47 protein-coding genes and 3 tRNA genes are annotated in these 50,286 nt (G+C 44.9%); 31 read left to right on the forward strand and 19 right to left on the reverse strand.

Features of this window, described 5'->3' with window-relative positions; genetic code table 11:
- Nucleotides 1-2 precede the first annotated feature (2 nt).
- From R7Z50_RS22420 to lolB, 6 genes are all read right to left on the reverse strand, one after another.
- A tRNA-Met gene (locus R7Z50_RS22420) sits at nt 3-76 on the reverse strand.
- A 284-nt stretch (nt 77-360) separates the two neighbouring features.
- Nucleotides 361-1,452, reverse strand: coding sequence for a redox-regulated ATPase YchF (gene ychF / locus R7Z50_RS22425; RefSeq protein WP_005393178.1), 1,092 nt, complete (start codon nt 1,450-1,452; stop codon nt 361-363).
- Nucleotides 1,453-1,462: 10 nt separating this feature from the next.
- The gene (gene pth, locus R7Z50_RS22430; RefSeq protein ID WP_005384112.1) at nt 1,463-2,053 is read right to left on the reverse strand and encodes an aminoacyl-tRNA hydrolase; all 591 of its coding nucleotides are present in this window, start codon (nt 2,051-2,053) and stop codon (nt 1,463-1,465) included.
- A gap of 151 nt (nt 2,054-2,204) precedes the next feature.
- A complete protein-coding gene (locus R7Z50_RS22435) occupies nt 2,205-3,149 on the reverse strand; it encodes a ribose-phosphate pyrophosphokinase (RefSeq protein ID WP_005393176.1) in 945 nt (314 codons plus the stop codon).
- Between the two features lie 27 nt (nt 3,150-3,176).
- Entirely contained in the window at nt 3,177-4,064 is an 888-nt protein-coding gene (ispE, locus tag R7Z50_RS22440; RefSeq protein ID WP_139832080.1) for a 4-(cytidine 5'-diphospho)-2-C-methyl-D-erythritol kinase, read from the reverse strand.
- Nucleotides 4,046-4,684: a lipoprotein insertase outer membrane protein LolB gene (lolB, locus tag R7Z50_RS22445; RefSeq protein WP_085570134.1), complete on the reverse strand. Its 639-nt coding sequence runs from the start codon at nt 4,682-4,684 to the stop codon at nt 4,046-4,048. The genes ispE and lolB overlap by 19 nt, the downstream gene beginning before the upstream one ends.
- Nucleotides 4,685-4,818: 134 nt before the next feature.
- On the opposite strand from lolB, the gene hemA reads away from it, so the two are divergent.
- The 8 genes from hemA to ybaK all read left to right on the forward strand — a co-directional run bounded on the left by hemA (nt 4,819) and on the right by ybaK (nt 12,674).
- Nucleotides 4,819-6,075, forward strand: a complete 1,257-nt coding sequence (gene hemA / locus R7Z50_RS22450; protein WP_005384104.1) for a glutamyl-tRNA reductase — start codon at nt 4,819-4,821, stop codon at nt 6,073-6,075.
- A gap of 29 nt (nt 6,076-6,104) precedes the next feature.
- Entirely contained in the window at nt 6,105-7,193 is a 1,089-nt protein-coding gene (gene prfA / locus R7Z50_RS22455; RefSeq protein ID WP_005382222.1) for a peptide chain release factor 1, read from the forward strand.
- Between the two features lie 3 nt (nt 7,194-7,196).
- The gene (gene prmC, locus R7Z50_RS22460) at nt 7,197-8,051 is read left to right on the forward strand and encodes a peptide chain release factor N(5)-glutamine methyltransferase (RefSeq protein WP_115385795.1); all 855 of its coding nucleotides are present in this window, start codon (nt 7,197-7,199) and stop codon (nt 8,049-8,051) included.
- Nucleotides 8,052-8,091: 40 nt separating this feature from the next.
- Nucleotides 8,092-8,475: a SirB2 family protein gene (locus tag R7Z50_RS22465; protein WP_005382225.1), complete on the forward strand. Its 384-nt coding sequence runs from the start codon at nt 8,092-8,094 to the stop codon at nt 8,473-8,475.
- A gap of 5 nt (nt 8,476-8,480) precedes the next feature.
- The gene (locus R7Z50_RS22470; protein ID WP_005384098.1) at nt 8,481-9,290 is read left to right on the forward strand and encodes a SirB1 family protein; all 810 of its coding nucleotides are present in this window, start codon (nt 8,481-8,483) and stop codon (nt 9,288-9,290) included.
- Between the two features lie 53 nt (nt 9,291-9,343).
- Nucleotides 9,344-10,195, forward strand: coding sequence for a 3-deoxy-8-phosphooctulonate synthase (kdsA, locus tag R7Z50_RS22475; protein ID WP_005384095.1), 852 nt, complete (start codon nt 9,344-9,346; stop codon nt 10,193-10,195).
- Between the two features lie 220 nt (nt 10,196-10,415).
- On the forward strand, nt 10,416-12,098 hold the full coding sequence (gene ushA, locus R7Z50_RS22480; RefSeq protein ID WP_225492302.1) for a bifunctional UDP-sugar hydrolase/5'-nucleotidase UshA: 1,683 nt from the start codon (nt 10,416-10,418) through the stop codon (nt 12,096-12,098).
- Nucleotides 12,099-12,200: 102 nt separating this feature from the next.
- On the forward strand, nt 12,201-12,674 hold the full coding sequence (gene ybaK / locus R7Z50_RS22485) for a Cys-tRNA(Pro) deacylase (protein WP_005382231.1): 474 nt from the start codon (nt 12,201-12,203) through the stop codon (nt 12,672-12,674).
- A 64-nt stretch (nt 12,675-12,738) separates the two neighbouring features.
- Here the strand turns inward: ybaK and rluF are convergent, their stop codons facing one another.
- The 3 genes from rluF to R7Z50_RS22500 all read right to left on the reverse strand — a co-directional run bounded on the left by rluF (nt 12,739) and on the right by R7Z50_RS22500 (nt 14,845).
- Nucleotides 12,739-13,896, reverse strand: a complete 1,158-nt coding sequence (rluF, locus tag R7Z50_RS22490) for a 23S rRNA pseudouridine(2604) synthase RluF (RefSeq protein ID WP_064377052.1) — start codon at nt 13,894-13,896, stop codon at nt 12,739-12,741.
- A 94-nt stretch (nt 13,897-13,990) separates the two neighbouring features.
- Complete coding sequence (gene smrA / locus R7Z50_RS22495; RefSeq protein WP_005382233.1) at nt 13,991-14,572, reverse strand: DNA endonuclease SmrA; 582 nt, start codon at nt 14,570-14,572, stop codon at nt 13,991-13,993.
- A 132-nt stretch (nt 14,573-14,704) separates the two neighbouring features.
- Nucleotides 14,705-14,845 (reverse strand): DUF3149 domain-containing protein, encoded by a 141-nt coding sequence (locus R7Z50_RS22500; protein ID WP_005382236.1) that lies wholly within the window; start codon nt 14,843-14,845, stop codon nt 14,705-14,707.
- Between the two features lie 259 nt (nt 14,846-15,104).
- Between R7Z50_RS22500 and R7Z50_RS22505 the strand changes: the two genes are divergently transcribed.
- A tRNA-Pro gene (locus R7Z50_RS22505) sits at nt 15,105-15,181 on the forward strand.
- 186 nt (nt 15,182-15,367) lie between these two features.
- Here R7Z50_RS22505 and R7Z50_RS22510 read toward each other — a convergent pair.
- Together R7Z50_RS22510 and R7Z50_RS22515 are read right to left on the reverse strand one after the other, a co-directional pair.
- Nucleotides 15,368-15,751 (reverse strand): hypothetical protein, encoded by a 384-nt coding sequence (locus tag R7Z50_RS22510; RefSeq protein ID WP_005384085.1) that lies wholly within the window; start codon nt 15,749-15,751, stop codon nt 15,368-15,370.
- Nucleotides 15,752-15,902: 151 nt separating this feature from the next.
- Nucleotides 15,903-16,775 carry a TraB/GumN family protein gene (locus R7Z50_RS22515; protein ID WP_225491768.1) on the reverse strand — a complete coding sequence of 291 codons (873 nt, stop codon included), beginning with the start codon at nt 16,773-16,775 and terminating at the stop codon, nt 15,903-15,905.
- A gap of 494 nt (nt 16,776-17,269) precedes the next feature.
- Between R7Z50_RS22515 and R7Z50_RS22520 the strand changes: the two genes are divergently transcribed.
- Nucleotides 17,270-19,921, forward strand: a complete 2,652-nt coding sequence (locus tag R7Z50_RS22520; protein WP_054579500.1) for a beta-N-acetylhexosaminidase — start codon at nt 17,270-17,272, stop codon at nt 19,919-19,921.
- Nucleotides 19,922-20,360: 439 nt separating this feature from the next.
- On the forward strand, nt 20,361-21,053 hold the full coding sequence (locus R7Z50_RS22525; RefSeq protein WP_005382004.1) for an oligogalacturonate-specific porin KdgM family protein: 693 nt from the start codon (nt 20,361-20,363) through the stop codon (nt 21,051-21,053).
- A 65-nt stretch (nt 21,054-21,118) separates the two neighbouring features.
- On the opposite strand, the gene R7Z50_RS22530 is transcribed toward R7Z50_RS22525, so the two are convergent.
- Nucleotides 21,119-21,568, reverse strand: a complete 450-nt coding sequence (locus tag R7Z50_RS22530) for a DUF411 domain-containing protein (protein WP_005382005.1) — start codon at nt 21,566-21,568, stop codon at nt 21,119-21,121.
- Between the two features lie 21 nt (nt 21,569-21,589).
- Nucleotides 21,590-24,286, reverse strand: a complete 2,697-nt coding sequence (locus tag R7Z50_RS22535; RefSeq protein WP_225491769.1) for a heavy metal translocating P-type ATPase — start codon at nt 24,284-24,286, stop codon at nt 21,590-21,592.
- Nucleotides 24,287-24,764: 478 nt separating this feature from the next.
- Between R7Z50_RS22535 and chiP the strand changes: the two genes are divergently transcribed.
- The 4 genes from chiP to R7Z50_RS22555 all read left to right on the forward strand — a co-directional run bounded on the left by chiP (nt 24,765) and on the right by R7Z50_RS22555 (nt 29,814).
- Nucleotides 24,765-25,886 carry a chitoporin gene (gene chiP / locus R7Z50_RS22540; protein WP_005382007.1) on the forward strand — a complete coding sequence of 374 codons (1,122 nt, stop codon included), beginning with the start codon at nt 24,765-24,767 and terminating at the stop codon, nt 25,884-25,886.
- Nucleotides 25,887-26,009: 123 nt separating this feature from the next.
- On the forward strand, nt 26,010-26,606 hold the full coding sequence (locus tag R7Z50_RS22545; protein WP_064369044.1) for a DUF2057 domain-containing protein: 597 nt from the start codon (nt 26,010-26,012) through the stop codon (nt 26,604-26,606).
- A gap of 177 nt (nt 26,607-26,783) precedes the next feature.
- The gene (gene gltX / locus R7Z50_RS22550; protein ID WP_213971127.1) at nt 26,784-28,211 is read left to right on the forward strand and encodes a glutamate--tRNA ligase; all 1,428 of its coding nucleotides are present in this window, start codon (nt 26,784-26,786) and stop codon (nt 28,209-28,211) included.
- 640 nt (nt 28,212-28,851) lie between these two features.
- The gene (locus tag R7Z50_RS22555; protein WP_006743033.1) at nt 28,852-29,814 is read left to right on the forward strand and encodes an OmpA family protein; all 963 of its coding nucleotides are present in this window, start codon (nt 28,852-28,854) and stop codon (nt 29,812-29,814) included.
- A 114-nt stretch (nt 29,815-29,928) separates the two neighbouring features.
- Here the strand turns inward: R7Z50_RS22555 and R7Z50_RS22560 are convergent, their stop codons facing one another.
- The 3 genes from R7Z50_RS22560 to R7Z50_RS22570 all read right to left on the reverse strand — a co-directional run bounded on the left by R7Z50_RS22560 (nt 29,929) and on the right by R7Z50_RS22570 (nt 32,100).
- A complete protein-coding gene (locus R7Z50_RS22560) occupies nt 29,929-30,435 on the reverse strand; it encodes a hypothetical protein (RefSeq protein ID WP_005382011.1) in 507 nt (168 codons plus the stop codon).
- A 279-nt stretch (nt 30,436-30,714) separates the two neighbouring features.
- A tRNA-Arg gene (locus tag R7Z50_RS22565) sits at nt 30,715-30,791 on the reverse strand.
- Nucleotides 30,792-30,966: 175 nt separating this feature from the next.
- Nucleotides 30,967-32,100: a flagellar assembly protein FlgT gene (locus R7Z50_RS22570; RefSeq protein ID WP_005382012.1), complete on the reverse strand. Its 1,134-nt coding sequence runs from the start codon at nt 32,098-32,100 to the stop codon at nt 30,967-30,969.
- Nucleotides 32,101-32,269: 169 nt separating this feature from the next.
- On the opposite strand from R7Z50_RS22570, the gene R7Z50_RS22575 reads away from it, so the two are divergent.
- A complete protein-coding gene (locus R7Z50_RS22575; protein ID WP_005382013.1) occupies nt 32,270-32,908 on the forward strand; it encodes a FlgO family outer membrane protein in 639 nt (212 codons plus the stop codon).
- 9 nt (nt 32,909-32,917) lie between these two features.
- Nucleotides 32,918-33,349 carry a flagellar assembly lipoprotein FlgP gene (gene flgP / locus R7Z50_RS22580; RefSeq protein WP_005382014.1) on the forward strand — a complete coding sequence of 144 codons (432 nt, stop codon included), beginning with the start codon at nt 32,918-32,920 and terminating at the stop codon, nt 33,347-33,349.
- A gap of 102 nt (nt 33,350-33,451) precedes the next feature.
- Here the strand turns inward: flgP and R7Z50_RS22585 are convergent, their stop codons facing one another.
- The 3 genes from R7Z50_RS22585 to flgA form a co-directional block, all read right to left on the reverse strand.
- Complete coding sequence (locus R7Z50_RS22585; protein WP_005382015.1) at nt 33,452-33,877, reverse strand: flagella synthesis protein FlgN; 426 nt, start codon at nt 33,875-33,877, stop codon at nt 33,452-33,454.
- Nucleotides 33,878-33,904: 27 nt separating this feature from the next.
- Entirely contained in the window at nt 33,905-34,219 is a 315-nt protein-coding gene (flgM, locus tag R7Z50_RS22590) for a flagellar biosynthesis anti-sigma factor FlgM (RefSeq protein WP_005382018.1), read from the reverse strand.
- Between the two features lie 116 nt (nt 34,220-34,335).
- Nucleotides 34,336-35,082 carry a flagellar basal body P-ring formation chaperone FlgA gene (flgA, locus tag R7Z50_RS22595; RefSeq protein WP_005382020.1) on the reverse strand — a complete coding sequence of 249 codons (747 nt, stop codon included), beginning with the start codon at nt 35,080-35,082 and terminating at the stop codon, nt 34,336-34,338.
- Between the two features lie 76 nt (nt 35,083-35,158).
- Here flgA and R7Z50_RS22600 point away from each other — a divergent pair, with 76 nt between their 5' ends.
- From R7Z50_RS22600 to R7Z50_RS22665, 14 genes are all read left to right on the forward strand, one after another.
- Entirely contained in the window at nt 35,159-36,085 is a 927-nt protein-coding gene (locus R7Z50_RS22600; RefSeq protein WP_005382022.1) for a chemotaxis protein CheV, read from the forward strand.
- A gap of 11 nt (nt 36,086-36,096) precedes the next feature.
- Nucleotides 36,097-36,924 (forward strand): CheR family methyltransferase, encoded by an 828-nt coding sequence (locus R7Z50_RS22605; protein WP_005382024.1) that lies wholly within the window; start codon nt 36,097-36,099, stop codon nt 36,922-36,924.
- 303 nt (nt 36,925-37,227) lie between these two features.
- Nucleotides 37,228-37,623 carry a flagellar basal body rod protein FlgB gene (flgB, locus tag R7Z50_RS22610; RefSeq protein ID WP_005382026.1) on the forward strand — a complete coding sequence of 132 codons (396 nt, stop codon included), beginning with the start codon at nt 37,228-37,230 and terminating at the stop codon, nt 37,621-37,623.
- 5 nt (nt 37,624-37,628) lie between these two features.
- Nucleotides 37,629-38,042: a flagellar basal body rod protein FlgC gene (gene flgC / locus R7Z50_RS22615; protein ID WP_005393132.1), complete on the forward strand. Its 414-nt coding sequence runs from the start codon at nt 37,629-37,631 to the stop codon at nt 38,040-38,042.
- 17 nt (nt 38,043-38,059) lie between these two features.
- Nucleotides 38,060-38,770, forward strand: a complete 711-nt coding sequence (gene flgD / locus R7Z50_RS22620; RefSeq protein ID WP_005382029.1) for a flagellar hook assembly protein FlgD — start codon at nt 38,060-38,062, stop codon at nt 38,768-38,770.
- 30 nt (nt 38,771-38,800) lie between these two features.
- The gene (gene flgE, locus R7Z50_RS22625; protein WP_005382030.1) at nt 38,801-40,114 is read left to right on the forward strand and encodes a flagellar hook protein FlgE; all 1,314 of its coding nucleotides are present in this window, start codon (nt 38,801-38,803) and stop codon (nt 40,112-40,114) included.
- Between the two features lie 330 nt (nt 40,115-40,444).
- Nucleotides 40,445-41,194, forward strand: a complete 750-nt coding sequence (gene flgF, locus R7Z50_RS22630; protein WP_005382031.1) for a flagellar basal-body rod protein FlgF — start codon at nt 40,445-40,447, stop codon at nt 41,192-41,194.
- An 18-nt stretch (nt 41,195-41,212) separates the two neighbouring features.
- Entirely contained in the window at nt 41,213-42,001 is a 789-nt protein-coding gene (gene flgG / locus R7Z50_RS22635; protein ID WP_213903853.1) for a flagellar basal-body rod protein FlgG, read from the forward strand.
- 30 nt (nt 42,002-42,031) lie between these two features.
- Nucleotides 42,032-42,811 carry a flagellar basal body L-ring protein FlgH gene (gene flgH / locus R7Z50_RS22640; protein WP_005382033.1) on the forward strand — a complete coding sequence of 260 codons (780 nt, stop codon included), beginning with the start codon at nt 42,032-42,034 and terminating at the stop codon, nt 42,809-42,811.
- Nucleotides 42,812-42,854: 43 nt separating this feature from the next.
- The gene (locus R7Z50_RS22645; protein ID WP_005393118.1) at nt 42,855-43,946 is read left to right on the forward strand and encodes a flagellar basal body P-ring protein FlgI; all 1,092 of its coding nucleotides are present in this window, start codon (nt 42,855-42,857) and stop codon (nt 43,944-43,946) included.
- Nucleotides 43,947-43,962: 16 nt separating this feature from the next.
- Nucleotides 43,963-44,889 carry a flagellar assembly peptidoglycan hydrolase FlgJ gene (gene flgJ, locus R7Z50_RS22650; RefSeq protein WP_213903856.1) on the forward strand — a complete coding sequence of 309 codons (927 nt, stop codon included), beginning with the start codon at nt 43,963-43,965 and terminating at the stop codon, nt 44,887-44,889.
- 160 nt (nt 44,890-45,049) lie between these two features.
- On the forward strand, nt 45,050-46,990 hold the full coding sequence (gene flgK / locus R7Z50_RS22655) for a flagellar hook-associated protein FlgK (RefSeq protein WP_115385803.1): 1,941 nt from the start codon (nt 45,050-45,052) through the stop codon (nt 46,988-46,990).
- A gap of 13 nt (nt 46,991-47,003) precedes the next feature.
- Entirely contained in the window at nt 47,004-48,197 is a 1,194-nt protein-coding gene (gene flgL / locus R7Z50_RS22660; RefSeq protein ID WP_047102907.1) for a flagellar hook-associated protein FlgL, read from the forward strand.
- 427 nt (nt 48,198-48,624) lie between these two features.
- On the forward strand, nt 48,625-49,779 hold the full coding sequence (locus R7Z50_RS22665; protein ID WP_005382038.1) for a flagellin: 1,155 nt from the start codon (nt 48,625-48,627) through the stop codon (nt 49,777-49,779).
- The last annotated feature ends 507 nt before the right edge of the window (nt 49,780-50,286 follow it).

The raw sequence follows: 50,286 nt of genomic DNA on the forward strand, positions 1-50,286 counted from the left end.
GGTGGCTACGACGGGATTCGAACCTGTGACCCCATCATTATGAGTGATGTGCTCTAACCAGCTGAGCTACGTAGCCAAAACCATATTTTTTGTTCTCAACGCTTTGTTGCCTTGTCGTTGGGAACGGCGCGCATTATGCGAAGTTGAGTGAGATCCGTCAACAGTTTTTTTTAATAAATTTCGGAAAAAACCTCGTTCGCTTCCTTTTTAAACAAAGAGGCGTGTTTATGATCTAAAACTGGAAATAAATTAGCTTGCAGTTGCGTAATTTATTTTTGTTCATTTACTTAAGGTATTAAAAAAGCCAGCTTAACAGCTGGCTTTTAGTGTAAATGAAGTGTTTAGAATTCATTCATTTAATTAAACATTGAAGCGGAAGTGTACAACATCGCCATCTTTTACGATGTAGTCTTTACCTTCTAGACGCCATTTACCTGCGTCTTTTGCGCCATTTTCACCATTGAATTGGATGAAATCGTCGTAACCAACTACTTCTGCACGAATAAAGCCTTTCTCGAAGTCAGTGTGGATCTTACCTGCCGCCTGAGGCGCAGTTGCACCAACAGGGATTGTCCAAGCACGTACTTCTTTAACACCTGCTGTGAAGTAGGTGTGTAGAGTCAGTAGTTCGTAACCAGAGCGAATTACACGGTTCAGGCCCGGCTCTTCGATCCCCATATCTGCTAGGAATTCTTCGCGATCTTCATCTTCTAGTTCAGATAGTTCAGATTCGATAGCTGCACATACAGGTACAACGACATTGTTTTCTTTTTCTGCGAACTCACGAACCGCATCTAGATATGGGTTATTTTCGAAGCCATCTTCGTTTACGTTTGCAATGTACATAGTTGGCTTCAGTGTTAGGAAGTTTAGGTAGCCGATTGCTGCTAACTCTTCTTTAGATAGCTCAACTGTGCGTGCCATGCCGCCTTCAGTTAGTACTGGTAACAGTTTTTCTAGTACGGTTAGTTCAAATTTTGCATCTTTATCGCCGCCTTTTGCCTTCTTCGCGTTACGTTGAATCGCTCGCTCACAAGAATCAAGGTCAGCCATTGCAAGTTCAAGGTTGATCACTTCGATATCTTCGATAGGTGAAACTTTACCTGAAACGTGAACAATGTTTTCGTTTTCAAAACAGCGTACAACGTGGCCAATCGCGTCTGTTTCACGGATGTTAGCTAGGAATTTGTTACCTAAACCTTCACCACGTGATGCACCAGCAACAAGACCAGCGATGTCCACGAACTCCATCGTCGTTGGAAGAACTCTCTGTGGGTTAACGATCTTAGCTAGTGCGTCTAGACGTAGATCTGGCACAGGAACCACACCAGTGTTTGGTTCAATGGTACAGAACGGGAAGTTTGCTGCTTCGATACCCGCTTTAGTTAGTGCGTTGAACAGAGTTGATTTACCTACGTTAGGTAGACCAACGATGCCACATTTAAAACCCATGATAGTAACCTTATTCAGCTTTGAACGTGTGGAGGCGATTTTGTGCTTTAGATAGGCCATCCTTAATCAGGATATCTAGACAACGAACAGCCTCATCAGCTGCTGCATCTAAAAGCTCTTGCTCTTTAGCTGGCGCTTTACCTAATACAAAACCCGCCACTTTATCTTTGTGTCCCGGATGACCAATGCCAATACGAAGACGATAAAAATCTTTGTTATTGCCCAGTTTGCTAATGGTGTCACGCAGACCGTTGTGTCCACCGTGACCCCCACCTTTTTTAAACTTAGCGACACCTGGCGGTAAGTCTAGCTCGTCATGAGCAACCATGATCTCTTCAGGTTTAATTTGATAAAATTTCGCAAGCGCTGCGATCGATTTACCTGATAGATTCATGAAGGTGGTTGGGATAAGCAAACGGAGATCCTGGCCATTGACCATAATGCGTCCTGTTAGACCAAAAAACTTTGGTTCGTTCTTCAGTGTAACGTTGTGAACGCGTGCTAATTCTTCTACAACCCAAGCGCCCGCATTGTGACGAGTTCTGGCGTATTCTGGTCCTGGATTAGCAAGACCAACAAGAAGTTTGATTTGTTGACTCAAGGTTAGGATCTCTCTGGAATCTCAAAAAGCGCAGTATGATAGCACAGAAAACTCGCGGTGGGCGACTAAGGGATTTTCTAGTTATCAGTACAAATAAAAAAACACCCCAAAGAGGGGTGCTTTTGAAATCAGTGTAACTGAAATGTTCGTATTAGTTGAACATTGCAGAGATTGACTCTTCGTTGCTGATACGACGAATCGCTTCAGCCAGCATGCGAGATAGGCTTAGTGTTGTCACTTTACCTGTTGCAGCCATCTCTTTAGACAGAGAGATAGAGTCAGTTACGATAACTTGGTCAAGAACTGAGTTCTTGATGTTATCCGCAGCGTTGCCTGAGAATACTGCGTGAGTAGCGTAAGCGAATACACGCTTAGCACCGCGCTCTTTTAGTGCTTCAGCTGCTTTACATAGTGTGCCACCTGTGTCGATCATGTCATCAACGATCACACAGTCACGACCTTCAACATCACCGATTAGGTTCATTACTTCAGAAACGTTTGCACGTGGACGACGCTTATCTACGATTGCGATGTCGATGTCGCCTAGTGCTTTTGCTGTTGCACGAGCACGAACAACGCCACCTAGGTCAGGAGATACCACTACAGGGTTATCTAGACCGCGAGCCTGCATATCTTCAAGTAGCACTGGCGTGCCGAAGATGTTGTCTACAGGTACATCGAAGAAGCCTTGAATTTGCTCTGCGTGTAGGTCGATAGTTAGAACGCGGTCAACACCAACGTTAGATAGGAAATCAGCAACAACTTTTGCAGTAATTGGCACACGCGCAGAACGTACACGACGGTCTTGGCGAGCGTAGCCGAAGTAAGGGATAACTGCAGTGATACGGCCTGCTGAAGCACGGCGCATTGCATCAATCATAACAACCAATTCCATTAGGTTGTCGTTAGTCGGTGCACAAGTGGATTGAATGATGAAAACATCGCTACCACGAACATTCTCATTGATTTGAACTGCAACTTCGCCATCAGAAAAGCGAGAAACAGATGCATCACCAAGAGAGATGTAAAGACGATCAGCAATACGTTGGGCTAGTTCAGGTGTTGCGTTACCAGCAAATAGCTTCATATCAGGCACGGTGGAAACCTCGGGTTTGCGTCCAGTTTAAATAGGTCGGTGTGAGGCTGATTGGTATTCAGCCAAAGTCTCTTTTAATGGCGAAATATTGCGCCCTTGAGCGACAAATGCCGAGACTTTATCAGAGAGTTGTGCAAGGATAGTTTCTGCTTCAGATTTGCTCGAAAATTCAGCAAAAACGCAAGATCCTGTCCCCGTCAATCTTGACGGCGCGTATTGTAGCAGCCAAGAAAGTTGCTTATCAACCTCTGGGTAGAGCATTCGTACAATTTTTTCGCAATCGTTTACGCTTGGCGTATTTAAAAGTGTTTCTAGATCTCGTTTTGGGGTGTTTCGCGTTAGATCTGGATGACAAAAAACGTCGACGGTTGCGATAGATACATTCGGTCTGACGACTAAATACCACTTTTCTTCGGGATAAGCAGGAGAGAGTTTTTCACCAATACCTTCAGCAAAAGCTGCAAATCCGCGCACAAATACGGGCACGTCTGCGCCTAGTTTTAAACCTATTTCAGCCAGTTCGTCGTCAGTTAGATTCAGTTGCCATAAGTAATTCAGTGCCACTAATGCTGTAGCTGCATTCGATGAGCCCCCACCAATGCCTCCACCCATAGGCAGCACTTTCTGTAGCTCAATATGCGCGCCAAAAGGGCAGTTTGAGTAAGCTTGAAGCGCGGTTGCTGCTTTCCAAATTAAATTGTCTTGAAGAGGCAGACCTTCTATCTCTGGAGAAATTGTAATATCACCAGAATAGTTCGCTTGAATAGTGAGCTCATCGCCGTGATCGACGAATTGGAATAAGGTTTGTAACTCGTGGTAGCCATTCTCTGTACGGCCGTTGATATATAGAAAGAGATTCAATTTCGCTGGTGATGGCCAGCGTGTTGAAAGTTCAATCATTGGGTGATGTTCCATTTTGTGATCACTAGATTTATTTTGACATCAGCTGTGGTGAGTTTCAGCTTATTTGGCAGAGGGAGAGACTGTTCATGCCATTGAACGTCGCCATATCGTTGATATGCAATACTCCAATCATTTAAACCAATTTGTTTGTTTAACGCTTGCAGTGTATTGGTTGGAGACAGTTGGAATTTGTCGGCATCGGTCGGTAGACCTAATAGCCAGTCAGGCATGTGTTCGACGGGCATCATCAACCCTGTAAGACGGTAAATCAGCTGGTTAGCACTGCGAGAAGAAAGGACCTGATCGTCGTAAGTTTCTACTGTGGCGCCTTGTGGGGTGATGGTGAGCTTTAATGCCGTTTGTCCGAGAATCGTTGTTAAACGCAACTGGCTTAGTGCTGAAGAATGTTTCCAGTAGAAGTTTAAATTTTGTCTTTGGTCTGGGCCAATATAACCAAGTTTCCCCGTTGCTTGAAAATCTTGGATGGTTTCGAGTCGCTGCTCATGAGCTTGCCATTCAACGCTGGTAACACTTTCAGGAACGGACGAACAACCAGCGAGCAGTAAGCTCGACAAGAAAAAAAGAATAAAGGAGCGTAACGTCATGTTTGATGGCTTATTAATCAGTTTCATCGGGAATCGCTCACAACTATAGCATTGAAAAGTCGCACTTAGGAAAACAAATCCGGCTTACCCTTTCAATAAATGCGTGCTTACAGTAAAATTCTGGACCTATTTTATAACCTATCCCAGAGATACCACGTTAGATGTCCTTGCTTGCTATTGGAATTAATCACAATACAGCGTCTGTCGACTTGCGAGAGAAGGTGGCGTTTGGTCCGGATAAACTCGGCCCTGCACTCGAGCAACTTAGAGAGCACGAAGCAGTTAACGGCAGTGTGATTGTTTCAACCTGTAACCGAACTGAGTTGTACTGCGATGTTAAGCAAGGAGCGCGAAACAAGTTGATCGATTGGCTTGCTCAATTTCATCAAGTGAGCCGCGAAGATTTAATGCCGAGTTTGTATGTTCATGAAGAGCAAGCAGCAATAAAGCATTTGATGCGCGTATCGTGCGGTCTTGACTCTCTGGTGTTGGGTGAGCCTCAAATTTTGGGGCAGGTAAAGCAAGCATTTTCTGACTCGCGAGATCATCAAGCCGTCGATGCCTCGATTGATAAACTGTTTCAAAAGACGTTCTCAGTCGCCAAACGGGTAAGAACAGAGACAGATATTGGTGGTAATGCCGTGTCCGTGGCTTATGCGGCATGTACACTGGCAAAACATATTTTTGAGTCGTTATCAGATTCAACCGTGCTTTTGGTTGGTGCGGGTGAGACGATTGAATTGGTCGCGAAGCATTTAGCGTCCAACGGTTGCACAAAAATGATTGTCGCGAACCGCACTAAAGAGCGCGCGCAAGGCTTAGCGGACCAATTTGGCGCAGAAGTGATCAGTTTGAACGAAATTCCTGAACATTTGGCGAAAGCGGATATTGTGATTAGCTCAACGGCGAGCCCATTGCCTATTATTGGCAAAGGTATGGTCGAAACGGCTCTAAAGCAGCGCCGGCATCAACCTATCTTGTTGGTCGATATTGCGGTGCCGCGAGATGTAGAGTCGGAAGTCGGTGAACTGAACGACGCATATCTGTATTCTGTTGATGACTTGCAATCTATCATCGACAGCAACATTGAGCAGCGTAAAGTCGAAGCGATTCAAGCTGAAGCGATTGTTAGTGAAGAAAGCGCTGCATTTATGACATGGTTGCGTTCACTGCAAGCCGTCGATAGTATTCGCGACTATCGCAAATCAGCCAACGAAATTCGTGAAGAGTTACTGAGCAAAAGTTTGCAATCTTTAGCGGCAGGCGCAGATCCGGAGAAAGTGCTGCGCGAGCTGAGTAATAAACTCACCAACAAACTGATTCACGCTCCAACTCGCGCATTGCAAAGTGCAGCAGAGCAAGGCGAACCAGCAAAATTAACGATTATCCGCCAAACACTTGGCTTGGATGATCTATAACTCACGCTTTTTATTAAGAAAACGACACTATGAAAGCCTCTATTCTGACTAAGCTAGAAACGCTAGTAGAACGTTACGAAGAAGTTCAACATCTTCTTGGTGATCCTGATGTAATTGGAAATCAGGACAAATTCCGTGCTCTATCAAGAGAGTACTCTCAGCTAGAAGAAGTAACCAAGTGCTTCCAAGCTTATCAACAAGCACAAGAAGATCTTGTCGCCGCTGAAGAGATGGCAAACGAAGACGACGAAGAAATGCGTGAAATGGCGCAAGAAGAAATCAAAGAAGCGAAAGCGACGATTGAGCGTCTTACTGATGAGTTACAGATTCTTCTTCTGCCAAAAGATCCGAACGATGATCGTAACTGTTTCCTAGAAATTCGTGCAGGTGCGGGTGGCGACGAAGCGGGTATCTTCGCGGGTGATCTATTCCGTATGTACAGCAAGTACGCAGAAAAGCGTGGTTGGCGTATCGAAGTGATGTCTTCTAACGAAGCAGAACACGGCGGTTACAAAGAGATGATCGCGAAAGTAAGCGGCGACGGTGCATACGGCGTGTTGAAGTTTGAGTCAGGCGGTCACCGTGTACAGCGTGTTCCAGCAACAGAGTCTCAAGGTCGTGTGCATACTTCTGCTTGTACAGTAGCAGTAATGGCGGAAATCCCTGAAGCGGATCTGCCAGAAATCAAAGCAGCAGACCTGAAAATCGATACGTTCCGTGCATCTGGCGCGGGTGGTCAGCACGTTAACACCACGGATTCTGCAATCCGTATTACCCACTTACCAACGGGTACGGTAGTAGAGTGTCAGGATGAGCGTTCACAGCACAAGAACAAAGCGAAAGCAATGGCGGTTCTTGCTGCTCGTATCGTTCAAGCGGAAGAAGAGCGTCGTGCCGCAGAAGTGTCTGATACACGTCGTAACCTTCTAGGTTCTGGTGACCGTAGTGACCGTATTCGTACCTACAACTACCCACAAGGTCGTGTGTCTGATCACCGTATCAACCTGACCATCTATCGTTTGAACGAAGTGATGGAAGGTGACCTGCAGAGCTTGATTGATCCTGTGATTCAAGAGCACCAAGCAGACCAACTTGCGGCGCTCGCAGAGAACGGCTAATCGATGAGCCAAGTTCAATCGATTGAGCAAGCACTGAAAAGTGCGACGGCGAAACTGGCAGAAGGCGGCAAAGAGTCGCCTTCTCTCGATGCAGCTGTACTCCTTTGCCATGTCCTTGGCAAACCACGAACTTACCTGCTGACCTGGCCAGAAAAAGCATTAGAAGCAGAGCAAAAATCTCAGTTTGACGCTCTACTTGAACGACGTTTAACTGGTGAACCCGTCGCTTATATTATTGGTGAGCGAGAGTTTTGGTCTCTACCGTTCAAAGTTTCTCCCTCTACCTTGATCCCAAGACCGGATACAGAACGTTTGGTCGAGGTTGCACTCGATAAAACCTACGAGCAAACTGGGCCTATTTTAGATCTTGGAACGGGTACGGGAGCTATCGCCATCGCGCTTGCATCTGAAATGCCAAAGCGTCAAGTGACGGGCGTAGACCTTAAGCAAGAAGCGAAAGCACTTGCAGAGTACAATGCTGAGCAGCTAAACATCAAAAATGTGACCTTTGCTCAAGGCAGTTGGTTTGAGCCTATTACAGAAGGTACGAAGTTTGCTTTAATTGTCTCCAACCCGCCATATATTGATGAAAAAGATCCACATTTATCCCAAGGTGATGTGCGCTTTGAGCCAAAATCTGCATTAGTTGCTAAAGAGAATGGCTTAGCTGATATTCGTTATATCTCGGATCTTGCTCGTCAGTATCTTGAAGTGGGCGGTTGGCTGGCATTTGAACATGGTTATGATCAAGGTGAGGCGGTGCGTGAGATAATGCGTGGCTTTGGTTACCAACAGGTCGTTACGGAAAAAGATTACGGTGGTAACGATCGAGTAACGCTCGGTTGTTTTGCCTGTTAATCACGGAAGTCAGCAAACACTAACTAAAAAGAGAAGAAAAATGTACGTAGCTCTAAAACACATACACTTAGTGACGATTGCGCTCAGCGCGACACTATTATCGATCCGATTCGTGTTAATGATGATGAACTCACCGAAGCGAAATAATCGCTTTTTGAAAGTGTTTCCCCACATCGTTGATACTGCATTGCTAGTGTCAGGTATCGCGCTTATTTTCATTACTGGTTTCATCCCGTTTACCGATGCCGCACCGTGGTTAACAAACAAAATCACCTGCGTACTGGCGTACATTGCGCTTGGATTCTTCTCATTGAAACTTGCGAAAAACAACCTACTGAAGATATTTGGCTTTTTCGGCGCATTGGGTTGGTTGGTCATGGCTGCAAACATTGCTGTGTCTAAGAGCCCTACGTTATTTGGATAGACGTCATGTTAGAGTTTTTTGACGAAGATTTTGACAATATACCGTTGGTGGAAGGTGCGCTTGAGCTCAACAAAGCGATTAACCCAGAAACCAAAGTACATTGGGCGAAACAAGAGTTAGAGCGTCTTTACAAAGATGCAGAAGCCACGCTTGTTCATGAAACCGATGAAGAGCAACGATTTGATGCATTCCTACGACTGTTTTTCCACGAGTGGGGGTTCAAAGGCGACGAGCAGGAATACTTTATTTCGGACAACAGCTTCATCGATAAAGTGTTGGAGCGCAGAAAAGGTATTCCTGTGAGCTTAGGTTCGATTTTGTTATACCTAGGCAAAAAGCTGGGGTTCCCGTTGAAGGGAGTTACTTTCCCTACTCAGTTCCTGTTAAAAGTCGACTGGATGCATAAGAAGCCAGACTACATCAACCCATTTAATGGTGAGTATGTAGGTGAAAGGATTCTTCAAGCTTGGCTTATTGGCCAGGAAGGACCGCTAGCTCAGCTAAAGCCTGAACATTTTGAGGAAGCTGACAACCCAACAATTATTGGTCGCTGGTTGGCGTTGATTAAAAGTGCGATGTTGCGCGAAGAGCATTATACGCTGGCATTACGTTGTACGAATCTTGCTCTAACGTTTGTGCCAGATGATCCATACGAAATTCGTGACCGTGGTTTTATTTTCCAACAGCTAGAGTGCCCTCAAGTAGCGGTATCAGATTTTCAGTACTTTATTGACCAATGCCCTGACGATCCGGCTTCCGAGCTACTAAAATCACAAGTTAATGTGATGAGTGAAACGCACGTCACACTTCACTAATTTTATCGATGTGCCGAACTGTGGCGTATCGTGGACAGAAAAAGAGAATCAAAATGGAACAGAAAATCGTTAATATCGGCGACATTCAGGTTGCTAACGACAAGCCATTCACCCTATTTGCAGGTATGAACGTTCTTGAGTCTCGTGATCTTGCGATGCAGATCTGTGAGCACTACGTAAAAGTAACGGAAAAACTTGGTATTCCTTACGTATTTAAGGCGTCGTTTGACAAAGCAAACCGCAGTTCTGTTCATTCATACCGTGGTCCAGGTCTGGAAGAAGGTATGAAAATCTTTCAGGAGCTGAAAGACACTTTTGGTGTAAAGATCATCACGGACGTTCACACTGAAGCACAAGCTCAACCTGTCGCTGACGTGGTAGACGTTATTCAGCTTCCTGCATTCCTAGCTCGTCAAACTGACCTTGTTGAAGCTATGGCTAAAACAGGTGCGGTTATCAACGTGAAGAAACCTCAATTTATGAGCCCAGGTCAAGTGGGTAACATCGTTGAGAAGTTCGCAGAATGCGGTAACGACAAGATCATCCTATGTGAGCGCGGTTCTTGCCACGGTTACGATAACCTAGTTGTAGACATGCTTGGTTTTGGTGTGATGAAAAATGCTTCGAAAGGTAGCCCAATCATCTTTGACGTAACGCACTCACTACAAATGCGTGACCCATCAGGCGCAGCATCTGGCGGCCGTCGTGAGCAGACAGTTGAGCTTGCAAAAGCGGGTCTAGCGACAGGCATCGCAGGTCTATTTATCGAAGCGCACCCAAACCCAGACCAAGCGCGTTGTGATGGCCCATCTGCACTGCCTCTAGACAAGTTAGAGCCATTCTTAGCACAAATGAAATCGCTTGATGATCTGATCAAGAGCTTTGCAGATATCGATATCAAGTAAACGCCAGATGACTGGTGGTAACAAATACTATAGCCAACCGAGTGTTGGCTATTTTTTTATCTGAAAAACTGTAAATTCTCAAACTTGTTACTGATGAATTTGTTATTGCTAAACAATGCATCATAATTATTAAATCAATGTGTTAGGGTGCACGTGGTTTTCAAATAGATCGAATGCTTAAAATGTGCGTCAGTAATCCCAATAAGAAAAAGGTAAATAAATGAATCAGCGTCTGATGATCAAAACTGTTTTGAGTGCCGCTATCTTGGCCTCGTTAGCTGGGTGTGCTACGCAACCTGCACCAGAATGGAATGCCGATACAACCTATAAATTGACCGTGTTGCACACTAACGATCATCATGGTCGCTTTTGGCAAAATCGATACGGTGAATATGGCATGGCGGCGCGTAAAACGTTAATCGATGATTTGCGCGAAGAAATACAGGATGAGGGGGGCAGCGTGTTACTGCTTTCTGGTGGTGACATCAACACAGGAGTACCTGAGTCTGATTTACAAGATGCCGAGCCGGATTTTAAAGGCATGAGCAAAATTGGTTACGATGCGATGGCTCTAGGTAATCATGAGTTTGATAATCCATTGGACGTGCTATTCAAGCAGCAAGAGTGGGCAAACTTTCCGATGTTGTCTGCCAATATTTACGATAAAAATACTGGCAAGCGTTTATTTCAACCATACGCGATGTTTAACAAGCAAGGCATTAAAATTGCGGTCATTGGTCTTACAACCGAAGACACTGCGAAACTTGGCAACCCTGAATTCATTGAACAAATTGACTTCCGTGACCCAAAAGAAGAAGCCAAGAAGCTGATTGCAGAACTGAAAGAAACAGAGTATCCAGATCTGATTTTTGCTGTCACGCATATGGGACACTATGAAAATGGTAATAGAGGCATCAATGCTCCTGGCGATGTGGCGTTAGCTCGTTATTTGAATGACGGCGATCTCGACATGATCGTTGGAGGACACTCACAAGAACCTGTGTGCATGGAAGGTCCAAACGTTATCAAAAAGAACTTTAAACCAGGTGATGAATGTCAGCCCGATAAACAAAATGGCACCTTTATTGTTCAGGCACATGAGTGGGGGAAATATGTGGGACGCGCCGATTACGAGTTTCGTAATGGCGAACTCTCGATGGTGAGCTACGATCTGATCCCTGTAAACTTGAAAAAGAAAGTTAAAGTTGATGGTCAGTCGCAACGAGTCTTGATCCAAGATGAGATTAAACAAGACGAAATGATGCTTGAGTTTCTTCGTCCTTATCAAGAAAAAGGTCAGGGCAAACTAAACGTGAAGATTGCAGAATCTAACGGTAAGCTTGAGGGTGACCGCAATGTGGTTCGTTACCAGCAAACAAACTTAGGTCGATTAATTGCAACGGCTCACATGGAACGTGCGAAAGCAGATTTCGCCGTAATGAATTCTGGCGGCGTTCGCGATTCGATTGCAGCAGGTGAGATTACCTACAAAGATGTGCTCACTGTTCAGCCATTTGGCAATATGGTTTCTTACGTTGATATGACGGGTAAAGAGGTATTAGATTATCTAAATGTCGTTGCAACTAAGCCTGTTGACTCTGGTGCTTATGCACAGTTTGCCGGCATTGCGATGAGTATCAATAATGGTGAGGTAACCAATGTGTTTATTGGTAATAAGCAACTTCGCTTAGATGGTAATTACCGCTTTACCGTACCAAGCTACAATGCTGCTGGTGGTGATGGTTACCCTAAAATCGACGATCATCCAGGGTATGTAAATACAGGTTTTACCGATGCTGAAGTTTTGAAGGATTATTTAGAAACACACAGCCCTATTGATGTTAATGAGTATGCCCCTTCAGGTGAAATCACGTATTTAGTTGATACGGCGATTGATCAGTAACCCAACAGAGAAAAAGCGATTGACTCAAACTCGCTGATATCATTAACTAAAAGCGCAGATCCAATTCAGTCTGCGCTTTTTGTTTTTATGAGGAGAATCTTAATGACTCCGGCCATTAATCTTGCGAAAAAGAAAAAAATTCCACACACCATCCATCAATATGAGCACGATCCTAGAGCCGATAGTTATGGTTTAGAAGCTGCTGAAGTGCTAGGACAGGATCCGAAAACAGTATTTAAAACCTTGCTGTTCTGCTTGAACGGGGAGCCAAAGAATCTTGCGGTTGCGATTATCCCTGTTGATCAAAAGCTGAACCTAAAACTGGCAGCGAAAGCAGCGAAGGGCAAAAAGGCCGATATGGCTGATCCGGAAATCGCGCAAAAGACCACAGGTTATGTCGTTGGTGGAATTAGCCCACTAGGGCAGAAGAAAGCATTACCTACTTTTTTGCACGAAAGCGCAGCAGAGCAAGACACAATCTGTGTGAGTGCTGGTAAACGTGGTTTAGAAATTGAGTTAGCCCCGAGAGATTTGCTGAGCTTAACTCGCGGTCAGTTTGCACCTCTTTGTTTGTAAACTCATGACAAATAAAAAGGACGCTCATGAGCGTCCTTTTTTGATCTTGCCTGTCAGTGAAGCGTTACTTCTTCAGACTCAATGTACCACCAGTGCGTTTAGCTGGTTTACTTGGTTTCGCGGCATTTGGGTTCATGTAATGCTGCTTGGGCTTACTCGGTGATTGAGGCTTGTTTGCTGAATGCGTATTGCTCGATGCATCTGGTTTACGGTGTGATTTACCATGCTCGCCTTGCGGTCTGCTGCGTTCACCTTGTGGTTTCGCTTTGTAATGTTCTTTAGCTGGACGTCCGCCTTCATCATCACGCTGACGACGCTTTTGTTGACCTTTTTTCGAGTTTGGTGCATGACGGAATTCATCAGCATTGTTACCACGGAAAGTTCGTGTCTTCTGGTTACGACGAGCAGTAGAATCTTGGTTTTCTTCACGGCTATCAAACAGCTTCGCGTCGGTCGCTTTACGAATGTTGCGACCTCTAGAGTCTGTTTTTGATGCTTCTTCTGTACCTACCGAGCCTTCACACATTGCTAGGATCTCTGCCACTTCTTCGTCACTTAGATAACGCCATTTTCCATTCGGAATACCATCAAGAGAGATATTCATGATGCGTACGCGACGCAGCTTGAATACTTCATAGCCCAGCGCTTCACACATGCGACGGATCTGACGGTTAAGTCCTTGAGTGAGCACAATACGGAAAGAGAATTTAGTTTCTTTCGTTACCTTACAAGGTAGGGTGACTGTGTCGAGAATCTTAACGCCACTCGACATCTGTTTGAGAAACTCGCCTGTAATTGGCTTGTCCACGCGTACGACGTACTCTTTTTCGTGGCTGTTGCCTGCGCGAAGGATTTTGTTCACGATGTCGCCATCGTTGGTCAAAAAGATCAGACCATCAGAGGGTTTGTCTAAGCGGCCGATCGGAAAGATACGTTTTTGGTGGCCGATGAAATCAACGATGTTTCCAGGGACGTCTCTCTCAGTTGTACAGGTGATGCCTGTTGGTTTATTGAGAGCGATATAAATCGGCTTCTCTTTTGCTGCCACTGGCTTACCATCCACACAAACATCATCACCAGGTAGCACTTTTGTCCCCATTTCAGGTTTGTTGCCATTAATGGTGACACGGCCTTGCTCAATCAGTCTGTCTGCTTCACGGCGTGAGCAAAACCCCGTTTCACTGATGAATTTATTTAATCGTTTAGCGTTGTCTTGTGACATTTTTGTCTCCTAACGTTTCACAACGGCGAATGAAGCTCCCTTCCTTTAAGGGGAAGGAAGAATAAGGGCGGGCATTCTAGCATTAGGGTGAAATTTAGCCTAACCGTTTTTGGTGACGTTCGCGGGTTTCTAATTTCTTTTCCGCACTTTTTCTAAGTAGGACGTAAACGGCTCCAGTTCCACCGTGAAAGCGTTGCGCACTATGGACGCATTGGACTTCCTTTATTTGTCGTAGCCAACTGCTAACAAAGCTTTTCATCATTGCAGGTGGATTTGAGCGTTCTCCTCGACCATGGACGATAACGACCGTTCTAATGTCCATTGATAGGCATTGCTTTAAAAACGTCACGACTTCATCGCGTGCTTCTTTCAATGTTTTACGGTGCAAATCCAAGCGAGCTTGGATTGGATACTTACCAAGGCGAAGTTTGCGGTAAACCCCGTCCTGTACACCATCACGTTTGAACTCAACAAAGTCCTCTGGCTTGAGCATTTCAGCGTGATCAAGTGATAGGTATTCTGGGTCATCTTCCGTTAACCAGATTGCTGCTTCGCGTTTTGCGAGCTGTGCTTCTGTTACTTGGTGTACTTTTTTGTGTTCGGTGGTGTCTTGAGTGATTGGCTTTACATCGCCCATCATCTGTTGAAATAGATCAAAATCGTCGTCGTGAGACATAGCAGTAATCTCATTAAGAACAGGGAAGAATAATAGGATTATATCAATGAGTGGTGCATTGAGATCAAATAAAAAACCGGAGTAGGCAAGTAACCGACTCCGGTGCAAAGCGTTTCTAGAGCTAAGCGAGATCTAGTGAGGAGATTTGTCGTTCATGATCTTGTATATGAAGAAACCGCCGTAAAATAACATCAGACCAATTGCCCCAAAAATTACTATCATTGACGATAGACCCACTGCATTACCAAATAGGAGATCAAGCCAAAAGTCCATACGTTTCCTCCAAGATGTTCCCGACAGGAATAAACTAAATGGCGGTGTCTTGTTGCACACTGATCTGGATCAATTATGTTGCTAAGGTTAATAAACTGTATTTTGTTGTGAGTTATCAGTCACATTTTACGTGCTAGTGTTCAGTTATTCATCAAACGAATTAAGACCTAAGGTTTTTTTGTAAAAAGCACTTGCGCCACAGTTCAGAATCCGTAATATACGCATTCGTTGACGGGGACAATTCCTCAGTTAAACATCTCGGTGAATAGCGCAGCTTGGTAGCGCATCTGGTTTGGGACCAGAGGGTCGGGGGTTCGAATCCCTCTTCACCGACCACTTTCAGAAAGCCTGCTCAATGAGCAGGCTTTCGTCGTTTTTAGTGCTAGTAATTTTAGACTTCAATAGTATCGAACCAAATGGGGTTCGCTTGAAGTTAGAACATGGCTCTTCACCGACACGTATTGAGAGGAAGGCTCTACAGAAATGTAGGGCCTTTTCATTTTTTAAGAGCGAGTAAATTTATTACTTGATGTCACACGAGATAGTATTGATAGGAGTTTCAGAAGTAGTGAAACAGACATAAGCGGTCTTTGGGTGATTTGGCCCAATCTTGACGTAACCCGCTTTTAAATCGTCTTCATCAAACGTTACTGAGTGAGATTTGCTTGTATTTCCATCATAGTAAACCGCTTCAAAGCCTTGGTTCATCATATGTGCAACGCGATTTCGAGTGTGGGCTGTTGAAAACGTGATGTTCGCGCAACGCATCATTGGTTTTTCGGTAATAAGAAATTGACCACTCTCTTTATCTAAAACACCGCCTTTTACTTCCGGAGTTATATCAATAGCTTGAAAAGCTTCTACGTTGCATGGCGGTTTAGCATAAGACAGCGAAGAAGTGAGCATAATTCCAATCGTGTATAGGAATAAATATTTAAATTTCATATGAGTTGTTTTGTATCCACTTAGCTTAACGGCGTTTTATAAGAAAGTTTGAATGAATTTTAAATGGTTGTATTTAAATAATTGTATTTAAATGGCATTTTTCAAACAATCACTAGATATCACAATTTGCTTGGCGCGGCTTACCCAGTGGTTTGATGTTAAATCCCCGATTTTTAAGCAGTTCAATCAGGTTATCTTTACCTACTAAATGCAAGCCACCAACAACAACGGTGTAACGACCCGATTGCTGAGGTAGAACACTGCCAGTGTCGAGTTTTTTAGCCCAATCTCGATTACGCTCGTATAAAAAGGCTTGGTTAAACTCTTCTGTTGTATGATCGGTCAAAGAGGCTTCGACCAACATGCTACCATCACCACTCTTCCAACTCTCTATCAAGCATTGAACCAACTCTTCTCCGCCATCATATTCTTCAATTGATGAGAGAAGTATCTCTTTACCGCCTTCTGATTGACCTGCGATTAAATCGATTTGGAATTGCACGGACTCTAGTGGAATGACCGGGATTTGCTTTTTATCAGCGAGTCCTATTAAGTGCATGTCGACCCCTTTATCAGAGACATACCCCAGTTTGTTGACTAAAGCGAGTTGGATGGTGAATGCGGCCATCCAAGGTGGGGAATTTAGGAGTTGAGTTTCTGGCAAACCTAAATCTTGGGCAATTTCAATTAAGTGGCGACGTTGAGCTCTGTCTAAAACATCTTTAGAAAGAATGGTTGTTTGTGGGTAAACCAAGCCTTCAGAATTCCTGACGTCTGCTTCAATAATCAACCCTGTGCTTTGGCTTAAATGCTGGATGACCGTTCTAGGGAGTGGGTACATCGTTTTATCCCCCACATGTACCGAGCCAATAATCATAAGTTCGGTTTCCCCTTTTTTTGCTAACCAATGCTGTGGCTCTGCATAAGATGAAAAAGGAGTCAAAGTAACAAGTAGAGATGATATGAGCGTCAAGAGACGAAACATAGAATGGTCCTCAGATAAGATACCTTTAAACTTTATACGCAAAATAGCGTGAGGTTAAGTGCAATTTCTCCAGTGGGGTATTCGACAAAATCGTCATTTCTAAAAATATTGACGAGTTTTGACGACGAATAAATGAGAGTCACTTCACGAAAGGTAAATAGGTAATTCGCTTACTAATGGCTCACAAAATAATTAGGCGTGATCCAAATCTTACAAAATCAGTCGTAACTCATGAATATAAGTGACCTAGATCGCAGCAAACTCGTCAAAACAAGTTGTTCGATTTTGACGTGTATTGTAACTCCATGAAAATTAGGTTTTTATTATTTTTTCTGAGTGTCATTTTTTGAACTGGATCACTTCCTATTTCTATTTATTTTACGCTTAGAAATAACAGGTTGTATGTTGAATGTAACGGTTAGGCACCTCGCATTTGAGGGGCCGAGATTTTTATCATTGTCGTTTTGAACCACTGACTTTTTTGGGGAAGTAAGATGTTTAAACCTAGTCTGATTGCTGTTTCTGTTATCACTACATTAGCAGGTTGCTCTGCGCTGCAAAGCTCTGAACAACAAGTTGTAAATTCGTTGGCTAATAATCTTGATATTCAATACCAAGTGTTGACTAACCACGGTGCAAACGAAGGTCTTGCTTGTCAGGACTTAGGGGCTGAGTGGGCGTCTTGTAACAAGGTAAACATGACGCTGGTTAACCAAGGTGAAGCGGTTGACTCAAAAGATTGGGCTATTTACTTCCATAGCATTCGTCTGATTCTGGATGTTGAAAACGAACAGTTTAAAATCTCTCGCGTAACGGGTGATCTACACAAACTAGAACCAACAGATAAGTTTGATGGTTTTGCTGCGGGTGAAGAGGTTGTGCTTCCTCTTGTTGCTGAATACTGGCAGCTATTTGAAACTGACTTCATGCCAGGCGCTTTCGTTGCTGCACCAAATGCAGAGCCTAAGATGATCGCTTCTCTTAACACAGAAGACGTTGCATCTTTCGTGACTGGCCTTGAGGGTAACAACCTAAAACGTACGCCAGATGACAACAACGTATTTGCGAGCGCTGTGTCTCGTTTCGAGAAGAACGAAGATCTAGCAAAACAAGACGTATCAACCACGTTACTACCAACGCCAATGTCTGTTGAAGCAGGTAAAGGTACGGTAGATATCGCGGCGGGTATTGCGCTGCCTAAAGACGCATTCGATGCGGCTCAATACGCAGCAATTCAAGGTCGTGCAGAAGTGGTAGGTGTGGATGTTCGTGGTGATCTTCCTGTAAGCATCACTGTTGTTCCTGCAGACTTCACCGGTGAATTGGCAAAATCTGGTGCTTACGAAATGAGCATCAAAGGCGACGGTATTGCGATTAAAGCGTTTGACCAAGCAGGTGCTTTCTACGCAGTACAATCTATCTTTGGCTTGGTAGATAGCCAAAATGCTGATTCTCTACCACAACTGTCTATTAAAGATGCGCCGCGTTTTGATTACCGTGGTGTGATGGTGGACGTGGCTCGTAACTTCCACTCTAAAGACGCAATTCTTGCAACGCTTGACCAAATGGCCGCGTACAAGATGAACAAACTACACCTTCACCTAACGGATGATGAAGGCTGGCGTTTAGAAATCCCGGGTCTGCCTGAGCTGACTGAAGTGGGTGCTAACCGTTGTTTCGATTTGGAAGAGAAAAGCTGTTTACTGCCTCAGCTTGGCTCAGGCGCAACGACAGACAACTTTGGCTCTGGCTTCTTCAGCAAAGCAGACTACGTGGACATCTTGAAGTACGCGAAAGCGCGTAACATCGAAGTGATTCCTGAAATCGATATGCCAGCGCACGCACGTGCAGCAGTGATATCAATGGAAGCACGTTACGACCGTCTGATGGAAGAAGGCAAAGAAGCCGAAGCGAACGAGTACCGCCTGATGGACCCTCAAGATACATCGAACGTAACGACGGTTCAGTTCTACAACAAGCAAAGCTTCATCAATCCATGTATGGAATCTTCCACTCGCTTTGTTGATAAAGTGATTTCAGAAGTAGCAGCAATGCACCAAGAAGCGGGCACGCCGCTAACAACATGGCACTTTGGTGGTGACGAAGCGAAGAACATCAAGCTAGGCGCTGGTCTGCAAGACATCAACGCAGAAGACAAAGTAAGCTGGAAGGGTAACATTGATTTGTCTAAGCAAGACAAGCCATTTGCACAATCTCCACAATGTCAGACGCTAATTGCAGACGGTACGGTAAGCGATTTTGCTCATCTACCAAGCCACTTTGCAGAAGAAGTGTCGAAGATGGTGGCAGAGAAAGGCATTCCAAACTTCCAAGCTTGGCAAGATGGCCTTAAGTACAGCGAAGGTGAGAAAGCGTTCGCAACAGAAAACACACGTGTTAACTTCTGGGACGTTCTTTACTGGGGGGGCACATCATCAGTGTACGAATGGTCTAAGAAAGGTTACGACGTTATCGTTTCTAACCCAGACTACGTGTACATGGACATGCCGTACGAAGTTGACCCGAAAGAGCGTGGTTACTACTGGGCGACGCGTGCAACAGATACTCGTAAGATGTTTGGTTTTGCACCAGAGAACATGCCTCAAAACGCAGAAACTTCTGTAGACCGCGATGGTAACGGCTTCACTGGTAAAGGTGAAATCGAAGCGAAACCTTTCTACGGTCTATCAGCACAGCTTTGGTCTGAGACAGTACGTAACGATGAGCAATACGAGTACATGGTATTCCCTCGCGTACTAGCAGCCGCTGAGCGTGCATGGCACCGTGCTGATTGGGAAAACGACTACAAAGTGGGTGTTGAATACTCGCAAAACTCTAACCTAGTAGACAAAGTCGCGCTAAACCAAGACTACAACCGCTTTGCGAACGTACTTGGCCAACGTGAACTGGCTAAGCTAGAAAAATCAGGTATCGACTACCGCCTGCCTGTACCAGGTGCGAAAGTAGAAGATGGCAAGCTAGCAATGAACGTTCAGTTCCCAGGGGTGAAGCTTCAATACTCTCTAGACGGCAAGAACTGGCTAACTTACGCAGATAATGCTCGTCCAAATGTGAAAGGTGAAGTGTTTATCCGTTCCGTGTCAGCAACTGGTGAGAAAGCAAGTCGAGTGACCAGCGTGAAATAACTCAATTCTTGTAAGTTAATTTTTTGGCAAAGCCTCAACCTCATGTTGGGGCTTTCTTTATTTTTTTAGGAAATTAAGCGTGATCGATGTCTAATTATTTTTCATTGATAAATAAGTTTTTGGTTGTAATGGTCAAGGTTATTGTGAACTGGATCGACTTAATCTGCTAAATATCAATAAATTATCTGTTTACGATCACACTTCTATTTTTTGAATAATTTTATAAAAATACGATAAGTGCCTGTATTTTCCATGTTTTTATCAGGGTTGTTGAGCTTCGGTTTGAACAAGATCACTTTTTAAAATGTTTTATTTTTCATCGCGAATTAATTGAAACAATATTGCGAACGCCAAGGAGGCACATTCCAAAGTTTGCGATAAAAGGGAAGAGATGCCCTCTAAAACTATCGCATAACGTGAATAAATAAAGGCAGTAATTATGAAAAACATTTTTGCACTGAGTGCTCTTTCTCTCGCTTTCGCTTCTAGCGCTTTTGCTGGTTCTTCTTACGTAACAGGTAATGTTCAATTCCACGATGATGGTCGAATTCATGGTTCGGACGTTACGTCTACACTGGAAGCTGGTCATACTTTTGATAACCAATTCGGCGGCTTTACGGTTTACACCGAATTTGATGGTATTCAGTTGGGTAAACTGGAAACAGAAAACGGTGGCGCAGGTAACACAACACCAGCAATCACTGTGGGTGGTGAGCAGTCATTTAATATTACCGATCATTTATGGGTTGCCGCGGGTTACCAACACCTGTTCTCTGCTGGCGAGAACGTACAGTACCGTCCATTGGTTAAGATCGGTTACAACTTCGATAACGGCATCTCCTTAAGTAACCGTACTCGTGCGCACATTGATGCGACAGACGCAGATGCGGATACAGATTACCGCATGGACAACCGCATCGGTTACGTGATGAATGAGGATGTGACGCTAAGCTACAACAACGTCTACATGATTGAAGCGGAAACCATGGACCACGAGCTTCGTGCAACGTGGACTCGTAAAGGTGTTCAACCTTACTTTGAGTTCCGCAGTCAAGCACACGGTGCAGAAAACGCGAGTGGTGACAGCCTAGTGAATAACGCTTTTGTATTTGGTGCCTCTTACGGCTTCTAATTTTATATTTGTCTTAACTGTCCATTTAGAAAAAGCCCAGCGGTTTATCTCGCTGGGCTTTGTTTTTATTGGTCGTTGCCTTCGTGGTGGCTATATTCGAACACTTGGCCTTTTTCGTTAAAGGCGTAAACGGTGTAGCTGTCTTTTTTGTCGCCATATTCCATACCAGGGGAGCCCATTGGCATGCCCGGTACTGATAGGCCTTTTGCGTTACGTGGTGGATTTTTCAAAAACGCTTTAATGTCTTCGGCTGGAATGTGACCTTCAAACAGATAGCCGTTGATCTCTGCCGTGTGGCAAGAGTAAAGCTGTTCATTCTTGATGCCTAGATCGCGTTTGATGGCGTTCATGTCATCGTGCAATTTTTCTTCGACCGTAAAGCCGTTCTCTTCCATGTGTTTTGTCCATTCTCCACAACAGCCACAGTATGGTGATTTATGGTTAATGACATCGGCTGCCAATACGTTGGCGGACACGGTCGCAAGCATTGCAAAGGTCAATAGTTTCAACTTCATAATACCCTCAAAAAGAAGTGGTTATTTTACTGAAAACAGTCGTAGTCGATTTGCATTACTAACGACAGTAATTGAAGACAGTGCCATTGCCGCTCCTGCGACAACAGGACTGAGCAAAAATCCAAACGCTGGGTAAAGCACGCCAGCGGCAACTGGAATACCCAACGAGTTGTAAACAAAGGCACCAAATAGGTTTTGCTTCATGTTTTTAAGTGTAGCGCGAGAGAGTTCAATCGCATGTACTACCGCCATTGGTGACGTGTTCAGGATGGTCATTTGCGAACTTTCAATGGCGACATCACTGCCGCTACCCATGGCAATACCTAGGTTGGATAACGCGAGAGCAGGGGCGTCGTTAATGCCATCCCCCACCATTGCCACGACATGTCCTTGAGATTGAAGTTGCTCAATGTGCTGAGCTTTCTCATCTGGCATTACTTGGGCAATCACTTCATCAATACCAAGTTCTTGGCCGATAGCATTGGCAACGTGTTGGTTATCGCCCGTCAGCATTACCGTTTTGATGCCTTGCGATTTTAATGCAGAGAGCGCTTGCTTCGCATCTGATTTGAGCGGGTCGGCAATGGCGATCAGACCGATCAGTTCGCCGTTCAATGCCACAGCTACCGGAGTCCACGCATTTTTTGCGCATTCATCGATGGCAGGTTTTAGTGCGCTGGTCTCGACGTTCTCTGCTTGCATAAATTGAAGCGAACCAATGAGTAGCGGTTTATCTTGATACGTCGCCCAAATGCCGCGCCCGCGAACGTTCTCAAACTTGTCTAATGAGACATCCTTTGCGTCGTGTCGTTTGGCGTAATCACATACCGCTTTTGCCAGTGGGTGCTCAGACTGACGCTCTGCCGCATACGCTAAAGCCAATAGATCTTCTTGGCTGGTGGCGTGAGTAAACACTTTCTGAACGCTAGGTTTACCTTGGGTAAGCGTGCCAGTTTTGTCGAACACAACCGTGTCGACTTTGCTTGCCAATTGCAGGGCGTCGGCGTCTTTGATCAGAATGCCGAGCTCTGCGGCTTTACCCACTCCCACCGTGACAGAAAGCGGGGTTGCTAAGCCTAGAGCGCAAGGACAGGCGATGATCAGGACGGTTGTGGTGACCACCAGCATATAACTCGCTTTTGGCTCTGGGCCAACGGCAAACCAAACGAGCGCGGCCAGTATTGCTATGCCAACAACGACAGGGACAAACACCGATGAAATCTGGTCTGCCAGTTTCGCGATGGCAGGCTTACTGCTTTGCGCTGTGCGCACCATGCGGATGATACGAGCCAGCATGGTATTTGCGCCAATGCCCGTTGCTTCAATGACTAATCCACCATCGGTATTTAATGTCCCGGCAGACACTTGAGCCTCTTGTGCTTTTAATACTGGTACTGGTTCACCAGTGAGCATCGACTCATCAATGTATGATTCACCTTGAATCACAACGCCATCAACAGGCACTTTCTCGCCTGGTTTGATACGCAGTTTCATGCCTAACGTGATTTGCTCAACCGCGATTTTTTGGTCGCCTTGTTCCGTAATTACCGTAGCTTGCTGAGGTTGCAGGTTAATCAACGCTTGTAAGGAACGTGTTGTGTTTGCTTTGGCTTTTGCTTCTATATAGTGACCAAGAGAAATTAAGCCGATGATCATTGCACTCGCTTCAAAGTACACGTGGCGTGAAGCAAGAGGGAACCAGTCTGGGAAAATCACCACAAGCATCGAATAGAACCACGCTGCGCCAGTACCGAGCGCGACTAACGTGTCCATGGTGGCGCGCTTGTGAGTAGCTGCTAACCAAGCGTTACTGAAGAAGTGTTTCCCTGCTGTGGCAAGAAGGAGTAAACATACGATACCGATCGCGCCCCAAGCTAATTGGTCGTTGGTGTTGCGAATCATCATATTGCCGCCAGCAACGCCCCAAATCATTAAAGGGGCACCGACGACAAGGCCAGCAATAGCATCCAGTTTAAAGCGTTTTTGTTGCTGACGTTGTTGCTGTGCTTGCTTTTCTTGCTGGGTGGCGGCGTCTTGTAGGATCTCTGCTTGGTAACCGGCTTGTTTTACCGATTCAACAATTGCGTTAAGGAGGTCATCAGAGTCTTGGCTTGCGAATACTAGTGCGCTTTGTTCTGCGAGGTTGACCTGTGCTTTCTCAACGCCTTCTACGTTAGTAAGTGCTTTCTCTACTGAAGAGACGCAACTCGCACACGTCATGCCTTGAATCAGCATTTGCAATTGAATACTCGCTGGTGGCACCTGCGTATCTTTAATATTGCTTTGCTTTTCTACCTGTTCGGTCTCTGGTGAGCTTTCGTTCTCTACTTCAACAGAATCAAGATTGGCGGTATAGCCGAGTGTTGCTATTAAGTCGATCACTTGTTGCTCGGAGAGGAGGGTACGAATCTCTAAGTGCGTTGTTGAAGCCTCAAAAGAAATAACGTCTTGATTAGATTCTAATAAAGATGAAAGTTTTTTGACGCAGCCGCCACAGCTTAAGCCTGAAAGGTTTAGTTCGTAGTGATTTCCTGCTTGGTAACCAAGAGATTCAATCGACGAGACGAGCTCTTTAAGAGAAGACTCGGTTTTGACCTCTACTTGCGTCGGGGACAAATTGAGGATCTCCACATCGTGATTTGCATGTAAAGCCTTCTCAACTTTTCTCGCACAGCCCATGCAGTTGAGCCCTGATAAAGGTATAACTAACTGATACATAATCTGCACCTCAATAGTAGTGATGCTATGAGCTTAAACCTTCCTGCAAGGGTAAGGTCAATACCCATTTGCTACTCACAACAATTTCGTCAAAATCTCTCGAATCCCACAAGTGCATGGTCATTTTACTTGCGAGTGATCTCAAGGTTTTTTCTCTTTGAATATAAAGTTCCGTTAAAACACCTAAAAGATGAATGAAGTCGCTCACGTTTTTTAGATACTCTCAATGTCAGTTCAGTGTCAAAACGTACTTTTAACGTTTTTTATTTTTTATAGTTGATGTTAAGTAACTGTTTTTAAATATTTTATTTTATTTTTGATCTTCTCATTTTGAAGTCGCTCAGATTGCTGTAGGGAAAGTTTTTTAGTGCGAAAAAAGTTTGTCATATTTGCCCCGTCCAAACACTGTTTCAAGTTCCTGCCATGTCCTAGTTAGTGAATTTGAAAATGGAAAAAACTAAAAATATAGGGGTTTATAATGTCTTACCTAAAGAAAAGCCTACTTGCCACGGCAATTACCGGCATGATGTTCAGTGGTGCTGCATTTGCTGATGGTGCAAACAGTGACGCAGCAAAAGAGTTTCTAACCAAAGATTCATTTTCTTATGAAGTTTACGGAATCATCGCGATGCAGGCCGCGTACCGCGATTACGATTCTGGCAGCAAAGCAACGGACGATGACTTGGGTGGCATGCAGCTAAACAACGAATCTCGTATCGGTTTCCGTGGTAAAAAACAATTTGCTAACTTCGACCCTACTTTTATTTGGCAAATCGAAGGCGGTTATGTAGACCCTAGCTTTGGTGGCGAGGGCGCAGGTCTTGGTGAACGTGACACATTCGTCGGTTTTGAAAGTGCATCTTGGGGGCAAATTCGCCTGGGTCGCGTTTTGACACCTATGTACGAATTGGTTGACTGGCCAGCATCTAACCCTGGCCTGGGCGATGTATACGACTGGGGTGGTGCTATTGGTGGCGCCAAGTACCAAGACCGTCAATCAAACACTATCCGCTGGGACTCTCCAATGTTTGCTGACAAATTCTCCCTAGATATCGCAGCTGGTGCAGGTGATAAAGCAGGTCTAGGTGAAGGGGATGACTACTGGGGTGGTATCGCAGCACACTACAAAATTGGTCCTATCCAGTTAGATGCGGCATATGAAGGTAACCGTAATATCAAGATGGAAAGCCAAACGTGGGAAAACAACACGTACTTGGTAGGGGCACAAGGCTGGTTTGATAACGGTATTTCTTTCTTCGCGCAATACAAATATATGGAAGCGGACGCAAGCAATGGTGTGAGTGAAAAGCAAGATGCAATGTCTGCCGCTATCATGTACACCACGGGTGATTGGCAATACAAATTGGCTTACGCCGCTAACTTTGATCTCGAGCGTGATGGTAAGAAAATTAACGATACAGCGGACGATGTGTTATCAGCACAAGTTATGTATTTCGTAGATCCATCGGCAGTGCTGTACGTACGTGCTCGTACTCTAGACTTTGGCGACGGTGCGTCTCAATTAGATAAACCAACAGAAGCACGTTGGAAGTCTGCTGACTACGACGAGTTCTCTGTAGGTGTTGAATACTACTTCTAACTAAAGAAGCAGCTAAAAGGGCGGAAACGCCCTTTTTATCTTGATACTTATTCAAATAAGCCTTTGAAATGACTGGCCTGTAAATTTTAGAGGCTTATCTAAATTGGTATAAAGTGAGAAACCATGATGAAAAAAACAACGACACTTCTCGGACTTTGCGCAATGCTTTCGGCGCCAGCTTTTGCTGCTCAACTCACTCTGCAATCTGAATTAATTCCTCGCGTTCTCAACGGCGAGTTCGTCTACCCTGAGTGGATATCCAAGAACAACAGCATCGAGTTAAAGGATGGGGAAAACCAATTGGCGGTAACGGTTGGACAAATCGTATTTGAAGATGGAAAGCGCCGTAAATTCGATTCGCAGCCGCTGGTATTAGAGTTTGATGCAGAAAAAGACACCGAGCTTTCTCTGACTTATCAAACATTCCGTACTATTGAAGAGGCGAGAGCCTTCGAACTCGATCCTAAAGTGGTATTGAAAGACAAAAACGGAAAAGAAGTGGCATTCTCTATGGTTCAACTTCGTAAAGGTGGTTTGCAAGGTTTTCGTGATTATGAACGAGAAGTTGCCGACTATAATAACGCAATGAATAAAGAATCGACTAAGGCAAGCATTGCGTCTTCTCCAGCGGAAACCAAAACAATCAAAGCATCGTTTAATGAATTGAGCCGTGAAGAGCAGCAAGAATTTATGCAATGGGCAATGCGTAACCTGAAGTAATTTCGTCTCGTGCTTTAACAGTAAATAGCAGGGCTGTGCCTTTTTGGTTCTGCCCTGTTTTTATTTCTGTTGTCAAACCGATTGTAGAATTGACTTACGGTGGTAAAATGTCGCCACTTTTATCCTTGACATTACAACGAGAGATCTCTCGTTGCTCATTACCCCTAAGGAACTCAAATGACGGTTAAAACTCGTTTTGCTCCTAGCCCAACTGGCTATCTACACGTTGGTGGTGCGCGTACTGCACTTTACTCTTGGCTATACGCTAAAAACCAAGGTGGTGAATTCGTTCTACGTATCGAAGATACAGACCTTGAGCGTAACTCTCAGGAAGCGGTTGATGCAATTCTTGAAGGCATGGAATGGCTAGGCTTGGAGTGGGATGAAGGTCCTTACTACCAAACTCAACGTTTTGACCGTTACAACGAAATGGTTGATAAGCTTCTTGCAGAAGACAAAGCTTACAAATGTTACGCGTCTAAAGAGCTGCTAGATGAAATCCGTGCAGAGCAAGAAGCAAATAAAGAAATGCCTCGCTACGATGCTAACCATCCAAAAATCAAAGCAGCAAACGAAGCGGCAAAAGATGGCGATCCATGTGTTATCCGTTTCCGTAACCCGAAAGAAGGCAGCGTAGTATTTGATGATCAAATCCGTGGTCGCATTGAAATCCGCAACGATCAAATGGATGACCTAATCATTCGTCGTACAGACGGTTCACCTACTTACAACTTCTGTGTAGTAGTGGATGACTGGGACATGGGTATCACTCACGTTGTTCGTGGCGAAGACCACATCAACAACACGCCTCGTCAAATCAACATCTACGAAGCACTAGGTGCGCCAGTACCTACATTTGCACACTGTGCAATGATCCTGGGTGATGACGGCGCGAAACTGTCTAAACGTCACGGCGCTGTATCAGTCATGCAATACCGCGATATGGGCTACCTGCCTGCGGCACTAAACAACTACCTAGTGCGCCTTGGTTGGTCTCATGGTGACCAAGAAATCTTCTCTCAAGAAGAGATGATCAATCTATTTAGCCTAAACGCAGTATCTAAGTCAGCGTCAGCTTTTAACACTGACAAACTGCAATGGTTGAACAACCACTACATCAAGAACTCAGATCCTGCGTACGTTGCTGAGCATCTACAATGGCATCTAGATCAACAAAAACTAGACGTAACGAATGGTCCTGCTATCACTGACGTGATCAAGCTAGTGGGTGAGCGTTGCAACACACTAGTTGAGCTAGCTGAGCAAATCCGCTACTTCTATGAAGATTTCTCTGAGTTTGAAGCGGGCGCAGCGAAGAAACACCTACGTGGCGTGGCTAAAGAGCCTCTAGAACTTGCATTAGCGAAAGTGGAAGCACTAACTGAGTGGACGACAGCGAACATCAAAGATGGCGTTATCGCAGCAGTATGTGAAGAGTTGGAAATCGGCATGGGCAAAATCGGTATGCCATTACGTGTTGCTGTAACAGGCGGCGGTCAGTCTCCTTCTGTCGATGCAGTAATGGAGCTGGTTGGAAGAGAGCGTTGTATTGCTCGCATTAAGATGGCGCTTGAGTTCATTGCTGAGCGTGAAGCAAACGCATAATTGCTTTGAACTGAACGTTCTTTTGAATAAATAGTCACAAAGCCGCGGTGAGCAACCGCGGCTTTTTTGTATCTTCAATTTAGATAACGAGAAACTTTCTCTCATATTGGTGAATGAAGAGATGGTTTCACCTGTAATTTACCTCAATATGGATAAGATTTTTTAATCCAAATATCGTTGGCGTGAATAAAAAATGAGCGATTATATATCAAATATCTGATTGATTTTTATCCATGTTCCTTAAAGTTCCATTTTATTTGTCTCATTTTTAAGAAAAATCTTTGCTTTAGCTATGTTGTTCCAAAAATTAAAGCAAACGTTTGCGTCGTGATTGCGTGGGGATTTTTTTGCTTAAGATCACATGTTGTCGAGATTTTTGATGACAATAAATTGACAGAATTGGGATTTTTCTCGCGATTTCTTAGCGTTATAGTTCATCCCGTCAGCGATACCGAGATGGCGATATGTATCACTGAACAGGAAATGTACGTAAGTTGCTTCCATAAAAAAAATGCATGTGCATAAAAAGAAGCTGACTAAGTATCTCACTCAAGGAATGAATAAAAAGAATTGAAATACAACGTCAGTCAGACGGCGCATTTCGGCATCTAACAAAAGAACTTCTTTAGAGGAATCAATAATGAAAAAATTAGCAGCGGTAATTTCAGCGTCTCTACTTATGGCTTCAGCAGCACAAGCAGAAGTATACGTTGGTGGTAAGATGGGTAAGTCATGGATGGAAGACGCGTGTGTAGCGGGCCAGGCTTGTGACAAAGACGATTCTACTCTTGGCGCTTTTGTTGGTTACGAAATGAATAAATACTTCGCAGTAGAAGCGGGTTTCGACAACATCGGTGATTTTAACCAAACTTCTTTCGGTGGCCACGTAGAAGCAATCACTCTTGCTCCTAAATTTAGCCTACCAATCACTGAAGACATCGCACTTTACGGTAAAGTGGGTGGCGCTTACGTAATGTTTGATGGCAAAGATGATTACTCTTACCTAGGCGCAGCTGGTCTTGAATTCAACCTAAGCCAAAACGTAACAGCTCGTGCGGAATACCAAACACTGACTGACATCAGCAACGATGTAACTCGTGCGACAGGTAACACTGCAACACTAGGTGTTTCTTTCAAATTCGGCGGCAACGATGAGCCAGTAATCGTAGAAGAGCCAGTTGTTGTTGAAGAAGTGGTTGTAGAAGAAGTGGTAGAAGAGCCAGTTGTAGTTACGAAAACATTCGAAACTCAAACAATTGGCACAGGTAGCTTCGATCTAAACAGCACAACTCTAAAACCAGAGAGCGCTGCAAAACTTGATAACCTAGTTGCTTTCCTAAACGAGCACCCACAAGCGAACGTTGAAGTTGTAGGTTACACAGATACGTCTGGTCCAGCAGCTTACAACCTAAAGGTTTCTGAAAAACGTGCTGAGTCTGTTGCTAACGCGCTCGTTGAAAAAGGTATTGATTCATCACGTATCCAAGCTCGTGGCGAAGGTGAAAACAACCCAATCGCTTCAAACGACACTCGTGAAGGTCGTCAACAAAACCGTCGCGTAGAAATCGTTGTTCCAGAATTTGAATACCAAGTTCAGCAATAAGCTCCTATTCGACCGTAGTATAGAAGACTGAAGCTGAAAGCCCCAAAGAGTTCGCTCTTTGGGGCTTTTTATTTCTCTTTAAAAACTAACTGAAATGTTCAAAGTGGCTAGGTATTACTTAAGATCAATGCTGTTTAAACGCCCCATAAATGTCAGGATCTCCAAGTTATCTTTATGTGCTTCTAACAACGCTTTTTTGGTTTGCATGTAGGCGGCAAGTTTGCCGTACTTACTAATAGAGCGAACCACCGTTTTATATTTATACTCACCGTCATCATTGAACTCTCGCCACTTGGCGATGTAACACGTATCTCGGTTGTCAGGGTTTTCAAGAGTAGGGTTAGGCTTGTGAACGATTTTAGGCTCAACGCTATGTGGAAGCCTGGTCATTAAGTAAGGGTCTTTCAAAAGACGTCGCCAGAATTTGCCCCACATTTGCCGGCCTAACTCGTTTCTCAGCTTAATGGCTTTTTGTAAGCCTTTCTTTTCTCCAATACGAACAAATCCTACCGAGCGGTGTAGTACCGTATCCTCGGGGGTATGGATATGTATCTTAAAGGCTGTCTTGCCTTTAGAAATAAAGCGGTGTCCAGTGTTAGTTATTAAATTGCTCTTAGACATAGTGCTAACTAATAATTTTATTAATAGCCAAAAGGGTAAGCAAAACTCATAGATAATTAAAGTAATAAAATACAAAACTGTAAATAGGGCTTGTTGAAATGATTTCAAGGGGAAGAAGTCAGATCAGTAGAAGACTTTATCCCGTAACCGAAACACCTGATCCGATCATATTGATTACTGGGAAGATTACCTAACACGATGTACTAGGGGGAGCAGTGCGAGGCTTGAAATTGAAGATACAAAAAAGCCTTAGCTCAAGTGGGAGCTAAGGCTATGATATGGCGCCCCCAGTAGGATTCGAACCTACGACCTGTCCCTTAGGAGGGGACTGCGCTATCCAGCTGTGCCATGGGGGCGTAATACCAATAGTTGCAGTTCATTGCACTGTTTTACTGAGTTCAAATCTAGCAATCTACCAGATCTGTATCAGCATCACGTTGAACGATTCGCTACGGTCATTGGTATAATCAAATAAGATGCGCTGCCTATGATATTCAAAAGTGAGCATATCTCAAGACTTAATGTTTGCTTTTATAGGATCTTGTTCATTACGTCGCCAATTTGAACGCTAGATGCTAAATTTGGCTGATCAATCGTCAGCTCGGCTTCGTGTTCGTATATGCGTGATACCGTTAATGTAATTTCGCTTTGCGAGACTTTGTTTCTTGGCAATCCATTTTGGTCGATAAACGACGCGGTGTGCCAAAGCTGCAATTTGTCTCCCTCTTTTACGCCGTGCATACGGCCGAGATCCATCGTTACGGTATTACCGAAGACTGCCACAACCTCTGGCAATGTAATTTTGCAAGATAGCTCCGACTCCAGATCCAACATAATATTGCGACTAACGCGAAGCATCATCTCGCCATAGGTCGATGCCCAAAAACGTGCACTACGAGTGTCCACTTGACTCGTCTTAGCAAATGGCCAACGCGCGACCTCACGGTAGGCTTTGTTGAAGATTTCATGGCCAGTTTTACCATCAAATACTTTCATTTCTAACGCAAACTGACGATTGATGATGTCATCTTGCAATAGTTGAGATTCGACCGTTGCAGTGAGATCGGTGATGACCCCTCCAATGATGTATTGTGCGCCATTGTCTTGCGCGATCATTTGAGTGCGAGCAGGATAGTTGCTGCTTATTGAGTAGTCCGTTGTACCAACAGACACAAAGCTGCGTGAGGTTTGATCAAGTTGACGGTTCACTACGTGGCTAAAATCGTCACCAACTTGATAAATTTGTCCCATCACTGCTTGTTGTGGTGATGCGACCTCAATATTGCCGACCAGCATTGTCTTTTTGTATTGATCGGTGTGGCAACCCGTTGCCGATGGATAAATATCAACGCGGATTTTTACCTCGACTTTACCGCGACGTTTGCGTTCAGACTCGACCAAAATGTAACGGACTTCATGATTGGTAAACTGGTATTCGTTGCGGCTTTCTTCTAATAGCGGCATCAAGTTGCTAATACTGCCAATATCTGCGCCCGAAAAATTGACGGCTTTGAACAGCGCGTCTTCCAACGCATGGAGCCTTGCCGTCTCTTCTGAAGAAACGATGGTGGCAACGCCTGTGACTTCATACCAAGATGCCATTACCTTAAAAGGCACAAGCATCACTAAAGTGATTGAAAACAGACTGTTTAATATTTTTTTCATTGGTTACAACCGTTCGGGTATAAATATTGCTTTAACAAATTCAGTGAAGTTTGGTGGGTTTTTCTTCGTTAGGCAAACAAAGAAAAGCAAAGACTGTTCCAATATTCACTTTCTTGGAAAGGAATTAATAAAGAACGGTATCACCTAAGATTATCTGGAGAATCAAACCATGAAAAAGTGGCTTGTCGCCGCATCGATGATGACGCTTCTGACATCGTGCGCGTACTCACCGATTTACAATGGTAAAGAACCGTACTCGGGAAGCCAGTTCATGCTGATGGATAGTCCGCGTCATACGATGGACTTTTTCATTGAGAGCATGACAGAAGACCTGATGGTTTCTAATGTGGCAGTATCAGCGCGGACACCGATTGCGATTACCTCGTTTGTTGATCTACAAAATATGGATGCAACAAACTGGTTAGGTAACTCGGTCTCTGAAGGTTTTATCCATCAGTTTCAGCGCCGAGGGTTTAAAGTGGTTGATTTCAAAACTACGGGCTCTATTCAAGTGACGCAGCAGGGCGATTTTGCTTTAAGTCGTGATTGGCAAGATTTAGCTCAAGAGCAGCAAATTCAGTATGTACTGACCGGAACAATGCTGCGCCAAGAGGGCGGAGTGCTTGTCAATGCACGCGTGGTTGGCATGCAAAGCCGTGTAGTTGTAGCGACAGCGCAAGGTTTCCTTCCGGCTGACCGTATTGGGCGTGACTTAGATACGTTAAATAGCATCCGCACACAAGATGGTGTGTTGATTCGTTCTGACCCTACTATTCGTCAGCCGTACACTGTGATTCTCCGTCCATAGGATAGAAGCATGAAGAAGTTATTATTTATTGTTGCCACACTGATATTGGTTGGGTGTCAGCCATTACAACAGATGCGTCAAGATGAAATCTTAGTGGCGGTGGGTTATGCCAGCGTCAGTGAGCAAACAGGCCGCACAGTTGAAGAAAAGCGTGTACGAGCAATGCGCGCATCAAAAATTGATGCTTATCGTGAGCTAGCAGAGCAAGTTTATGGCATGCGTGTTAGTGGACGTGCAGAGCTGCAAGACCAGCGTTTGGGTATTGAAAGCACCACTGGTGCCGTCGATGGTGTAATTCGTGGTGCAGAAGTTGTGCGTAGTTATCTTGTTGAAGACAGTTATGTGACTGAGCTGCGCCTGGATATCCGTAAGATGGATAAGCTACGTGATTATGGAGAAGTTCAGCAGGTGCCTGAGAAGCGTCAGCAAACCTTGTTTTAAACCATTTCACTAGACAGATAATCTTTTTGAGCGGCTGATTGGTAACAATGAGTCGCTTTTTTATATCTACGTGAGCGCGGGAATTGAGGGTAAGAGTGACGTTTAAGCTTTTATATTGGTGCCAAGCGTCGAGATGGTGTGGGTTTTTCCGCCCGCATTGTAGGTCATGCCAACTTTGCCATGAGTTCGCTGAAGCATGTTGTTGAGTTTATTGAAGCTCAGCTGTGCACGACTAAGCGATTCGCCATTTACTTGGTTAACTTGTTGACAGTCGAGGACGATCGATTGGATCTGAGCAACAACCTGACTTAGGTGCTCATCTTCAGTAAGTTGATTGACGTGCGGGTGAGAGGCGATTCGCTGATCAGTTGTTCTGAGCTGATCAATGAGCGTCATCTTCTGTTTGGCAATGTTCTCAATCTCGGTAGAGACACGCGCCGTGATTGCTTGTGTTTCTTGGCGTAAAACAGCGGAAAGTGCCTTAGCATTTTCTAGCTGGAAATTAACGAGATCGACTAATGCTGCCATAAAATACTTACCTTCGGCCTAAGTCAGTTAGCTTTTGCCTTGCAATTCGTTTTCAAACTTAATCATGTTGTCAGCCAATTTTTCAGGATCGACTTTGTATGAACCGTTTGTGATAGCTTCTTTGATTGCTGCAACTTTGGCGCTGTCATATGCCGGAGAAGCTGCCATATCCTTCTGGAGTTTACTGACGGCTTTACTTTGCTGGCTGAGTGATACTGCGTCTTGTTGCGCTGGCGCCTTTTTTGATTCTGTCGTGCTGGTAGCATTGGAATCGTTACGTGCAGGTGCGCGACTTGTTGTCGTCATCATTTGCCCTGAACGTATATTATCTATACCTGCCATGTTTAACCTTTGCCTTGTATCGTAATACTGGTATCCAGACTATCGACCAGCGCAAAAATAACTTTAGTCATTTTTTGCATTTTTATTGATCAGTTTAAACACGCTACCAGTGGGTATTAAAAATTAACAGTGATTTCCGCAATGTCAGTCACTATGCCTTCTATTATACGTTGTGACTTATCATTTTTCACTCTTACTTGATCGCCAGCTGAACCATCCTGCAATGCTGTTCCTTGCGTTGTGATCGTCATGCCAGAATTCACCGCTTTGATAATGACCTTTTCATTTCGGCATACCACACAAACATCATTTCTCTCTACGACATCGCCTAAACGAACATTACGCTTTAGCTTTGCCCCAACCACTTGATCGTAGCTAGAAAATCCATCTTTACGAAAGCGCTGTAGCTCGATCATGGAAGTGGTAACATCCGATGCGCTGACGATTTCTCCTCTCCCTAATGTTCGTGTCGCGACGATCATTGGTACTGATACCGAGATCCTCACAGGGACATAGACTTTCCAGTCATCCGGTTGGCATTCCACTAACACATTGATGTTACTTCTCGTGCTGCTGGTGGAAGAGGCAGATGTATCTAACGGAACAGGGCAATCCGTTGCTTTTATTCTCGAGTCGATCTCTGCCGCATTAACAGATAGCTCGCCACCATCAGGCTGATCAACCGTAGCAAGAATATGTTGTTCTGCTGCTGTTTTTATTTGCTCGATCTGATTATCTGAAGCTGAATGAACAAAAAAGCTAAACATACTGAGCAAAATGCCGATAGACTTAGCGTACTTTGTAATTAGCGCTCTACATATTGTCATAGTCAATGGTGTCGAAGTGAAAGTGAAATACGCCATACTGTCTCCCTGGTATCGTGCTTGCCAGTGGTAGAGTATCATTTAAAAACAAAAAGTTTGAGATGGAGATGAGCATATGACGGGGATTCTTGACTCGGTGAATCAGCGTACGCAACTCGTCGGTCAGAACCGATTGGAATTATTGACCTTTCGACTGATGGGCCGACAGCGCTACGGCATTAACGTATTCAAAGTGAAAGAAGTACTACAGTGCCCTAAGCTGACTTCAATGCCAAATCTACACCCTCTGGTTAAAGGTATCGCTCATATCCGCGGCCATACCGTGTCCGTTATTGATTTGAGCCTGGCAATTGGTGGCCGCCCAACCACTGATTTAGATAAATGTTTTGTTGTTATTGCAGAATTTAACCGTACGATCCAAGCATTTTTGGTATCATCGGTTGAGCGTATTATCAATATGCATTGGGAAGCGATTTTGCCACCGCCAGACGGTGCAGGTAAAGCGCACTACTTGACTGCCGTGACAAACATTGACAATGAGCTGGTTGAAATCCTTGACGTTGAAAAAATCCTGGCAGAAATTGCGCCAGTTGATGAAACGATGGATTCCGCTATTGGCGAAGAAATCGCACAAGCAGAACAAGAAAAGCCTATTGTACGCCGTATACTGATTGCTGATGACTCGACGGTCGCGCGTAAACAGGTAGAGCGTGCGATTACATCCATCGGTTTTGAGGTCGTATCTGTCAAAGACGGCAAAGAAGCGTACAATAAGTTGATTGAAATGGCTCAAGAAGGCAATATCTACGATCAAATTTCGTTGGTTATTTCCGATATTGAAATGCCAGAAATGGACGGCTATACCTTAACGGCTGAAATTCGCAGACATGCAGATTTGAAAGACCTTTATGTTATCCTCCATTCTTCATTAAGTGGTGTATTCAACCAAGCTATGGTTGAGCGTGTAGGTGCCAACACCTTCATTGCGAAATTTAACCCAGATGAGTTGGGTAACGCGGTTAAATCTGCATTAACACAATAAAAGAGACATTAATGACTGCTATTACAATCAGTGATCAAGAGTATCGTGACTTTAGCCGTTTTCTAGAATCGCAATGTGGCATCGTGTTAGGTGATAGCAAGCAATACCTCGTGCGTAGCCGACTGAGTCCTTTAGTGACGAAGTTTAAGCTCGCATCGTTATCAGATTTGCTACGTGATGTTGTTACAGGGCGTAATCGAGAATTACGAGTCGCCGCTGTGGATGCGATGACGACTAACGAAACCTTGTGGTTTCGAGATACTTATCCGTTCACGGTTTTAGCTGACAAATTATTGCCAGAAGTAGCGGCAAGTAAGCGCCCAATTAAGATCTGGTCTGCTGCCAGTTCATCGGGCCAAGAACCGTATTCTATTGCAATGACGATCCTGGAAACGCAACAGCGCAAGCCGGGCTTGTTACCAAACGTGTCCATTACAGCCACAGATATTTCGGCAAGTATGCTCGAGATGTGTCGTGCAGGGGTGTACGACAACTTGGCTTTGGGTCGCGGGCTTTCACCAGAACGTCGTCGCACCTTCTTTGAAAATGCGGACGGTGGTCGCATGAAAGTCAAAGATAACGTCAAGCGTTTGGTGAACTTTCGTCCACAAAACTTGATGGACAGTTACGCACTGATGGGTAAGTTCGACATCATTTTCTGTCGTAACGTATTGATTTACTTTTCTCCAGAAATGAAATCTAAAGTGCTTAACCAAATGGCGAGCAGTTTAAACCCTGGTGGCTACTTGCTGTTAGGGGCATCAGAGTCGCTAACTGGTCTGACTGATAAATTTGAAATGGTGCGCTGTAATCCGGGCATCATTTACAAGCTTAAATAGCGGTATCTCTTCATTGATAGAAAAGCCTGACTTCGTGTCAGGCTTTTTTTGTTTGTTACCTTTCTGCGCCGAGCGCCTCATGTATCACTCAATTAGTTGAAGCGCGTTTTTGCCTTGTGCCCTCAACACGGTGTATCTTTATTAAGTGACAAAGTGATACGACATGACATTCCAGTTACTTTGGCTCACTTATTGCTATTTCAATTCACGGTAACCACTAGGTTGGTGTAATGCTTTAGGTTTTGGCATGCTAATTGCTTTTTGGTTATCAATCACGGTCAGTTCTTAATTGTAGAGGCAAACATGGCTATATCTTTTGACAATGCACTAGGCATCCACCAGCACACGGTGGGCGTACGTGAACGCAATGCAGAGGTGATTTCCACCAATATCGCACAAGCAAACACGCCTGGTTACAAAGCAAGAGGTTTAGACTTTGCGAAGGAATTGCAAGCGGCAACATCTGGGGCAAGCATTGGTCTTAGTCGCACAGATGGTCGGCATATTCCTGCCACTACAACGTTGGTTGGGGACAAGTTATATCGTCTTCCTACGCAACCAGATACGGGAGATGGCAACACGGTAGACTTGGATTTAGAGCGTAACTTGTTTATGCAAAACCAAATCAGACACCAAGCATCACTCGACTTTCTAGGCAGCAAATTCAAGAACTTAACCAAAGCAATCAAAGGGGAATAATTTAGATGAGCTTATTTAACGTTTTCAATGTGACAGGTTCCGCAATGAGCGCTGAATCCGTTCGTCTGAATACTACCTCAAGCAACTTGGCGAACGCCGACAGTGTCAGCAGCTCTGCGAAAGACACTTACAAAGCGCGTCATGCAGTGTTTGGTGCAGAGTTAAGTAACGCCATGCGTGGCGGTGATACGGTGCCAGTGAAAGTGATGGGTATTGTAGAAAGTGATAAACCGCTGAGTGCGGAGTACAACCCAGATCATCCCCTTGCAAACGAAGAAGGCTACATTTACAAGCCTAACGTCAATGTAATGGAAGAAATGGCAAACATGATTTCAGCTTCTCGTGCATACCAAACTAATGTACAGGTCGCTGATTCTAGTAAACAAATGCTGCTGCGTACGCTGCAGATGGGTCAATAAGGATAAGGGGGTAGCGTATGGCCGGAATTAACAACGTTGGTCAAAGCGGCTTGTCCTATATCGACCAGCTTAAAAGTCTACAAGAGAGTAACAAGAAAGCGGAAGAGAGCACGGGTAAGCAGGATCTAAAACAGGAAGACTTCTTATCATTGCTCACGAAGCAACTGTCTCAGCAAGACCCTTTTAAGCCGGTGAGTAATGACCAGATGATTGCGCAAATGGCTTCATTTGCGACCGTTGATGGCATTGGCAAGATGAACACTCAGTTTGAGAGTTTGAATTCGTCAATGACATCAAATCAAGCGTTACAAGCTTCCTCTTTGGTAGGGCGTGACGTATTGGTCCCAGGAGCAGCAGGTGTGAAGCAGGACGACGCACCAATGGCGGCAATGGTTAAGCTTTCACAATCTATCGATAATCTGTTTGTTCGTGTAGAGGATGAAGCTGGCCAACTGGTTCGTACCTTTGAGGTAGGGGCGAAACCAGCCGGCGACACGCGTGTGCTTTGGGACGGTAAAGATGAAAGCGGAAATCCACTGCCAGCTGGCAAATACAAAGTGAAAGCGTCTGGCTTAGTTGAAGGGGAGTCGCAAGAGTTCCCAGTATCGACGTATGCCAACGTAAACAGCGTATTGCTTGGCAAAGGTGACGGAAACGTATTACTCAATCTGGCTGGTTTTGAGTCGCCAGTTCGACTTGCAGAAGTATTGGAAGTCGGCAAAGCGTAGTCATAGCTCGCTAGATTAGGAGATTTTGGAATGTCATATGTATCTTTAAGCGGTTTGTCCGCCGCCCAACTGGATTTGAACACCACCAGTAACAACATTGCGAACGCCAACACTTACGGCTTTAAAGAGTCCCGTGCTGAGTTTGCTGATGTCTACTCTAACTCTTTATTTACTAACGCAAAAACCACACCGGGTGGTGGTGCGCAAGCAAGCCAAGTGGCACAGCAGTTCCATGAAGGCTCTAGCATTTACACCAACAACCCAATGGATTTGCGTGTTTCGGGGACAGGTTTTTTCGCTGTAGCGAAAGAGCGTCTAACTCCACAACAGAATGAACTGACACGTAATGGTGCATTTCACTTAAATAAAGAAAACTACATGGTGACCGCGAACGACGAGTTCTTATTAGGTTACCAAGTGGACCCAAGCTCTGGTGAGGTTTCTTCATACGAGCCACAACCTATCAATATTCCTGCTGAATTTGGTAAGCCAAAGCAAACAGCAAACATTGAAGTGGGCGTGAACTTGCCAGCTAACGGCGATTTGAAAGATCCGACTCAGTTTGATTTTTCAGACCCAGATACATACAACCGTTCAACTTCTTCGACTATTTATGACTCGATGGGTCAGTCTTACAAGCTAACGACGTACTACTTGAAAGATCAGACTCAGCCAAACACGTGGAACACTTACTACACCGTGACAGATAAAGAAGGTGAAAAGCCTTTAAATGTTGCGGCAGGTGATGCACAAACGCCAACAGGCCATGTGGGTCATACCATGAAGTTCAACAACGATGGTACGTTGGCGAGCTTGAACAATGGTCAGCCAATTACGTCTGTGGCATTAGGCGATCCGGCGACGAACACGACACCAGTCGATATGAATGGTGCCGATCCTGCGCAGACGCTTAACTTCGGCTTAGGCTCAGCAACACAGTTTGCGGCTCCGTTCGAACTGACTAAGTTTGACGAAGACGGTGCAACAACGGGCTTCCTAACCAAAGTTGACTTCGATGAAAACGGCAGCGTATTGGGAACTTACTCAAACGGTGAAAACGTTACATTGGGTCGTGTTGCTCTCGTACGTGTTCCAAACGAGCAAGGTCTGGATAAGAAAGGCGGCACTCAATGGGATTCAACGCAGTTCTCGGGTGACAAGATCTGGGGTGAATCAAATAAAGGCTCTTTCGGCACCATCAATAACGGTATGCTGGAACAGTCAAACATTGATATGACGCAGGAGTTGGTGGACCTGATCTCTGCTCAGCGTAACTTCCAAGCAAACTCACGTTCGCTAGAAGTACACAACCAACTACAACAGAATATCTTACAGATCCGCTAGAGCACTAGCTGGGTCATTCGATACTCTGCTTGAGTAAGCAATGGCGTGTGATTGCTTCTTAGTAATTACCGCTTTGTTCATTTTCATCATGACATTCATCTGATGCTTAGCCTGAATACACCTCACTCAGGCTAAGCATGCTTTGATCTACGATTTGCCGCTGTTGCCGCCGTATGGATCAAAACCTTGCCTCTCGTTACAGTTTTCTGCCTCTATTGACCTCTTTTAATAGTTTGTTATTAATTCAAGATATTGATTAGTAAGTCTATTTTTATTTTGGCATAACTATTGCTTTTACTCCGTGTACAGAGAGATTTTTTGGAGTAATTTATGGATCGCGCACTGTTTCTCGCAATGAGTGGCGCCAAGCAAAATATGCAGGCACTACAATTGCGCGCTAATAACTTGGCTAACGTAAGCACGACCGGATTTCGGGCTGATTTAGCACAGGCTCGCTCAATGCAGGCTTATGGTGAAGGCCATCCTTCACGTGTATTCAGCATGACAGAGCGTCCAGGGCATAACTTTGCTCAAGGTAGCGTGATTACAACAGGGCGTGATCTGGATGTGACGATTGAAGGCAGCGGCTGGATATCGGTACTCGATCACACAGGGAAAGAAGGGTTGACTCGTAACGGCAACCTAAAAGTCGATCAAAATGGCATGCTTACCAACGCAAGTGGTCATTTGGTGCTGGGTGAAAACGATGCGCCGATTACTTTGCCTATTCCTCTCTCCAAAATTGAAATCGGTCGGGATGGCACCATCTCTGTGCTTCCTCAAGGTGCCCCGGCAGAAGAATTCCAAGCGGTTGATCGCATTAAGCTTGTTAAGCCTAATGACCAAAGCTTGTTTAAAGACACCAATGGCTTATTTCGCCATAAAACTCCAAACCAACCTTACGAAGCAGACGCGACTGTTAGCCTCCAGACGGGAGCGATAGAGGGCAGTAACGTGAATGCCGTAGGTGAAATGACCGCATTGATTGACTTACAACGTCAGTTTGAAATGCAAGTCAAGATGATGAGCACAGCTGAAGAAATGGATAAATCTTCAGATTCACTGCTTCGTATGAGTTAACAGAGTTAGAGGTTCACTATGCATCCAGCACTATGGGTAAGTAAAACAGGTTTAGACGCCCAACAAACCAACATTGCCACAATTTCGAACAACTTGGCGAATGCCTCTACTGTCGGCTACAAAAAGAGCCGTGCAGTATTCGAAGATTTGTTCTATCAGAACATCAACCAGCCTGGCGGCCAGTCATCTCAGAACACGGAACTGCCAAGTGGCTTGATGTTAGGTTCGGGTTCTAAAGTGGTTGCGACGCAAAAAGTGCACACGCACGGCAATGCACAGACAACGACTAACGCACTGGACATGATGGTGGAAGGCGACGGTTTTTTCCAAGTGACATTGCCGGACGGCAACATCGGTTATACCCGTAACGGTCAGTTCACGCTCAATGGTGAAGGCACGTTAGTCACGTCGGGTTCTGGCTACCCTGTAGAGCCTGAAATTGTGATTCCAGAAGATGCGATTTCTATTACTGTTGGTACGGATGGTGAAGTGTCGGTTCGCGTCCGAGGTCAGCAAGACAACCAAGTCGTTGGTCAGCTAACCATTACAGATTTTGTTAACCCGGGTGGCCTAGAGCCAATTGGTCAGAACCTTTACTTACCAACGGGTGCCAGTGGCGATCCACAAGAGGGTGTTCCTGGTTTGGACGGTTTGGGGGAAATTCGTCAATCCATGCTGGAAGCGTCCAACGTGAATGTAACGGAAGAGTTGGTCAACATGATCGAAGCCCAGCGCGTTTACGAAATGAACTCAAAAGTGATCTCGTCAGTCGATAAAATGATGAGCTTCGTTAACCAGCAATTGTAACGATTAAGAGCAAGATTTGAGGAGCTCACGATGAAACGTATTTGCCTACTCGCTTTGATTGCTACGATGTCGGGCTGTGCCATGTTGGAACCGATTGAAACGGATGAAGTGACACAAGCAACCACTGTGGTCGACGCAGTAGAAGGCGATAAATCGAAAGAAGAGAGCAGCGGTATTGTAGATACTTTACGTGGTAGAAGTGATCCGGTTGCTGGCGACCCTGCTTGGGCTCCAATTCATCCGAAAAACAAGCCTGAGCATTACGCTGCTGCAACAGGTTCGTTGTTTAGCGCCGAGCACATTACCGATCTCTACGACGATTCTAAACCACGTGGTATTGGCGACATTATTACCGTAACACTGGATGAGACAACCAGTGCGACGAAAAGCGCAAATGCCGATTTATCGAAAACCAATGAAGCGCAAATGGACCCGCTTCAAGTGGGCGGAGAAGAGCTGCAAATTGGCGGAAAATATAATTTCTCTTATGACTTAAACAACTCCAACTCATTTGCAGGTGACTCTTCTGCAAAGCAGAGCAACAGCATCAGTGGTTACATCACTGTTGAGGTGATCGAAGTACTGGCAAACGGCAACCTCGTGATCCGCGGTGAGAAGTGGATGACGCTAAATACGGGTGATGAGTACATACGTTTAAGTGGCACTATTCGTCCGGATGATATTAATTTCGACAACACCATTGCATCAAATCGCGTTTCTAACGCAAGAATTCAGTACTCTGGCACTGGTTTGCAACAAGATATGCAAGAGCCAGGCTTCTTGGCACGATTCTTTAATGTAGCGCTATAACACGCCGTGCTGACGGCAATTTGACTGCAAGAGATAAGTAAGCATGAAAAAACTCCTTTTAGTACTGATGAGCGTTGCTCTGTTTTCTACCGTAGCCCAAGCCGCACGTATCAAAGACGTCGCGCAAGTGGCAGGTGTACGAAGCAACCAACTCGTGGGTTATGGTTTGGTTTCAGGCTTACCTGGTACGGGTGAAGCGAACCCGTTTACAGAGCAAAGTTTCGCCGCCATGCTGCAAAACTTCGGCATTCAGATGCCGCCGGGCACAAAGCCAAAAATTAAAAACGTTGCCGCAGTCATGGTTACGGCAGAATTGCCGCCTTTCTCTAAACCGGGTCAGCAAGTGGACGTGACTGTCTCTTCCATCGGAAGTGCTAAAAGTTTGCGTGGTGGTACGCTACTACAAACGTTCCTCAAAGGTCTCGACGGTCAAGTTTACGCGGTTGCTCAAGGTAACTTAGTAGTGAGCGGCTTCAGTGCTGAAGGCGCTGACGGTTCTAAAATCGTAGGTAACAATCCAACCGTTGGTCTTATCTCTAGTGGTGCGACAGTAGAGCGAGAAATTCCAAACCCATTTGGTCGTGGTGATTACATCACGTTCAACTTGCTTGAGTCAGACTTCACAACGGCTCAACGTATGGCGGATGCTGTAAACAACTTCCTTGGCCCACAAATGGCGAGCGCTGTTGACGCGACATCAGTGCGCGTGCGTGCTCCTCGTGACGTCAGTCAGCGTGTTGCGTTCTTATCGGCAATCGAAAACCTAGAATTCGACCCGGCAGATGGTGCAGCCAAAATCATCGTTAACTCACGAACGGGCACTATTGTAGTTGGTAAGCATGTACGTCTTAAACCAGCAGCAGTAACGCATGGCGGCATGACGGTTGCGATCAAAGAAAACCTGAATGTTAGCCAACCTAACGGCTTTTCTGGTGGGCAAACCGTAGTCGTACCAGACTCGGATATCGAAGTCAGCGAAGAGCAAGGAAAAATGTTTAAGTTCGAACCAGGCTTAACGTTGGATGATTTGGTCCGTGCCGTGAACCAAGTCGGGGCTGCGCCTTCGGACTTGATGGCAATTTTACAAGCATTGAAGCAAGCTGGTGCCATTGAAGGCCAGTTGATCATCATTTAATGGTTAGGAGGTAGGTATAATGAACAATCCTAACGACATTGGTTTTATCCATGACATCAGTTCTCTGGATACTCTGCGTCAAAAAGCAGTGAAAGAGGGAAAAGATGGCGAGCAAGAAGCATTGCATGCGGCTGCTCGTCAGTTCGAATCGATCTTCACCTCCATGATGTTGAAATCCATGCGTGAAGCCAATGAGGGCTTTGAGTCCAACATGATGAACAGCCAAAACGAGAAGTTCTACCGACAAATGTTGGATGAACAGATGGCGAGTGAATTGAGTTCGTCTGGTTCAATGGGACTGGCCGATATGATTGTTAAGCAATTAACGGCTGGGCAAGAGAACGACAAAAAAGAAACGGCTATGCGTGATGCGGCAAACAATGCTGCGGAATATCGTCGTGTTGACCCGAAAAAAGCGCGCGAGATTGAACAGCGCTTGATTGAATCTGGTCAATTATCTCGACCAAGTAATGAACCCACTCGATTCGATTCACCAGAATCCTTTGTTAACTCGATGAAGCCATACGCGGAGAAAGCTGCGAAAGCCTTAGGTGTCGAGCCATCTTTGCTACTTGCGCAAGCCGCTTTGGAAACGGGGTGGGGACAAAAGGTCGTGAAGAACGCGCGTGGCAGCAGCAACAACTTATTTAATATCAAAGCAGATCGAAGCTGGCAGGGTGATAAAGTGACGACTCAAACTTTAGAGTTCCACGATAACACGCCAGTGAAAGAGACGGCAGCGTTTCGCTCCTACTCAAGTTACGAAGACAGCTTTAATGACTTTGTACGATTTTTGAATGACAACCCACGTTACGAGACAGCATTGCAGAAACGCGGGAATTCAGAGTTGTTTATTCGCGGTATCCACAGTGCGGGTTACGCGACCGATCCGAATTACGCAGATAAAGTCCTGCAGGTGAAGGATAAAATCGAAAGTATGTAATGTCTCTGCGACAATTTATGACGTTCTCGAAGGCTTGCCATAGTGCAAGCCTTCACTTTATCTGAACATCTACGCCTTTCTATCACTTGGCACATCTTTTGCTTTTAATGTGTCTAGGTGATCGGTTTTGCCGATTTATATTTCGTTTTCGGGGGCATGTATGGCGTCAGATCTTCTGAATGTAGGTACTCAAAGTGTGCTTACTGCTCAGAGACAATTAAACACCACTGGTCATAACATTTCTAATGTTAATACAGAGGGTTATAGCCGTCAGTCTGTTATCCAAGGCACGAATGATCCGCGCATGTTTGGTGGTTCTACCTACGGCATGGGTGTGCATGTGGAAAATGTTCGCCGCTCGTGGGATCAGTTTGCCGTGAATGAACTGAACCTGTCGTCGACCAACAATGCCAACAAAACGGATACCCAAGACAATCTTGATATGCTCTCTAGCATGTTGAGCTCCGTGGCATCGAAGAAAATTCCCGAGAACCTGAATGAGTGGTTCGATGCGGTAAAAACCATGGCAGATACCCCGAACGATTTAGGGGCACGAAAAGTGGTATTGGAAAAGGCGAAAATCTTCTCTGATACATTAAATGATTTCCACGAAACCGTGCGACTGCAATCTGATGTCACCAATAAAAAATTGGATATGGGCATTGAGCGCGTTAATCAACTTGCGTTGGAAATTCGCGATATTCATCGACTGATGATGCGTACTCCCGGCCCACATAATGACCTGATGGATCAGCATGAAAAGCTGGTTACTGAGCTGTCAGAGTACACCAAAGTTACCGTAACCCCACGCAAAAATGCGGAAGGGTTTAATGTTCATATCGGCAATGGACACACTCTTGTTTCTGGCACGGAAGCAAGCCAGCTCAAAATGATCGATGGCTATCCGGATGTTCATCAAAGACGATTAGCAATGGTGGAAGGGAATGGCATTAAAGCGATCAAGTCTGATGATATGGATGGCAAAATCGGCGCTTTACTTGAAATGCGCGACAAACACATCCCACAACTGCAAGATGAAATGGGCCGTTTAGCGACGGGCTTCTCCTACAAAATTAATCAGCTGCAATCTCAAGGTCTGGATCTCAACGGTAAGATAGGTAAAGACGTATTTACTGACGTGAACTCTGAGCTGGTGGCAAAATCTCGAGTTTTTGCCGCGCCTGACTCTCAAGCTGATGTTGCGGTTTACATCGAGGACATTTCCGCGATCAAAGGTGGTGAATATTCGCTGCGTTATGATGGCGACCAATACAGCGTGACAACACCGAAAGGTGAGCAAATGTCGTTGAACATCGACCGTTCGGATTCGTCGTTTGTTCTGGATGGTATGAAAGTGCAAATTGGTGAAGGCCTTGCCGCCGGTGAGCGCGTATTGCTACGCCCAACGAGAAGTGGTGCAGCCATCATAAAGATGGAAACCAATGACGCAAAAGCTATTGCCGCACAAAGTTATGAAGCCTCAACCACTTTTGCCCAAGGTAACGCCAAGTTTAAAATTCGTGAGGCGGGGGATGTTAAAGAGTTTGAGGTTACCGTACAACCAGCCGACGAGAAGCATGATAAGCCGTGGTTAAAGATCACGGATAACAAGGGTAACTTACTATCGGACAAATACTCATACCCGTTAGATAAAGATAACCCGAAGATTGAAATATCAGTGCCGAAAAGCCATCCGCTGTATAAAAACGGCGATGCAACCGTGTTTGAGTTGAGCGAAGGCGCACTGATGAATGATAAATTCACCGCAAACTTGGTGCCTTCTGAAGGTGGTAACGGCAACTTGAGAAAAATGCAGAAGATCCAAACAGACAAGATGATGGATGGAAAATCCAGCACCTTGATCGATGTTTATCATAACCTCAATACTGAAGTTGGACTGAAGTCTTCTACAGCAAACCGTTTAGCCTCCGTCGCTCGTTTAGAGCATGAAGCGGCGCAAGAGCGCGTTGCTTCTATTTCTGGTGTTAACCTCGATGAAGAAGCGGCCAACATGATGAAGTTTCAACAAGCGTACATGGCTTCATCACGTGTGATGCAAGCGGCGAATGATACCTTCAATACCATTTTACAACTGAGGTAAGGAGAAGAGATAAGTGCTAACCCGAATTTCTAGTTTCCATAACTATCAGTCCGTACAAAATGATCTGCGTCGTCAAGAGAATAAGGTTCACCACAACCAAGAGCAACTTGCTTCAGGGAAAAAGTTACTGAAACCTAGTGACGACCCCCTCGCTGCGCATTACATCCAAAACATTAGTCAGCAACAAGAACAGCTACAACAATATCTTAGCTCGATAGTGTTGGTGCGTAATCGTCTAGAAAACCACGAAGTTAATATCGCCAATGCGGAGAATTTTGCCGACGAGTCGAAGCGCTTAACTATGGAGATGATTAACGGTGCCTTTTCTGCTGAAGACCGACAAGCAAAGAAGCGTGAGTTAGAAGAGATTGCGAACAACTTCCTTAACTTGGTGAACTCGCAAGATGAATCTGGTAACTACGTGTTTGCTGGCACTAAGCCAAAAAGCCAACCATTTTATCGCGATAAAGATGGTAGCGTGCAATACGCTGGGGACGATTATCAGCGCAAAATGAAAGTTTCTAGCATGCTTGAGATGCCAATGAACGATCCTGGCAGCAAGCTGTTTATGGAGATACCAAACCCATTTGGCGATTATCAGCCGAATTACGATCTACAAAACGGTTCTGAGTTGCTATTAAACAGAGCCACTAACGTTGATACGAAGGATGATGCGGCGTATCGCGTGACATTTGTCGATATGAATAACGGCAAATTTGGTTACCAATTAGAGCGTAACGGCAAAGTAGTGGATGCCGATGAGTTTTCTCCAGAGAAAGGGATTGAATACAAAGGCCTGAAAGTGCACGTAAAAGGCCAAATTACGCCTGGTGACAGCATTGAGATCGAAAAGCGGGCAGAGTTCAGCATTTTCGATACCTTCAAGGATGCAATGGCATGGTCAGACAAATCGGTTTCGGATACGTCGGCGACCGCCAAATTGCACCAAATGACAGAAGAATTCCACGCTGCTTTTATCCATTTGAATAAAGCGCGTACAGATGCCGGTGCTCGATTGAGTACGCTGGATATCCAAGAGCAAAATCATGAAGACTTTAATTTGTCTCTCGCAAAAGCGAAGAGCAACTTTGAGGACTTGGATTACTCTAAAGCCGTGATCGAGTTCAGTGAAAACTCGCGAGCGTTACAGGCATCGCAACAAGCATTCGGTAAGACCAAAGATCTAACGTTGTTTAACTACATCTAGTATGGCACTCATACACATTGTCTGATTTTGATGCCTTATGTGCAAAGCCTTAAGCGCGATAAGTCGGCGTAACCTGAGAGTCTGAGATGTCATGCGGCACGATTTTACCCAAAGCGGCAATGAGGCGGGAGGCAAGTCGGGCGGCAACAGGGCAGCGTTCAATACCCTTGGGCTAAGATGAGTCTGACAAACCTGAAATAGCTTAATGATAAAGCTAACTTATTGTTTATCTGATTCTTTTAAAAGTAGTTAAATAATTTACGCAAGTTGGCACACAAATTGTATTGAAAATATCAGAACAGATTTAGAGATTCTAAACCCTGCGTTTAAGGCAGATTTAGCAAGTAACTTTTACGGTCAGTGCTTATCCAAATGAGAGTAAAGCTGGCCGCTTCGCAAAAGCTTGCGAACTCAACAGGAGAGCAAAATGGCTGTAACAGTTAGTACTAACGTCTCCGCGATGACCGCGCAGCGTTACCTAAACAAAGCGACTGATGAATTAAACACGTCGATGGAGCGCTTATCTTCAGGACATAAGATTAACAGTGCAAAAGATGATGCGGCAGGTCTACAGATCTCTAACCGCTTAACTGCACAGTCTCGTGGCCTAGATGTCGCAATGCGTAACGCGAACGATGGTATCTCGATTGCACAAACCGCTGAAGGTGCGATGAATGAGGCAACCTCTGTCATGCAACGAATGCGTGACCTTGCGATTCAATCATCGAACGGTACTAACTCTCCGGCTGAGCGTCAGGCGATCAACGAAGAGTCAATGGCATTGATTGACGAGCTAAACCGTATTGCAGAAACCACTTCATTTGGTGGTCGTCGTCTATTGAACGGCTCATTCGGTGAAGCGGCATTCCAGATTGGTGCGAGCTCAGGTGAAGCCATGATCATGGGACTCACCAGCATTCGTGCGGACGATACTCGCATGGGCGGTGTGACCTTCTTATCTGAGAACGGTAAAGATAAAAACTGGAGCGTTGACCCAGCTAAATCTGACTTGAAGATCACGCTACCAGGTATGGGTGAAGACGAAGACGGCAATGTTGATGATCTAGAAATCAACATTAATGCCAAAGCGGGCGACGACATCGAAGAGCTTGCCACATACATTAATGGTCAGTCTGATATGATTAATGCGTCTGTAAGTGAAGATGGCAAGTTGCAAGTTTTTGTCGCGCATCCAAACGTTCAGGGTGAGATTTCTATTTCTGGTGGATTAGCATCTGAGCTTGGCCTGAGTGATGAACCTATCAGAACGTCAGTACAAGATATTGATATGACCACGGTACAAGGTTCTCAAAACGCGATTTCTGTGCTGGATTCGGCACTGAAATACGTAGACTCGCAACGTGCAGACTTAGGTGCGAAGCAAAACCGTCTGAGTCACAGCATCAACAACTTGGCAAACATCCAAGAAAACGTTGACGCATCGAACAGCCGAATTAAAGATACAGATTTTGCGAAAGAAACCACGCAAATGACCAAAGCACAAATTTTGCAACAAGCAGGTACATCGATTCTTGCTCAAGCGAAACAGTTGCCAAACTCTGCAATGTCACTATTGCAGTAGTTTACTTAGCCTGTACTCAATACATTCAGACGTGGATGGGAATGCAGGCTTTTGGCAAGCAACTTTACAATAGAATGAGCGGCTCTCTCATCTCTCACCTGCCAATCATTTTCAATGTAAAGTTGCACTCGGTATGCCGGAAATGTGTTCATTTCTCTTGATCTCCACATAGGCTCTGGCGACCAACCTAGCCCCAGTTCTCTCAAAGGAAAAGGGGCTTTTTCTTTTCTAATTTTCACGTCTATCGTCTGCGAACTTACCTTTAATTGTTTCCTTTTGCTGGTTTTCTATACAATTTAGCCCTCTCGGCTCGATTTGTGGAAACTTGAGCACTTTTTCTTACTTTTCTTCAATTTTATTAGCTAAATCTCGCAATGTTATTTTTTTAAACTTTTTTCTAAAGCTTCTGAATTTGGTGTCGTTAATAGAGGTAACTTTGAGAGAACTACTTGGTTTTCCGAGACGTCGGAAACCGCTACACCGGAAAATCAATTGGAGAAATCACCA

It is taken from the genome of Vibrio sp. 1249-1, from assembly GCF_033340495.1.

What these genes read in the sequence shown, in the direction of transcription:
- ychF (WP_005393178.1), bottom strand. Translation starts at nt 1,452, where the DNA reads ATGGGTTTTAAATGTGGCATCGTTGGTCTACCTAACGTAGGTAAATCA.
- ispE (WP_139832080.1), bottom strand. Translation starts at nt 4,064, where the DNA reads ATGGAACATCACCCAATGATTGAACTTTCAACACGCTGGCCATCACCA.
- lolB (WP_085570134.1), bottom strand. Translation starts at nt 4,684, where the DNA reads ATGAAACTGATTAATAAGCCATCAAACATGACGTTACGCTCCTTTATT.
- hemA (WP_005384104.1), top strand. Translation starts at nt 4,819, where the DNA reads ATGTCCTTGCTTGCTATTGGAATTAATCACAATACAGCGTCTGTCGAC.
- prfA (WP_005382222.1), top strand. Translation starts at nt 6,105, where the DNA reads ATGAAAGCCTCTATTCTGACTAAGCTAGAAACGCTAGTAGAACGTTAC.
- prmC (WP_115385795.1), top strand. Translation starts at nt 7,197, where the DNA reads ATGAGCCAAGTTCAATCGATTGAGCAAGCACTGAAAAGTGCGACGGCG.
- R7Z50_RS22465 (WP_005382225.1), top strand. Translation starts at nt 8,092, where the DNA reads ATGTACGTAGCTCTAAAACACATACACTTAGTGACGATTGCGCTCAGC.
- R7Z50_RS22470 (WP_005384098.1), top strand. Translation starts at nt 8,481, where the DNA reads ATGTTAGAGTTTTTTGACGAAGATTTTGACAATATACCGTTGGTGGAA.
- kdsA (WP_005384095.1), top strand. Translation starts at nt 9,344, where the DNA reads ATGGAACAGAAAATCGTTAATATCGGCGACATTCAGGTTGCTAACGAC.
- ushA (WP_225492302.1), top strand. Translation starts at nt 10,416, where the DNA reads ATGAATCAGCGTCTGATGATCAAAACTGTTTTGAGTGCCGCTATCTTG.
- ybaK (WP_005382231.1), top strand. Translation starts at nt 12,201, where the DNA reads ATGACTCCGGCCATTAATCTTGCGAAAAAGAAAAAAATTCCACACACC.
- rluF (WP_064377052.1), bottom strand. Translation starts at nt 13,896, where the DNA reads ATGTCACAAGACAACGCTAAACGATTAAATAAATTCATCAGTGAAACG.
- smrA (WP_005382233.1), bottom strand. Translation starts at nt 14,572, where the DNA reads ATGTCTCACGACGACGATTTTGATCTATTTCAACAGATGATGGGCGAT.
- R7Z50_RS22500 (WP_005382236.1), bottom strand. Translation starts at nt 14,845, where the DNA reads ATGGACTTTTGGCTTGATCTCCTATTTGGTAATGCAGTGGGTCTATCG.
- R7Z50_RS22510 (WP_005384085.1), bottom strand. Translation starts at nt 15,751, where the DNA reads ATGCTCACTTCTTCGCTGTCTTATGCTAAACCGCCATGCAACGTAGAA.
- R7Z50_RS22515 (WP_225491768.1), bottom strand. Translation starts at nt 16,775, where the DNA reads ATGTTTCGTCTCTTGACGCTCATATCATCTCTACTTGTTACTTTGACT.
- R7Z50_RS22520 (WP_054579500.1), top strand. Translation starts at nt 17,270, where the DNA reads ATGTTTAAACCTAGTCTGATTGCTGTTTCTGTTATCACTACATTAGCA.
- R7Z50_RS22525 (WP_005382004.1), top strand. Translation starts at nt 20,361, where the DNA reads ATGAAAAACATTTTTGCACTGAGTGCTCTTTCTCTCGCTTTCGCTTCT.
- R7Z50_RS22530 (WP_005382005.1), bottom strand. Translation starts at nt 21,568, where the DNA reads ATGAAGTTGAAACTATTGACCTTTGCAATGCTTGCGACCGTGTCCGCC.
- R7Z50_RS22535 (WP_225491769.1), bottom strand. Translation starts at nt 24,286, where the DNA reads ATGTATCAGTTAGTTATACCTTTATCAGGGCTCAACTGCATGGGCTGT.
- chiP (WP_005382007.1), top strand. Translation starts at nt 24,765, where the DNA reads ATGTCTTACCTAAAGAAAAGCCTACTTGCCACGGCAATTACCGGCATG.
- R7Z50_RS22545 (WP_064369044.1), top strand. Translation starts at nt 26,010, where the DNA reads ATGATGAAAAAAACAACGACACTTCTCGGACTTTGCGCAATGCTTTCG.
- gltX (WP_213971127.1), top strand. Translation starts at nt 26,784, where the DNA reads ATGACGGTTAAAACTCGTTTTGCTCCTAGCCCAACTGGCTATCTACAC.
- R7Z50_RS22555 (WP_006743033.1), top strand. Translation starts at nt 28,852, where the DNA reads ATGAAAAAATTAGCAGCGGTAATTTCAGCGTCTCTACTTATGGCTTCA.
- R7Z50_RS22560 (WP_005382011.1), bottom strand. Translation starts at nt 30,435, where the DNA reads ATGTCTAAGAGCAATTTAATAACTAACACTGGACACCGCTTTATTTCT.
- R7Z50_RS22570 (WP_005382012.1), bottom strand. Translation starts at nt 32,100, where the DNA reads ATGAAAAAAATATTAAACAGTCTGTTTTCAATCACTTTAGTGATGCTT.
- R7Z50_RS22575 (WP_005382013.1), top strand. Translation starts at nt 32,270, where the DNA reads ATGAAAAAGTGGCTTGTCGCCGCATCGATGATGACGCTTCTGACATCG.
- flgP (WP_005382014.1), top strand. Translation starts at nt 32,918, where the DNA reads ATGAAGAAGTTATTATTTATTGTTGCCACACTGATATTGGTTGGGTGT.
- R7Z50_RS22585 (WP_005382015.1), bottom strand. Translation starts at nt 33,877, where the DNA reads ATGGCAGCATTAGTCGATCTCGTTAATTTCCAGCTAGAAAATGCTAAG.
- flgM (WP_005382018.1), bottom strand. Translation starts at nt 34,219, where the DNA reads ATGGCAGGTATAGATAATATACGTTCAGGGCAAATGATGACGACAACA.
- flgA (WP_005382020.1), bottom strand. Translation starts at nt 35,082, where the DNA reads ATGGCGTATTTCACTTTCACTTCGACACCATTGACTATGACAATATGT.
- R7Z50_RS22600 (WP_005382022.1), top strand. Translation starts at nt 35,159, where the DNA reads ATGACGGGGATTCTTGACTCGGTGAATCAGCGTACGCAACTCGTCGGT.
- R7Z50_RS22605 (WP_005382024.1), top strand. Translation starts at nt 36,097, where the DNA reads ATGACTGCTATTACAATCAGTGATCAAGAGTATCGTGACTTTAGCCGT.
- flgB (WP_005382026.1), top strand. Translation starts at nt 37,228, where the DNA reads ATGGCTATATCTTTTGACAATGCACTAGGCATCCACCAGCACACGGTG.
- flgC (WP_005393132.1), top strand. Translation starts at nt 37,629, where the DNA reads ATGAGCTTATTTAACGTTTTCAATGTGACAGGTTCCGCAATGAGCGCT.
- flgD (WP_005382029.1), top strand. Translation starts at nt 38,060, where the DNA reads ATGGCCGGAATTAACAACGTTGGTCAAAGCGGCTTGTCCTATATCGAC.
- flgE (WP_005382030.1), top strand. Translation starts at nt 38,801, where the DNA reads ATGTCATATGTATCTTTAAGCGGTTTGTCCGCCGCCCAACTGGATTTG.
- flgF (WP_005382031.1), top strand. Translation starts at nt 40,445, where the DNA reads ATGGATCGCGCACTGTTTCTCGCAATGAGTGGCGCCAAGCAAAATATG.
- flgG (WP_213903853.1), top strand. Translation starts at nt 41,213, where the DNA reads ATGCATCCAGCACTATGGGTAAGTAAAACAGGTTTAGACGCCCAACAA.
- flgH (WP_005382033.1), top strand. Translation starts at nt 42,032, where the DNA reads ATGAAACGTATTTGCCTACTCGCTTTGATTGCTACGATGTCGGGCTGT.
- R7Z50_RS22645 (WP_005393118.1), top strand. Translation starts at nt 42,855, where the DNA reads ATGAAAAAACTCCTTTTAGTACTGATGAGCGTTGCTCTGTTTTCTACC.
- flgK (WP_115385803.1), top strand. Translation starts at nt 45,050, where the DNA reads ATGGCGTCAGATCTTCTGAATGTAGGTACTCAAAGTGTGCTTACTGCT.
- R7Z50_RS22665 (WP_005382038.1), top strand. Translation starts at nt 48,625, where the DNA reads ATGGCTGTAACAGTTAGTACTAACGTCTCCGCGATGACCGCGCAGCGT.